Annotated in this window: 32 protein-coding genes (2 of these 32 running past the window's edge); 13 read left to right on the forward strand and 19 right to left on the reverse strand. The window is 40.9% G+C overall.

The annotated features are described in order from the left end of the window. Positions 1-1105, forward strand: the 3' portion of a protein-coding gene (locus tag VCM39_RS21585) for an acyltransferase family protein (RefSeq protein WP_221648474.1). It extends 47 nt beyond the left edge of the window; 1105 of the gene's 1152 nt are visible here — the last part of the coding sequence; its start codon lies off the left edge, out of view; it ends in the stop codon at positions 1103-1105. Positions 1106-1288: 183 nt separating this feature from the next. Here the strand turns inward: VCM39_RS21585 and VCM39_RS21590 are convergent, their stop codons facing one another. The 4 genes from VCM39_RS21590 to VCM39_RS21605 form a co-directional block, all read right to left on the reverse strand. Continuing rightward, positions 1289-4366: a chondroitinase family polysaccharide lyase gene (locus VCM39_RS21590; protein ID WP_322933596.1), complete on the reverse strand. Its 3078-nt coding sequence runs from the start codon at positions 4364-4366 to the stop codon at positions 1289-1291. Positions 4367-4389: 23 nt separating this feature from the next. Continuing rightward, positions 4390-5085, reverse strand: coding sequence for a DUF6250 domain-containing protein (locus VCM39_RS21595; protein WP_322933595.1), 696 nt, complete (start codon positions 5083-5085; stop codon positions 4390-4392). Positions 5086-5317: 232 nt separating this feature from the next. Continuing rightward, positions 5318-5875: a DUF4348 domain-containing protein gene (locus VCM39_RS21600; protein ID WP_289292653.1), complete on the reverse strand. Its 558-nt coding sequence runs from the start codon at positions 5873-5875 to the stop codon at positions 5318-5320. A 186-nt stretch (positions 5876-6061) separates the two neighbouring features. Continuing rightward, on the reverse strand, positions 6062-7330 hold the full coding sequence (locus VCM39_RS21605) for a DUF2851 family protein (RefSeq protein WP_322933594.1): 1269 nt from the start codon (positions 7328-7330) through the stop codon (positions 6062-6064). Between the two features lie 84 nt (positions 7331-7414). Between VCM39_RS21605 and dapB the strand changes: the two genes are divergently transcribed. The 6 genes from dapB (at position 7415) to VCM39_RS21635 (ending at position 16669) form a co-directional block, all read left to right on the forward strand. Beyond that, positions 7415-8143, forward strand: a complete 729-nt coding sequence (dapB, locus tag VCM39_RS21610; RefSeq protein ID WP_221648469.1) for a 4-hydroxy-tetrahydrodipicolinate reductase — start codon at positions 7415-7417, stop codon at positions 8141-8143. A gap of 18 nt (positions 8144-8161) precedes the next feature. Further along, a complete protein-coding gene (gene lepB / locus VCM39_RS21615) occupies positions 8162-9592 on the forward strand; it encodes a signal peptidase I (protein ID WP_221648468.1) in 1431 nt (476 codons plus the stop codon). Between the two features lie 115 nt (positions 9593-9707). Then, positions 9708-10646 carry a signal peptidase I gene (gene lepB / locus VCM39_RS21620; RefSeq protein ID WP_221648467.1) on the forward strand — a complete coding sequence of 313 codons (939 nt, stop codon included), beginning with the start codon at positions 9708-9710 and terminating at the stop codon, positions 10644-10646. 33 nt (positions 10647-10679) lie between these two features. Continuing rightward, positions 10680-11318, forward strand: coding sequence for a WbqC family protein (locus VCM39_RS21625; RefSeq protein ID WP_221648466.1), 639 nt, complete (start codon positions 10680-10682; stop codon positions 11316-11318). Positions 11319-11629: 311 nt separating this feature from the next. Further along, positions 11630-12847: an alginate lyase family protein gene (locus VCM39_RS21630; protein WP_322933593.1), complete on the forward strand. Its 1218-nt coding sequence runs from the start codon at positions 11630-11632 to the stop codon at positions 12845-12847. A 243-nt stretch (positions 12848-13090) separates the two neighbouring features. Then, positions 13091-16669, forward strand: a complete 3579-nt coding sequence (locus VCM39_RS21635) for a chitobiase/beta-hexosaminidase C-terminal domain-containing protein (RefSeq protein ID WP_322933592.1) — start codon at positions 13091-13093, stop codon at positions 16667-16669. Between the two features lie 404 nt (positions 16670-17073). Here the strand turns inward: VCM39_RS21635 and VCM39_RS21640 are convergent, their stop codons facing one another. The 8 genes from VCM39_RS21640 to VCM39_RS21675 all read right to left on the reverse strand — a co-directional run bounded on the left by VCM39_RS21640 (position 17074) and on the right by VCM39_RS21675 (position 33929). Further along, on the reverse strand, positions 17074-19299 hold the full coding sequence (locus VCM39_RS21640; protein ID WP_322933591.1) for a glycoside hydrolase family 3 C-terminal domain-containing protein: 2226 nt from the start codon (positions 19297-19299) through the stop codon (positions 17074-17076). A 201-nt stretch (positions 19300-19500) separates the two neighbouring features. Next, complete coding sequence (locus tag VCM39_RS21645) at positions 19501-22218, reverse strand: GDSL-type esterase/lipase family protein (protein ID WP_322933590.1); 2718 nt, start codon at positions 22216-22218, stop codon at positions 19501-19503. Between the two features lie 108 nt (positions 22219-22326). Then, on the reverse strand, positions 22327-24348 hold the full coding sequence (locus VCM39_RS21650) for a DUF5125 domain-containing protein (RefSeq protein WP_289292647.1): 2022 nt from the start codon (positions 24346-24348) through the stop codon (positions 22327-22329). 30 nt (positions 24349-24378) lie between these two features. After that, the gene (locus tag VCM39_RS21655; protein ID WP_289292646.1) at positions 24379-25857 is read right to left on the reverse strand and encodes a glycoside hydrolase family 30 protein; all 1479 of its coding nucleotides are present in this window, start codon (positions 25855-25857) and stop codon (positions 24379-24381) included. Between the two features lie 20 nt (positions 25858-25877). After that, positions 25878-27395, reverse strand: coding sequence for a RagB/SusD family nutrient uptake outer membrane protein (locus tag VCM39_RS21660; RefSeq protein WP_289292645.1), 1518 nt, complete (start codon positions 27393-27395; stop codon positions 25878-25880). 12 nt (positions 27396-27407) lie between these two features. Beyond that, entirely contained in the window at positions 27408-30389 is a 2982-nt protein-coding gene (locus tag VCM39_RS21665) for a TonB-dependent receptor (RefSeq protein WP_322933589.1), read from the reverse strand. A 299-nt stretch (positions 30390-30688) separates the two neighbouring features. Then, complete coding sequence (locus VCM39_RS21670; protein ID WP_322933588.1) at positions 30689-32332, reverse strand: DUF6377 domain-containing protein; 1644 nt, start codon at positions 32330-32332, stop codon at positions 30689-30691. 361 nt (positions 32333-32693) lie between these two features. Next, on the reverse strand, positions 32694-33929 hold the full coding sequence (locus VCM39_RS21675; protein WP_221648462.1) for a M16 family metallopeptidase: 1236 nt from the start codon (positions 33927-33929) through the stop codon (positions 32694-32696). 101 nt (positions 33930-34030) lie between these two features. Between VCM39_RS21675 and VCM39_RS21680 the strand changes: the two genes are divergently transcribed. The 5 genes from VCM39_RS21680 to VCM39_RS21700 all read left to right on the forward strand — a co-directional run bounded on the left by VCM39_RS21680 (position 34031) and on the right by VCM39_RS21700 (position 39455). Continuing rightward, positions 34031-34567: a TIGR00730 family Rossman fold protein gene (locus VCM39_RS21680; protein WP_221648461.1), complete on the forward strand. Its 537-nt coding sequence runs from the start codon at positions 34031-34033 to the stop codon at positions 34565-34567. Beyond that, on the forward strand, positions 34564-35169 hold the full coding sequence (locus VCM39_RS21685) for an SIS domain-containing protein (protein WP_002558620.1): 606 nt from the start codon (positions 34564-34566) through the stop codon (positions 35167-35169). Before VCM39_RS21680 ends, VCM39_RS21685 begins: the two co-directional genes overlap by 4 nt. Continuing rightward, positions 35157-36083, forward strand: coding sequence for a carbohydrate kinase (locus tag VCM39_RS21690; protein WP_322933587.1), 927 nt, complete (start codon positions 35157-35159; stop codon positions 36081-36083). The genes VCM39_RS21685 and VCM39_RS21690 overlap by 13 nt, the downstream gene beginning before the upstream one ends. 154 nt (positions 36084-36237) lie before the next feature. After that, positions 36238-37296, forward strand: coding sequence for a tyrosine-protein phosphatase (locus VCM39_RS21695; protein ID WP_322933586.1), 1059 nt, complete (start codon positions 36238-36240; stop codon positions 37294-37296). Between the two features lie 257 nt (positions 37297-37553). Next, complete coding sequence (locus VCM39_RS21700) at positions 37554-39455, forward strand: DEAD/DEAH box helicase (protein ID WP_044094812.1); 1902 nt, start codon at positions 37554-37556, stop codon at positions 39453-39455. A 146-nt stretch (positions 39456-39601) separates the two neighbouring features. Here the strand turns inward: VCM39_RS21700 and VCM39_RS21705 are convergent, their stop codons facing one another. The 7 genes from VCM39_RS21705 to VCM39_RS21735 form a co-directional block, all read right to left on the reverse strand. Further along, entirely contained in the window at positions 39602-42760 is a 3159-nt protein-coding gene (locus VCM39_RS21705; protein WP_289292640.1) for a hypothetical protein, read from the reverse strand. Beyond that, positions 42757-45303 (reverse strand): right-handed parallel beta-helix repeat-containing protein, encoded by a 2547-nt coding sequence (locus VCM39_RS21710; RefSeq protein ID WP_195348994.1) that lies wholly within the window; start codon positions 45301-45303, stop codon positions 42757-42759. The genes VCM39_RS21705 and VCM39_RS21710 overlap by 4 nt, the downstream gene beginning before the upstream one ends. 75 nt (positions 45304-45378) lie before the next feature. Next, positions 45379-46191 carry a DUF6383 domain-containing protein gene (locus VCM39_RS21715; protein WP_195348993.1) on the reverse strand — a complete coding sequence of 271 codons (813 nt, stop codon included), beginning with the start codon at positions 46189-46191 and terminating at the stop codon, positions 45379-45381. 89 nt (positions 46192-46280) lie between these two features. Continuing rightward, positions 46281-47966, reverse strand: coding sequence for a RagB/SusD family nutrient uptake outer membrane protein (locus VCM39_RS21720; protein WP_195571841.1), 1686 nt, complete (start codon positions 47964-47966; stop codon positions 46281-46283). A gap of 34 nt (positions 47967-48000) precedes the next feature. Then, a complete protein-coding gene (locus tag VCM39_RS21725) occupies positions 48001-51174 on the reverse strand; it encodes a SusC/RagA family TonB-linked outer membrane protein (RefSeq protein ID WP_196039642.1) in 3174 nt (1057 codons plus the stop codon). A 787-nt stretch (positions 51175-51961) separates the two neighbouring features. Next, positions 51962-54265 (reverse strand): alpha-L-rhamnosidase C-terminal domain-containing protein, encoded by a 2304-nt coding sequence (locus VCM39_RS21730; protein WP_195351165.1) that lies wholly within the window; start codon positions 54263-54265, stop codon positions 51962-51964. Positions 54266-54276: 11 nt separating this feature from the next. Next, positions 54277-56049, reverse strand: a complete 1773-nt coding sequence (locus VCM39_RS21735; RefSeq protein WP_196039643.1) for a beta-L-arabinofuranosidase domain-containing protein — start codon at positions 56047-56049, stop codon at positions 54277-54279. Between the two features lie 260 nt (positions 56050-56309). On the opposite strand from VCM39_RS21735, the gene VCM39_RS21740 reads away from it, so the two are divergent. After that, positions 56310-57671 carry the beginning of a response regulator gene (locus VCM39_RS21740; RefSeq protein ID WP_263667010.1) on the forward strand. The gene runs 2826 nt beyond the window's last position, so only the first 1362 of its 4188 coding nucleotides appear in the window; the start codon lies at positions 56310-56312; its stop codon lies beyond the right edge, outside the window.

Genomic DNA, 57671 nt, shown 5'->3' on the forward strand with positions numbered 1-57671 from the left:
CGAACTCCTTGACGGGCTGAGAGGCGTTGCGGCTCTTGTAGTTATATGGTATCATATATTCGAAGGCTACGCTTTTGCCAGTAATGGTACTATTGACACTCTCAATCACGGATACTTAGCTGTAGACTTTTTCTTTATCCTTTCGGGGTTTGTTATCGGTTATGCTTATGATGACCGCTGGGGGAAGGGTCTTACTATGAAAAATTTCTTTAAACGTCGTTTGATACGTCTTCATCCTATGGTAATCATGGGTGCCGTTTTAGGCGCTGTTACATTCTATCTTCAAGGGTGCGTGCAATGGGATGGAACACATATTGCCATATCAATGGTGATGTTGTCTCTTCTCTGTACGATATTCTTTATTCCTGCGATGCCGGGAGTGGGCTATGAAGTTCGTGGCAACGGTGAAATGTTTCCTTTGAACGGACCTTGCTGGTCGCTGTTTTTTGAGTATATAGGAAATATTCTTTATGCCTTGTTTATTCGCCGCTTGTCTAATAAGGCATTAGCTGTACTTGTAGCAGTGTTGGGAGTTGCATTGGCATTATTCGCGGTTCTTGATATATCTGGTTATGGAAATATAGGAGTGGGCTGGACATTGGACGGTGTAAACTTCGCCGGCGGGACATTGAGAATGCTTTTCCCTTTCTCTATGGGTATGCTTTTGTCACGTAACTTCAAGCCTGTAAAGCTGAAAGGTGCCTTCTGGATATGCACAATTATTATGATTACTTTGTTCGCAGTGCCTTATCTGGAAGGTGCGAAACCATTTTGCATAAATGGTGCTTATGAAGTATTTTGTGTTATTGTAGCTTTCCCTATCCTTGTCTGGCTGGGAGCATCGGGAACCACAACAGATAAGAAGTCAACCGTGATATGCAAGTTTTTGGGAGATATATCTTATCCTGTCTATGTGGTACATTATCCTATTATGTACTTGTTCTATGCGTGGTTGATTAAAAATCAGCTCTATACTTTGGGTGAAACCTGGCAAGTTGCTTTGTGTGTTTACGCATTGAGTATTGTGCTGGCTTATCTTTGCCTGAAGCTATATGATGAACCTGTAAGAAAATGGTTAACCAGAAAGTTCCTGGCTAAGAAATAAGACTATATCTTTTCTACCAGAACATGAGACTGTATCAAAAGCCTAAGACGACTATCAATAGATAACCGTAGAAACGCAGATTTACGCAAATTAACGCAGATTTAATTGAATCTTTGCGTAAATTTGCGTAAATCTGCGTTTTAACGATAGTAGGTTTTACGATTGGCACAACCTCATTAAACATCAGTTTTTAAAAGGAATCAGTTCGGTATCTTGACTCATACCGTCTTTACAGATGAAACGAATCACCGTAGAATTCTTATCTGAAGATACAACCTGGCAGGCAGGCGTTTCTTTCACATTCCAACATCCTTTTAATGTAACCGTCACTGGAATCTCTCCACTATCATTATCAATCCAGGGACGGGAATAGATACTGCGCTCTACACGTTTACCATTTTCATCAAAAGCTTCGTCACTCGGACCACGATAAAAAGCAAGATCGGGCTGAGCCACCGTAAGCAGAGCTTTTCCTTTTTCTTCATGTATCATTACTAAACAGGAAGTATCTGCTTTCATCAACAAGCCTTTAGGCAGATCGACAGAAGGAGTTTCAAAGAGCACATACGAAGTGGTATTACTTTTCAGATCACGTACAATATGTGCATTACGATCCTTTTGTAATACTTTATACGAAGGTTTCTTTGCAAACTGCTTCATAACGGGTGCAGTGATCTGGGGAAGAACAGCATATTCATAAGAAGCCCCTTTGGGCGACTTTCCATGATCTATAATCAAAGATACCCAATCTCCTTTTGTCTCTTTATTTACTTTTTGTGCACGTGAATACTGAGGAAATTTCTTCTCAAATTTAGTAGCAACAGGTACATAATATCCCGTACCAATATGATCTATCCAGACTTTACCATCACCTTGATATGTCTTCCAATAGGCATGTCCTGCGGAATCTGTCACAGCAAGTTGAAAAATGGTAGTTTCCGTAGGATATTCACTATTCGTATTCTCAATGTCTGATCCAAGACATACAATCACTCCGTCAAAGAAATGAAAAGACTTACGGGCACGGTGTGAACCATTGTATTTATCGTGTTCATGCAGTTTCATTCCAAAATTTCCATTCTGATGTTGTTGAGACAAGCCACCGGCAAATGCTTCATCCGAATAAAGCATCTCTTCCATCCCAGAAAAAGTATCAACATTGTAAACTTTAGCCTGCAAATCATCAAATGGCAGATGAATAGAAGTCACACCGGGGATCCGGTTCCAATTGAATCCGGCTTCCTGCCAACCGCTCGTAGCTGGAGTCACAACTGCCTCCGGAGCAGCAGTCAGTATCTGCATACTTCCATGAGCCAGATAGCGTCCGTAAAGATTAGCTCCAAGATAGTGTTCGGCCGCCCAAAGATAACGTGAATGCCCACGGACAACTGCAGCCCAGTTACTACGACGCTGGACAGATACACAGCCATATCCCAAAGCGAGGTTTCCCTGCGGATCCGGTTCCGGTCGGAACCCTTTATCGTACAAGAGTTTTGCCATATGCCTCTCTTCCTCATTACTAAATTGAGGCATATATTCCGGATCTTCGCCTGTAGAAGATGTACCGGCTACCAAACGAAGATAGGCTGCTGCCATATCAGCATCAAAATCAGCCTTTCCATCGGGCGTACCCGCAAGAGCCATCACTGCATATTGCATCGGAATAAGTTTTCCCTTTCCATCCGGATGACGTCCGGACATAGATAGTGGGAAATTGAGTTTATTACAGTAAAAACGCATCGTAAGCAATACTTTCTTCACTGTCTGGTGAGCCAGCTCAGATACAGCAAAATCAGTATGATTGAATAGGTAGATCATATTTGAAGCTCCTTCCAAACCTCCAACAGCATAAGCAGGATAATTATTCCGGTGATGAAAAGCTCCTCCATCCTTCTTGAAAGCTCCGGCTAACCCCAAAGCCGGACGGCAGCCATAATCAATCCACCTTGAAAAAGATTTCAGATACTGAAGTTTTTCCGGCGTATCTTCCATCATCAAAATACTTGCAATACGTCCTGTTGTTTGCGTGTTGAAAGAGTCCATATCAATACCATCAACCTCTGGTTTCGGATAGACTTCATTGGTTATGGCATACCAACGTAGTGTGCGCTCGGCCTCATTTAATTTCCCAGCCTCACGAAGCACGTCTTTCATCAGGAAATAGGCCAGATATAAACCACGCACACTATAACCATAATGATGTATATTTCCCCAGCAACTGCCAAATGCTACTCCCTGATCGGTAATATGATCATACATGGCAAGAAACTTATCTTTCATCTCTGCTCTGACAGAATCATCCGAAGCATTGTTATAAGCTACGGCAATCCGTTTCATCAAGTCAAAATAAGCTCTCATTTCCACACCTTGTTTGGTAAGCATATCTTTGTCCCAATCAGGAAACATACGCTCATAAGCTTCAGAAGCACGTACCATAAAGATGGGTACACCCGTCACTTTTCCATCTTTATAAGAGATATTATAAAAATCATATTTTTTACGAATCATATCAATCTCTTTCTGCGATAACATGGAAGATGTATATACCATATCACGGAAACGTTTCTCTATCAATTGCATATCCCGTCTTTGCTTTTCACTAACCGGAGTAAGCTCAATATCCGGTTTGAACAACGAATGCTTATAGACAACAAGCCAATGATTAGTAGTTTCCGCATTAACAAAAGGCACCTGTAAATCTGCAGTCTGCTGGCGGGCGTCCACTTTTATTGCTGTAATAAGATGATCGATAAAAAGCTGACCTTCTACATCCGGCACAACCATACGAAGTTCATTCATACCTTCTTCCGGGGTACCCTGCATATCGCGTTCATAACATACCCAGGCAGCACGCCAACCTTTGAAGTTAATCCCAAAAGGAAATGACGTACAAACCTTTCCATCTTTCAGAAATTCAAATTTTATTTTTTTATCTTGTGGCTGCTCGTTATATATCCATACAATAAAAGCCGAAAGATAGAGATCTTTCCCGGTAGGATCTTTTTTCTCAAACTTCAGATCTTTTTTCAAAGAAAGTATTGCATTCGGTTGAAAAGTCCATAGTAATGAATGCGTACCATCTTTATAATGTTCCGGTGAAATGGATAGTTTTGAAGATTCGCTACTGATACAAGCAGGAACTTGCGACTCCTCAAAAGAAAACATACGATCATTCTTCACCAATTGTGCCAATAAGGTAACAGAGCTAAAAAGAGAGAGAAAAACTGCAGCTCCCAATTTCATAAAAGATTGTTTCATCATTTAGAGTATTAATTGTGTGGTTATCACATTTGTTTGATTTGAAATCCGGTCATCAGGACATGATTCTGGAGCAAACGGAGGCCAAAATATCCATCTCCCTCTCCCGGTTTTAAAGGAGCGCGAAAAAGTTCCTCACCGTTCACAGTATAAGTTGTTTGTTTTTTCTCTACACGAATCACAATATGATACCACTTTCCTGCTACCAGAAGGTGGGCAGGATCAGTATACTCGGCAATTAAGGGTTTTACACGGGCATCATCGGCCCCATAAAATTCAGCATAGTAGCGACGGAAACGGGTGGTTGTATTTTCATTGCCACCATAGCCCACATAGAATAGATTCAATGTATTATAATTTTTGAAAACTCCGTTTCTCCATTCACTGCGAGCAAAAATATTATCAGGATACTGCGGATCATTAGCAGCCCAGAAACAGTTCAGGTCACTCAGCCGATCCTGCTTTCCACCTTCCATTAACATAGCTATGTGATAACTTATTTCATACTCACCAGTCAATGGCTCATTATACCATAAAGTGAGACCTGCAGGTACAACAATGTCCAAAGTATCCGAAACCGATGATAATTGCATAGCAGCAGATTCATCCTCTGCAATCCAATTTTCAGCTAAAGAGGTATTATTTTTTCCGGAAGGTAGACAGGCTGTTACCAACCAAAGAAAAGTAAATAAAGCAGTGCTACGGATAAGAATTCGTTTCATTTATTTATGTATTAGTTTTGAAGATTACTACCAGATACAAAGAAACCCCTCTTTTCGGAAAAAGAGGGGCTTAAATCGTACAGAATAATACAATAATTATTCACGAGTCCGTGGATAGAAGGACTTCTTGTAGAGGGACGAATCTATTTCACCACAGAGTAACACAAAGTATTATTTATCCGTTTTTGACATCTTATTTTCGAGTCAATCACCCTCTATTCAAGTTTTTCCATCAAGGGTGCAGTTCTTTAAATGCTTTATTATCTTCCTGAACCTGAAGTATTGTTTCTTTAAGATCACCAATCGGAAGGTCAAATCCATACCAGCCGGTATAGCAATCGGTCACATACCATTTTCCTTCAATCAATTCAAATTCTACACGAAGATCTATTTCAGATTCCTCATACCCGGCTTCAAAAACTTTGTGGGCAGGTTCATTAAGCGTATATTTTGAAACATACACACCGCCTTCTTCCTGGGTAATGCGTTCTTCTTTCAATACCTCACTATCCAACAATGGCCATTTCTCTTTGGTGAAAGGAAAAGTTTTCTCACTGTTTCCATCATCAGTCATCAAAGTAATAGGAGTTTTCAGCGGAAACTTAATACGTGTATACTGATAAGCTGCACTGGAAGTGAACTTTTCTAAAAAAGCTGGAAAATCCTCCCCATCTACATTGGCAGCAAGAGCCTCTGCTTTTCTTTTTGACATATTGCCACAGGACACACAGCAAACACCTGCTAACAGAACAGCTACCAACAGGTAAGACACAACTCTTTTTGTTTTCATAATTAACTGCATTTAAATTGGCTGCAAAGATAATGCAAACCGAGAGCAGAATAAAATGAACTTATTCATTTTTTATGCCAAGGTGCAGCTTATCTTCGTTTTTCGACAAAGATAAAAGAAGTTTGAATGCGTTGAGTAAAAGAGGAAAAATATTTTAGTTGCCTGATAATTGGTTAGTTTTATCATTTATTTCTTTCGTAAATACTCATAACCAAAACGGCAATAAAGACATTTCTTTTTATCGCAATACTCTTTTTGAAGTTGCAGTAAAGCCTGACTATCGGCAGCTGTGTGTACAGACAATCCTGCCCCACTCCACAGACGAGTCACATAATTATTTTCCGCCTTCAACTCTTCCAGAAAATCAGTAGCACGATCACACAAACGTTCATCCGCTTTATGTAACCCGTAGGCATAAAGAAAAGGGACAACAGTATTGATAACTAACAGATTTTGTGCATTTACACCAATTCCCTTTTCTTTTTGGGGAGAAGATTTACCAAATATAAAATGACTTTCCCAATAGGGAGAAGTCTTTGCTATCAATATCTGCCTGATCTCTTTTAATGTCTTAGCCTCCATCACACGCGAAAACAACGAACGTTCCTCTTGGTAAAGAGCTGCTAACTGCGCCAGACGAACATGCGGGAAATTACCCGGACGAATCCGTAGAAAACGCCATAAAGTAATATCCATTACAGCAGACAGTTCAAATTTATGTTGTAAATAACGGAACTCATTCTGTAATCGGACCTGATAATCATCCGTAGCATCCTCTTCCAGCAATCCTGCCTGTCCAAAGAAAAAAGCTTCTATTTGTACCAAATCATCCCGATGCTTGTCTACCGCACGAAAAGGGATCAGGGTGGCCCATGTCTCAAAAGCATCTCCATTCAGACCAAAACCGAAATTGCGGGCCAGGGTAATGAAAAAAGCATCCTCCCAATTATTATTACAAGAATGCAACCGTTTGGCAATCACATCAGCCTTTTGTTGAAAACGTTCTGTCTGTAATGCACTAAGCCAGGAGTGGATCGTCAGTTTAGGTAAAGCGGACAAAATAGAATAACAGGGAGGATAAATATCACTTGCATGAAGTTCTTCATAATGTTGCTTTACATGTTCCGGACACACAAGTAACAACTGGGGAACCTGCCCGCCATTAGAACAAAAAACCTCACAATCGGCTTGTTCAACAACATGTAAGATAACCGAATCATAAACCTTGTCATGATCGTGTCCATGGCGATACCAATCGGAAGAAATCGTATGTATTTCTACATTACCCACCCAGAGAGTGTCACCTATCTTTAGTTTGGCGTTAAAAAAGTCGGGACCGGCATGCTTGTTTTGTAAACCGGCATCAATGACTTCTACCGGCAATCCTGAAGTTGTTTGTAATGGAGTCAGAGGGAATATTTTGTGTTTCCAGACATAGTGCAAGAGTTGTTCCATGTTAACAAGACGTTAATGTGTTCGACAAATGTAATAAAAATCTTATCTTTGCGACTATTATTTTGAATATAAGTCAGTAAAACAATGAAAATAGCATTAATCGGTTATGGAAAGATGGGCAAAGAACTGGAAAAAGTTGCCCTTAGCCGCGGACATCAGATAGTCTGCATTATCGACGTCGACAATCAGGATGATTTTGAATCTGAAGCATTCCGCTCTGCGGACGTGGCTATTGAATTCACCAATCCGACAGTGGCATACAACAACTATATTAAGACATTCAACGCCGGCGTAAAGCTCGTTTCGGGTAGTACAGGATGGATGGCAGAACATGGTGACGAAATAAAGAACCTTTGCGAGAAAGAAGGGAAAACACTTTTCTGGTCTTCTAATTTCAGTCTGGGAGTCGTTATTTTCTCTGCTGTCAACAAATACCTGGCAAAGATAATGAATCAGTTCCCGATATATGATGTGTCCATGAGCGAAACACATCATATACATAAACTCGACGCACCAAGTGGCACTGCTATCACGCTGGCCGAAGGTATCCTTGAAAATCTGGACCGCAAAGACCATTGGGTAAAAGAAGTAGCCGCCACAGCCAACGAACTACCTATTCACTCCATTCGCGAAGGAGAGGTTTTTGGTATTCACACCATTCGTTATGACTCGGCAGCCGATAGTATCTCCATTACACACGATGCCAAAAACCGTGGCGGATTTGCCTTAGGTGCTATATTAGCTGCCGAATATACTATGGATAAACAAGGATATCTGGGCATGAGTGACTTGTTTCCGTTTTTAAAAGAATAATTATAAATAAATTATATCATGGAAAAAGCAACGCGCGCACAATGGATTAAATGTGCCATCGTTATCCTCCTCTACCTGGCTTTTCTGGTATGGGTAAAAAGCTGGTGGGGACTCATCGTAGTTCCTTTTATCTTCGACATTTATATCACGAAGAAAGTCCCCTGGTCATTCTGGAAAAAATCGAAAAGTCCTGCTGTACGTAGTATCATGAGTTGGGTGGATGCCATTGTCTTTGCATTGGTAGCTGTATACTTCGTGAACATATATGTATTTCAAAACTATCAGATACCTTCTTCTTCTTTAGAGAAATCTCTGTTAGTAGGTGATTTTCTATACGTAAGTAAAATGAGCTATGGGCCTCGTGTTCCCAATACACCTCTCTCTATGCCATTGGCACAACATACATTGCCTCTTGTCAACACTAAATCATATATCGAGTGGCCGCAATGGAAGTATAAACGTGTTCCGGGATTTGGTAAAGTGAAAATGAATGATATTGTAGTATTCAACTTCCCGGCAGGAGATACCGTAGCTGTCAGCTATCAACAAACTGACTTCTACGACAACATCATTTATCGGGAAGGAAAAGGAACTTTTTCCAACCCTATTAACATGGATAGTCTGAATCGCAAGCAACAACGGATCGTATACGACCTTTATCGGGATGCCGGCAGGAAATACGTACTTGCACACCCCGAAAAGTTTGGTGAAATAATCTATCGACCGGTAGACCGTCGTGAAAACTATGTAAAACGTTGTGTCGGACTTCCGGGAGATACTCTTCAGATAAAAGACCGCATCATATACATCGACGGTAAAGCACAGGAAGAACCGGAAAACCTTCAATTCCTCTATACTGTACATGCCACCGGTAAGATGATACCCGACGAATTTCTCCATGACGAGTTGGGATTAAGTAATGAAGATACGGAATACTACCAACCGGGAGCCACTATTTTCTACTTGCCACTTACCCAAAAAGCACGTAATACGTTACTTGCACGCAAAGACCTTGTTACTTCGATAGAACCAATCTCGACAGATAGGCCCTCGCACGATCTCTATCCACAAAATCTGTATACAGACTGGACAGTAGACAATTATGGCCCCATATGGATACCTGCCAAAGGTTCTACCATCACACTGACAATGGATAATCTTCCTATTTATGAGAGATGTATTGTTGCGTACGAAGGTAACAAGCTGGAAGTGAAAGACGATGGTATCTACATCAACGGACAAAAAACAGACAAATATACCTTCCAGATGGATTATTACTGGATGATGGGTGATAACCGCCATAATTCACAGGACTCCCGCTATTGGGGGTTTGTACCCGAAGACCATGTAGTAGGTAAGCCAATTGTAGTTTGGTTATCTCTCGATAAAGACCGGGGATGGTTTAACGGAAAGATCCGCTGGAACCGTATCTTTAAATGGGTGAAATGAGTGTGAGTTGATGAGTTGGTGAGTTGATGAGTTTGCGAGTCGATAAGTTTATGAGTTGGTAGGTTCTTAGTAGTTATCATAAATTGAAACTAAAGAACTAAAGAACTAAAACGCCATGAAGAGAAATCTAAAATGGATAATAGCATTAGCCGGAGCAATAATCATCGTATTATTGCTCCGCAGCTTTGTTTTTACCTCATGCCTTATCCCTTCGGCAGGTATGGAAAATTCTCTCTTCCGCGGTGAACGTATATTAATAAACAAATGGAGTTATGGACTTCGCCTGCCACTGATGTCTCTTTTTTCTTATCACAGATGGAGAGAACGAGAAGTGGAAAAAGAGGATATTGTTGTATTCAATAATCCTGCGAGTACAACACAGCCCGTTATAGACAGGCGGGAGGTATTTATAAGCCGTTGTGCAGGTGTACCAGGAGATACCTTATTGATTGATTCACTATTTACGATAGTGTCCTCCCAAAACGTAGCAGGACCCGACCGTAAAAGGTTATATACCTACCCGAAAACCAGAGAAAAACAACTTGATTCGCTCCTGAGCATTTTATCCATAACTCCCAATGAACTGATGGGACAGGATTCCGTCAATAACGTACGAAGTTTCAGCCGTTACGAATATTACTTACTGGAACAGGCCATGAACGGATCAAACTGGATACAGCCACTTGAGTCAGACCGGGAAAAACAAGTAGTTAACCCGCTGATAATCCCCCGGAAAGGGATGGCCGTCCGGGTATACCCCTGGAACAGGACACTACTCCGTAACACACTTGTATTGCATGAAGGTAAACATGCAGAAATCAAAAATGATACATTGTATGTAGACGGACACCCTGCACAACACTGTTATTTCAGTAAGGATTATTATTGGATGGTATCCAATAATTCCGTTAATTTATCCGATTCACGCCTTTTCGGACTTGTACCACAAGATCATATTATCGGAAAGGCCTCTCTTATCTGGTTCTCCAAAGAGAGTAATACAAATCTGTTTGAAGGTTACAGGTGGAATCGTTTCTTTCAACCTGTACGATGAGAATAATGATGAATATTTAATGATGAATTACAAATGAAAACTGTTTTTCTCTCTTCAGCCTATCTGGCTCCCGTAGAATACTATAGCAAATTGGTTACCTATGATAAAGTTTTTATCGAGCAGCATGACCACTATATGAAGCAAACCTACCGTAATCGTTGTACTATTGCCGGTCCGGATGGTGATATTGCACTTTCTATCCCTACTGTAAAGCCGGCAAATCCGAAATGCCCCATGAAGGATATCCGTATTTCCGATCATGGAAACTGGCGCCATATGCATTGGAATGCAATTGAATCGGCCTACAATAGTACTCCGTTTTTTGAATACTATAAAGATGACTTTCATCCGTTCTATGAGAAGAAATACGAGTTTTTAATCGATTTCAACGAAGAACTCTGCCGACTTATTTGTCAACTGACAGATATTGAACTACACCTAAAACGAACCACAGAGTATAAAACGGATTTCGCTCCGGATGAGTATGATTTCAGAGAAGCCATCCATCCCAAAAAAGATTTCCGGGAGACGGATCCGGAATTTATTCCCCATCCTTATTACCAGGTATTCGAAACCCGGAATGGTTTTCGTCCGAATTTAAGTATGATAGACTTACTATTCAATATGGGGCCGGAAAGCTTATTAGTCCTACAACCACAAACAAGAAAATAGAGCAATAACCTTTTTAAGATATTTCTAAACAAGAAAGCATCTTCAAACAATCTGTTTCTATTTCTTTTCGAGATAAAAAAGAAGTAGAAGAAGACAGGCAAATTTATACTCAATCAACACATAGAAAAAGTATACTAAAAAAAAGCTTCTCCTTCCTTTTCCTAAACCATTATTTCGTGTTTTTATCACGAAGATACACCGGTACAAGCTTTTGAGATAAAATTTAAAAGTGCACCGGTACACTAAAAATAAAATTCCATCCGAATGATACCAGGCTTTGAAAAGTTTAGTAAATTCAAAACAAAAACACTATGAAAGCAAGAGTTACCTCATTTATTGTCGTTTTATTGTTCACAACCGGCAGTATGTATGCACAATCTATTTGGGATGCAGAACATCTCAAAACCGTCAAACAATCTATACAGGAACAACCCTATTCAGACATCTTTCAGGAACTAAAAGTAAAAGCTGATAAATTACTCAATGCGGTTCCTTATTCCGTTATGGATAAAGAAAAAACACCTGCCAGTGGAGACAAACACGACTACATGAGCCAGGCGCGTTATTACTGGCCCGATCCGACAAAACCCGACGGCTTACCATACATCAGCCGCGACGGAGAGTCAAATCCTGAACTGAACAAACTGGATCGTAATCGCTTAGGAAGTACAGCCAGCCGAATAACAACACTCAGCTTAGCATGGTATTTCAGCAATGACGAACGTTATGCACAAAAAGCAACGGAACTGATCCGTGTATGGTTCTTTAATAAAGATACCCGAATGAACCCTAATCTGGAATATGCCCAAATGATTCCGGGACACCACAACAACAAAGGGCGCAGTTTTGGAGTGATTGACACTTATTCCTTTATAGAAATGCTCGATGCAGTGCAATTGCTGGAACAATCACAAGCATTCACCAGTAACGACTCCAAACAACTCAAAGCCTGGTTTGGGGAACTGTTAAACTGGATATTGACCAGCGAACAAGGAAAAGAAGAGCATGATGCCAAAAACAATCACAGTATAGCCTATGATGCACAAGTAATCGCTTTCGCTATGTATGCCGGAGATCAGGCCACTGCAGAACGATTCGTTAAAGAATTCCCCGAAAAACGTGTTTATAAGCAAGTTGAACCGGATGGGAAACAACCTCAGGAACTTCGCCGCACACTCGCTTTTGGTTATTCAGAATACAACTTGCAACACATGCTTGACATCTTTGTAATGGGAAAGAAAATGGGACTTTCCCTCGACAACAGTACTTCTGCCGACGGACGTAACTTCTACAAGGCAGCTGATTTTCTTGCAGCCTATCTGGGTAAAGATGTATCAGCATGGCCTTATCAGCAAATCAGTGACTGGAATATGAAACAGCAAGAGCTTTGCAAAGACTTGTATCGTATCTATCTGATGAATCCGACACGTACGGATTATCTTAGCCTGTACAAAGCCAACAATAAAATAGATATCAAAAGTGAATTCATTCTACTTTATGTACGTCCCGAAGATATAAGTAACAAGTAATATCTTATTCACAAAAAAACAGCAGTAAAAGCTCATCTGGCAAAAAGTATCAGCCAGATGAGCTTTTTCATTATCTGATCTATATATCCCCCCTATTCTATTCAGTAAATCATTTTATCCACCTTTCTCTAAAGAAATCCCAATTTTTCCACTTTATAGGAAAATATGTACCCGTCTATTTCCTCTACATGAGATACTTTTGTGATAAGTTTTATGATGTGATACTTTAAAAACCAATCAATTATGAAAAACTATTGGAGACTTTTCCTCTCTTTACTTTTTTTGTGCAGCGCTTTATCCCTGCAGGCTGCCGTAAAATCGTTCACAGAATCTTTTGTCCTTTACGCCAATTCAGAGGGGTTAACCGCCGCTTATAATGAAGGTTGGTGCCTTGATGGAAAAGGATCAGGAACTTTCGCTTATTATTCATCCCGTTCGGCTACATTTCCCGATGCACTTACTGACGGCACCGTCACTATGGAATCGGACTGGCTGGACGTTAAAGGAGCTAATAACAATAAAGGAGCTGTATTTACCGTCACTGGTATCTCCGGACTGAAATTAGCCTTTCAAAGTGGTAGTGCCGCAACCCGCTATGTGCGTGCCGTTGTTTCCGGCAATGCAGGAACAAATATTACTCTGTTAGGAGGAAGCGATGCCAATGAGGCAGGTGTGCTTGAGACCTCTGATTTGATCCCTGCCGAACAGTATACCATCACTGTCACCTCCTGGGCAGAAGAAGCTTGTACAAGTGGAGCCGACAGTCGCTTGTATTACGTAGCTTTCATTGCAAATTCTCAGAATCTTCCTAATGCCGCCTACGTCTACGATTCTCAATATTCCAATTACTCCATTACCAAAGATCCGGTCTATCTGACATTGGTAAAATCGTTTACAGTAACAACGATTGATGCAAACAACTACAACTCCATCCCGGGCACTTATTATAAAGAGAGCTTAAAAGAGTACGATCTGGTAGTTGCTTCTGAGTCTGTTGCCAGTACAAATAAATTTGGTATAGCCCTATCAGACCTGGTAGGAAAAGTTCCAATGCTAAATTTAAAAGCGTTTTATTATGGAAGTGCGTCCTGGAACTGGGCCAGTGCAATAAATCCCACAGCCGGTTCTACAGGATGGAATCAAATCATAGTATCCGATGCATTTAAAACACACTCTCTATTCAAAGGCATCAATTTTGACGGTACCATCACTCTCTTTGACGGTACAGCGAAAACAAGTAATAATGTACAGAGCTATACCTCTCCTAAAGAGATTATCGCTTCGGATGAAGTACTTGCTACCAATGCCTCAAACGGATACAATGCCATACATGAGCATAAACAGAGTAACGGAAAAAATGGCTATATACTCATTCCCCTCTCTTATTCCGCAATCGAAACATTAACTTCTGATGCAAAAACGCTGATCACAAATGCAGCTTCTTATCTGGCTGCAACAAAAAGTGAATATACCGTGCCCGCACAAGTGGAAAATCCCGTTATCAGTTATGACACCGATAATAATGTAACAATCAGCTGTCCCACCCATGGAGCTACCATTTATTACTGTAAAGACGGCTCCGCCTTATCCCCTTCAGCCTCTGTATATACAGAAGGGTTCTCTTTGAATACAACCACCACACTTAAAGCAATCGCTGTAAAAGAGGGAATGCTTCCGTCGGAAGAAGTTTCCGAATATATTGTGATTGCCAGAGAATGTGGGCCGCAAGTACTCGATCCGGAGCGTCTGAACCGGGGAACCATCGCAACCTACACCAACGATGGAATGCTGGTAAACTGGCGTTGGCTTGCCACAGATCCCGATGATATTGCTTTTAATATATATCGTGACGGTACAAAACTAAATACTCTGCCCATCTCATCACGTACCAATTATCTGGATGCTGAAGGATCAGTTAATTCAAACTATACAGTCGAAGCATTGAGTGCCGGCAAAGTAGTTGAAACCGCTGCAGCATTAGTTTTGGAAAAAGGATACCTGAACATTCCTCTCGACCGCCCTCAAGGAGGCACAGTTCAAGGCAGTAGTTATACCTACACCCCAGGAGACGCAAGTGTAGGTGATGTAGACGGAGACGGTGAATATGAAATTATCCTGAAATGGGACCCCACCAATCAATGCGACAATGGGCAGAATGGCAGCCAGAACTACACCGGCAATGTTTATCTTGATTGTTATAAACTGAATGGAACCAAATTATGGAGAATAGATCTGGGGGTTAATATCCGCGCCGGTGCTCACTATACTCAATTTATGGTCTATGATCTGGACGGTGACGGTAAAGCCGAAGTAGCTTGTAAGACAGCCCCGGGAACCATTGATGGACAAGGAAACCATGTAATTATGGGTAATGACGATCCTACTGCCGATTATCGTGGAACCTATGGTGGTAAGAAAGGGGTCATAAAAACAGGGCCGGAGTATCTGACTGTTTTTGAAGGAAGCACCGGTAAAGAACTCTCTACCGTAGCTTATGAACCAAGTCGCAATATCATCTCAGACTCAGCATGGGGTGACAGTTACGGAAACCGAAGCGAACGCTATCTGGCATGTGTTGCCTATCTGGACGGAAAGAAACCCAGTCTTGTGATGTGCCGGGGATATTATACAGCCGCTTATCTCTGTGCCTGGGATTTTGATGGTAAGGAGTTGAAGAAAAAATGGATGCACGCATCCACCGTCAAAGGGCAAGATGCCTATGGTGAAGGTGCCCATAGCCTTGCCGTAGGAGATGTAGATGGTGACGGATGCGATGAGATAGTTTATGGCGCCTGCTGTATCGATCACGACGGTTCGTTACTCTACCGTACGGGATTGGGACACGGAGACGCTCTTCATTTAGGTGACTTCATCCCGGATCGTGATGGTCTGGAAGTATTTATGGTACACGAAGAAAAGTCGGCTGCTTATGGTTTTGAAATGCGTGATGCCCGGACCGGAGAAATACTTTCGGGACGTAAAATGGGGGCAGACATCGGCCGTGGTCTTTGTGCAGATATCGATTCGCTTTCACGTGGTGCCGAATATTGGTCTCTGGCTAAGTTCAATCTAAGTAGCGATGGCAGCTCTTACAACAATATAACCTTCAACTGCGATGGCGACTCTATTTCAGGGAAACGTCCACCCGTCAATTTCCGCACATACTGGACAGGAAATCTATCTGAGGAAGTACAGGAAAAAGGAGTTATCTCTAAATGGGTAAATGCAACCTCCAGCTGTGCTACTGTGACCAACTTCGTATCGACTTATGGTTGCGGCGTAAACCTCATTAAAGATACCCCTTCGCTGCAAGCCGATATTTTCGGAGACTGGCGAGAAGAGTGTATCTATTATGATGAAGCCACCAAGAGTAATCTGATGATCTTCTCTACTCCGTTTACCTCTCCGTATCGGGTTCCGTGCCTGATGCACGATCATATTTACAGAATGTCTATCTGCTGGCAGAATGTGGCATATAATCAGCCTCCTCATTTGGGATATTATTTGCGTGACTATGTAAAAAAACAACAATCCAACCCTACCGGCATATCACAACCCTCTATAACGGAAGAGCAAAGTAACATTGAAATACCTGTCACTCTTATTTCCGAGGGCATTGTTATCCGTTATACAGACATGAATAATACATCCTGCAACATTCGTGTTTATTCTCAGGATGGTTTGTGTGTATATCACACAGCAAGTAAGTTTCAAGGAAACGGAGAAATTAAACTTGAAGGTCTGGAAGAGCTGAAAAAAGGCGTTTACCTGCTCTCTGTAGTTGCTGACGGAGTAAGAACTGTTAGGAAGATTATACGATAAAATAGAATAAAACGAAATAAAGCCCATCATTGATAAACAGTATTTCAATGATGGGCTTACAAATTTTGTAAACTTGATTCAGAGATAAAATAGCCCAGTAACCAACCGTTATCAGTAGTATAACTATAATACACTGATCTTTTTCTCAAAGCATATGGAACAACCTTCTCAATGCATTGAGAAAAGTTTCTCAATACGTTGAGAAAAAACTCTCAAAGCATTGAAACAAAATTCTCAATACGATGAAACAAAATGAAACTTATACTAATCAGATAAACAGCATAGACCCTGTATAAAAGAAAAAACATCCTACGCACTCTCACTCTCTGATAAACAGACGAAATGAAAACAAGTGCGCAGGATGTATTGCTTATCAATAAGCAAGTATCTGTTTAAAGATCTTTTTATTTCAATTCAAAAGGAACTACCCCTTTAATATCGGCGGCAGAGGCAGCTATTACAGCTTCAAACTTACCCGGTTCGGCCACCCATTCATGTTTGGCGTCATCGAAGAAACTCAGGGCATCTTTAGCAATCGTAAATGATACGGTCTTTTCCTCACCCGGAGCGAGCTTTACTTTATCAAAACCTTTCAACTCTTTAACAGGACGGGGCAAAGATGATTTTTTATCACTGATATAGAGCTGAACTACTTCCTGACCTTCACGGGTACCAGTATTCTTCACAGATACCGTAAAAGTAATTGTATCATCGGCAGACATCGTTTTCTTATCGGCAACCGGTTTACCATATTCAAATGTAGTATAACTCAACCCATAACCAAACGGAAAGAGTGGCTTCGCCTTCTTCTGTTTATCGGTCCAACGATACCCTACGAAAATACCTTCATTGTACTTCTCGTTGACAATGTTACCTACCTTTTCATTGCCGGGATACTCGCCCAGCTGATGTGCGGGCACGTCTTCCAACTTAGCAGGAAAGGTAAAAGGTAATTTACCGGACGGATTCACATCACCAGTCAATACAGCAGCGATAGCTGTCCCTGCCTCCGAACCTAAAAACCATGCCTGCAAAATAGCGGGGACTTCTTTCACCCAGGGCATTGCAACAGCATTACCGGAGATATTGATTACAATCAGATTCTTATTAGCTTTGACGAGTTCTGTAATAACTTTATCCTGATCGTACGGTAAACCAAGTCCGGCACGGTCAGAGTCCTCACAATCCTGATGCGCACTTTTGTTTAGCCCTCCAATGAATATTACATAATCCGCTTCGCCTGCCACACGTACAGCCTCAGCAATAAGTTCCTCCGGAGTACGGTCATCTTTCAGATTCTGCCCTGAAACGACACCGTTGTACTCGCCACTTGCATCACCTACATAACCGCGCGCATAGACAACTTCTGCCTTATTACCAACGCGGTTGCGAATGCCATCCAGCGGAGAGATTTCACGTTGCACTTTCAAAGAGGAAGAACCACCACCTACAGTCATCATCTTTACAGCATTCTCACCGATCACGGCAATTTTTTTTGTATTATCAAGATCGATAGGTAACAGATCGTTGTTATTTTGTAACAATACAATACCCGCTTCACCTATCTTACGGGCAGCTTCATAGTGTTCCGGTGATCTCATTGTACCATAAGGACGGTTACGATCCATTGTTGTACGGAAGGCCAGACGAAGAATACGGCGTACCTTATCATCCAACTCTTTTGTACCTACTTTACCCGACTTTATACGTTCGAGATAAGGTTGCGCCAGGTAATAATTGTCATAAGCATTACTCGTACCGTTAGACAAACCGTTGGTCCAGCTACCAAACTCCATGTCAAGTCCGTTGGTTATAGACTGGTCTGTGTCATGTACACCTCCCCAATCGGATACAACTACACCATCGAATCCCCATTCACCTTTTAATATGTCATTCAGCAGGTATTGATTATGGCAAACATGCTGATCCTTGTACAAATTATAAGAACCCATGATAGCCCATGTGTTACCTTCCTGAACGGCTGCCTTAAAAGCAGGCAGATATATTTCGTACAGAGCACGGTCATCTACTATCACATTTGTAGTGTGGCGATTCACTTCCTGGTTATTCAACGCATAATGCTTCACACAGGCAGCCACTCCATTCTTTTGTACTCCCTGTATATAAGGAACGACCATACGTCCTGCCAGATAAGGATCTTCACCCATATATTCAAAATTACGCCCATTCAACGGTGTACGATAGATATTCACACCCGGTCCCAACAAAACGGTTTTATTGCGATAGCGGGCTTCTTCTCCGATACTTTTTCCGTAGAGCATAGACACTGTCGGATCCCAGGTAGCAGCCAGACAAGTTAAAGCCGGAAAAGCCACACAAGAATCATTGGTCCAGCCAGCCTGATCCCATTCATCCCACAACACTTCGGGACGTATACCGTGAGGTCCGTCTGTCATCCAAAACTCAGGAATACCCAAACGCGCCACACCCGGGGAACTGAATTTTGACTGTGCATGCGTCATGGCTACTTTCTCCTCCACTGTCATTCGGGATAGGGCATCTTCTACTCTCTCTTCTATCGGCTTGCTATCGTCAAGATAAACCGGGGTCTGCGCAAAAACAGGCAGAGCAGTCAGGGACAAGCCCAATAACATTGATCTTACTTTCATGATACTATTTTACTTATTATACAAAAAAATTAAAACGAGACGTTTCGTCGTGTACCAGTTATTTAGCTATAAATATATTAGTTAAACGACAAACAAGTTCCTTTTTATTAAACAAATTCACTAACATTAAGAATTGCATATACCTGCCGTTCCTCAATTAAGTAATATGGCAGGTACAAAGCGCAGCAATCCTCTTATCTGTTATTTTACCACAACCTTATTTCCATTTACAAGGTAGACACCCATAGTCAGATTATGAACCGTAGTACAGCCCATTACAGAGGCTTCATAAACAAGACGCCCTTCTCCTGTGTAAATTTTAACAGGAGTCTCCACAAGGCTGTCAATAGCAATACTGCCCTTCATTCCCCGTACCGTTATTGCATCGGCAAGCTCCGGAGCAATACCTGTGGGAGCAGACTTCAAAGTAACTGTATTCATACTCTGGGCAAGGTTCTCCATGCTCCCTTTCGTCCCGTCCAACGGAGCATAAATCTCCAGACTTGACTTCAGCATATCTCCTTCACACAAACCCGCAATCTCTTCCGCGTTCATTGCAGAACGATAGAAAAACAGTTCGCTGTATGATCTCTCAACATTGGACGTTTTATCACCAAGTGTAAATTTACCGGCAGTCAGTTTTTCTTTCAGTTCTCCCTCCAATACGTTGTCTACATAAAGTAGCGTACGTCCCTGTGCATAATAATGTGCCAGTGACACAGTATGCCATTCGCCATCACTGATGCCCGCCTTGCTTAAAATCTCTCCATTAACCGGTGATTGATATACGATTTCTCCGGTCTTATTGACAATCAGCTTTCCTTCTGCAGCAGCATTTACAAATGAGGCAATTGTACCGGCCTCACCCCCTTTAATTTTAAAAGAGACGGTAAACGGATGTACCTCATTTTCAGAAGTAAACTCCAGATACGAACCGTTTTTCAAGCTACATGAAGTACCCGATACACGTTGCGGTAAAGTTTTACCTGCCTTTATGGCATCAAACAGAGAGGGAACCATGGCGTAAAAGAACTCACGATGTCCTTCGGTGGTAGGATGATAAATGTCACCGTCAACCTGGTAGCCATCCGCCCATTGACCGTTTCCGTTATCAATTGCTCCCAACAGATTAACCGACGGAAGATCCCATTCATGAATCAGCAGATTCATCTGTTTCACAAATTCATAATCACTTGCAGTGAAATCTCCACGAGTATAGCTATTTGTTATCAGAGGATATTTACCACTCTCGCGCGCTTTCTGAATAAGAGTTTGCATGTTGGTTTTAAACTGATCGAAAGTAGCCTGCTTATCCGTTGCCTCATGAATACCCTCATTGCCCAAAGAGAGACCAAAAATAACGTATTCACCGCAATCATGGATCAGGTCGTTGAAACGTCCCAATAAGTTCAGTGTATTATTTCCATTCACAGAGATGCCCGATACAAACCAGGGAAAAGCACTTACCTGATCGCTAAACCGTCCCTCTAACATCTCACCATACATATATGCATAACCCTGATTAGAGGTTGCTCCCTGGCCATTTGCAACCGAAGATCCCATCATTGATATTTTATAAGGATCAACCCCATCGCCACAATCAATGTAATAAACATAGTTGCGAAGATCAAGCGTTACATTATATGTACCATGATTGATATTTATATCTTCCACTGCATATCCCTGAGTAGACAAAGCGACTTCATTTGCAGTCCCTTTTACACGCTTCATCTGATAGTCCCAACTCTTGTTCATCACAAAAATAAAACGTTCACGATCACTGGCACCGGATATTCTGCTAAGTTCCACTTTTCCATTCCATACACCTTTACCCTGATAAGTTAAAGGAACTCCTTTAGTCTGATCCCAGCCACCGGGAGTGACACTTCCAACAAGACTCCATTCCTGAATGGGAACAATAGTATACGTTTTCTTGGCAAGATCCACTGTTATAAGCGCTTCACCAATTGCAGCAGTAGTAATGGCACTTCCATCCGTAGCCAACACATCATCATTGCTTCCTGCCCCCCAGTTTACACTTTTTCCTTCTTTGGTGATACTTTTAAAAGAAAATTCTCCGGCTTTCAACGAAGTATAGAGTTCAAAAACATTCGTTAATGTTCCATCGGCAGACACCATATGCATCGGAATATCCGTTCCTTCTTTTGTGGCTGTACCACTGATTGATAATGAAGTATAGTCAACTGCCGGTTCGGGACGTTCACCACCAGCATATTCTTCTATCTTTAATACATTCAAAGCAATATAAGCTCCGGTCTTTCTTGAAATGGTGAACTTTATCTTACCATCATCATCCGGATAAATTAGCTCTGACGTACAGACATTCTTTATATTCTGGTTAATACCTGTTCCTCCACAATCTTTTCCGGCTATCTGCAGTTCACCTTTATACAGGTTTAGTCCCGACATTGTATAGTATGCTGTACGTACATCATCCGCTTTCCGGCTTCCGAATGCATAGAATTTATATCCTTTCTGCGGGTCCAGATTAGAAAAAGTAAAGCTACTATTATCCTCACCGGACTCAATAAAGAAATAATCTTCTGTAGCAGATGCAATGGCAAGATCTCCTAAATCTTCGACTGTAGGTTCAAGCAATCCGCCTCCACCGCTTTTACCGTTTGTAGAAAAACGGGTATCCAATGTTAATGTATAATTGGTTGAAGTATTTTCAGCATTGATTAAAGACGGATAAACAGTACCGGCAACTGCATATTTATTTTCCGTTGTGTTATTGGTTATATTATTCCAATAATGATTATTTGCATCGGGGCCTTCCGTCAGAGTTCCCTGAGCTGCTATCTGAGAGCCAAAATCAAAATAAAGCGTTTGTGTCAAAGTCTGTGCCTGAAGAACAGAGCAACAGAATGTTAGTAATAAAAGTAGTATATTCTTCATGATTATAATAGATTAATGTGTTAATAAGTTCTTTGAATATCCTTGCTACCCGAGATTTTCAGGTAGCAAGGATAAATTTCCATAAACAATCTTCTTACCTATATTTACTTATTTCCTGACTAAAGAAATAATACCTTTATCATTACCGGCAGTCATATCCAGTGTCAGCACGGCTTCTACTCCATCTTCGAGGGTAGCTCCGGCTTTATATCCAATATTTCCATCCCCACTAATTTCTATCAGGTCTTTGGAGTCATCTGCTACGGTAAGCTTCAATTCATAATCCCAACCATTGCTGGCATAAAACTTACAGCTGATGTAATCACAGCGGATACGTTTACCTATAGCGGACGGTGCTTCTGGCCCGACTACTCCACTAAAACGATACACCTTCGGAGATATTTCCGCCATGCGATAGGCACTATTAAGATCCCAGGCAAACTGATTATCCATGGAAGAGCGAGCCAATCCCCATCCGAGAACTAATATGCTGCCGTGTCCATCATTATCCAATCCAGCCAGCGCACCTCCACTCATACGAACAGCGGACAGAACTTTTGTAGAAATATTGGCTACGGCCTGATAATCGCCTCCAACAGGCAGGAATGTTAGTTGCCCGTCATTATTCGTAAAGAAGTCGGGATCTACATACCATGATGCAAGATCGTCAATGCCGGTAACCGTAACAGATTGGTTTTGAGTCATAGCCAAAGTTGCCGTATAAGTCTCTCCATCTGTTGAAGCCATTTTCACTCCACCAAAGTTTATATTCTCTATTTCTATTTGCTGTGCACCTTCATCAGTTACGGTCAATACAGCACTACTGATTCCCTTCGTGACATCTACCACAAACTTATAGGCATGTCCTTCTGTAAACGACTTCCCGTCAAGCAGATATAAATTACCATTATCATGCCCGGTATCGCCACCAGTACCGATGCCAACCAAATCACTGCTCGTAGTAAGCGCATCACTTCCAAACTCACCTCCCCAACCTTGCTGGTGGAAGAACTTAAAGTTTATGCTACTTGCCTTGAGTGAACGTCCGGCTACCAGTGTTATCTGATATTTCTTAGCTGTAATCTGTGACATGCACAAACCATTCTCGGTAGTCCAACCCACTTCCTTTCCGGACAAAGAAGGTTTACCTACACCGTCACCAATCACCCAGATTGCTCCCGTACCATCTGTTTGTAAAGCTGCCGGAGCGCCATCTTTCAGGGCAACAATACTGAAATACTGCAACTTCATATCAGCTTTGATACGATAAGAACCACCAATCGGAAGGAATTTCAATTTTCCATCTGCTTCTTTAGAGAAGTAATCAGGATCAATGTACCAATTGTCATAATCGGGAACCCCTGTTATTTCAAGCAAGTCATTAGTCTTCAGGCTAAGGTCCATTGTGTATGTATTGGCATCTACCATGTCCATCTCTTCACCGTTCACCAGTAACTTTACAAAAGGAGAAGCCTCATATGAGAATGTATTGAACTTAATCTCGTAAGCCCCCGGATCAGTATTGGAGAAAGCGATCGTATTGTCTCCCCTCACTGCTATCTGGTTATCATTGTCCCAGCCAAACACAAGTTCATTCCCATTCTCTCCCATTTTGGGAGCCTTGATATAAGCTTTCAATTTCTGAGGGAATTCGTTTGTCACGTTATATTGGAACGCCTCTGTACGCTCCATCCTGTACTCTACATTATCTTCGGTTACCAAAGTCAGATAAGGGAAATCCGGACGTGCCAATGATATCTCCTGCTCTGTTTCAGTAGTAGTAAAATGGATATTCTGCAAAACATATTTCAGTGTTGCCTTTCCATTTGCGATATTTGGCAAGAAGGGAATATAAATCTTCCCGGTATAGTCTTCACCACTTGTTTTGGTACGGATCACCGTTTCAGAAACTTTCTCTTCACCATAGAAAAGCTGTGCTTTCAGGGTAGACAAAGGTACTTCCAGATCGGAAGCTTTCACTGTGAATGGCAAGCTATCACCAAACAATGCGTCAGCATCCTCCGTCTTCACATCCATACCCGGATTTCCCGGATTCCACTCATCATCGTTACAGGAGGTTACAGACAGTACTCCCGCCAACGCCAATGCTAAATATATATTCTTTTTCATATTGGTCTACTTTACTGATTGTTTTTCCTGTTATTTCTTCGCCCAACGATAAGAGGTTACTGATCTGCCTGGTACATCATAAGAGAAGTGCCGGCTACCATCACTGATCGTAATTTTTTTCTTCTGGTCATTGTTGTTCACAAGCACAAAAGCATAGGTTCCATCGGGATTCTCAAAGGCAGAATAGGTCAGGTCACTATCTGTATAACCACTTGTTCCGATACGTATAGCGCCGGGTTTAACTACCGTAGACATATGTGCAATAATATAATAATGAGAATTGCGTGTGATCGTTTTGTAATCGCTATTGTTGATATCAACAGCACCATAGCAAGTCTGGCAACCACCTTCACGGTTAGGGCCACGATCGTTATCCAGCATCAGGTTCCATACGATAGCCCCTTTACACCAGTTATTAGCCGTTCCCAATGCCACTTCACGCATATCTTCCAAAAGGCGTTTCCGAAGGTCGCGTCCGCTATTCCAGGTACCAATAGAGGTTTCGGTAAACAACAGGCTCTTTTCCGGATTGGCCTTGTGAATGTTGTTCAACTCTTCACGGTTACCGCCATAATTATGGTAAGCAGCTCCCGTGATGTATTTGCTGGCTTCAGCGTCTTCATAAATTTTAGTAGGATAGCTCTGCTGATCTTCAATATTATCATAGTTATAGTTGTGATCATAAGCATAGATCTTCACACCCAGACTTTCCATTTTCGGGCCAAGTTCCTTCACAAAATCTCTCTGTTCTTCCCAACTCATATAAAGAGAAGCTGAGTTTTGACGATTCAACGGTTCATTCTGCGGAGTTACAGCATAGATATTAATGCCTTGTGCCTTGAATGCTTCTACCCATTTTGCAAAGTAAGTGGCATAATCTCCGTAATAATCAGGATTCAACTGTCCGTTTGTCCATGAGTGAAACGGTTCTTTGTCAGACAGGTTATTCACCTTCATCCACAGCGGACAAGTCCAGGGAGAACCTAAAATCTTAATCGTAGGATTAATGGCCAGAATCTCCTTCAAGATAGGAATAATATACTTTGTTTCTTCATTCTGAAGAGCAAAATTCTCAAGGCCTTCGGTATCACAGCAGGTGTATTCACTCAGAGAGAAATCGGAACAACCAATCGCAATACGAATATAACTGAATCCATATCCATTGGTATCAGAAAAAGTTTCCGTCAGGAATTTTATTCTGTCAGTAGGAGTCATCAACAAGAGGTTGTAGCAGGTAGAGCCGGTAATGGCTACCCCAAAGCCTTCCATATCCTGATAACGGGTAGCAGGATCAAGAACTATATTAGTAGGAGCCATGTTGTCTTTATTACTAAAGTATACACCATCACGGGTAAGGTCCTTAGTCAGGCTCTCTGTTGTTGCATAAATAGTCACATCACCTCCTACGGGAGGAGTTACCGGAGTTTCTGCATCATCGCTGTTGCTGCAAGCAGCCAATATAGTGAAGCATCCAAGAAATGTCAATGCCAAGTTTCTCATATTTATCATAATCATTATTTGTTTTAGGGTTAATATCCGGGGTTTTGGTGTATTTTGTCGTTTGCATCGATTACTGTCTGAGGAATCGGAAGTCTGTAAGAGTCCACATCGAACTGATAAACCTGACTTTTGCGGCCGCTATCTTTAGCGTAAACAGCATTCATCACCTCTTCTACTTTATCCAAACGTACCAGGTCAAACCAACGCTGACCTTCAAAAGCCAATTCAAGACGGCGCTCCTTTAACAACGCATTCAACATTCTGTCTTTGTCTGTACGCACAGAAGAAGAAAGTTTGCTTAACTTTGCACGTTCACGTATCTGATCAATGATCTTGGCAGCTCCTTCCAGATCCGGAGTCTCCTTCATGATCAGGGCCTCTGCTTTCAAAAGTAGTACATCGGCATAACGATATTTGATAATACTACTGAATGCAGAACGGCATTTATACATGAATGGATAATTGTCCGCCGGATAATAGTTACTCCATGTACAATCATAGTAAACAACTGATTCATTGAAACGCACTTCGTCACCTTCGGATTTGAACGCATTGATCAGGTCACGTGAAGGAGTTACCCATTTGGCCCAGGTAAAGTTATTGTTCCAATTCGCCAGGTCACGTCCAAACATCCAGGTACACCAGTTACCGGTTCCCTCAAACTGTGCCTCAAGGATAGATTCCTTTGTATTTCTCATTTTAGCATCGTTACCTGCTGCATTCATACCAAACAGGTCATTAAAATTATCTACCAGTTCAAAACCATCAGCAGTAACCTCATCACAATACTGAATCACCTTGGTATAGTCTCTCAAAGGTTTTTCCGCATAGATCTTTGCAAGCAATGTACGGGCTACTGATTTGGTGAACAGTTTCTTATTACCGGGATTGTTGTCCGGTGCATTCTTTACTGCATCCAGCAAATCTTTCTCTATTTGCTGATAAGCTTCCAGTTCCGTATTCTGAGGAGGAAAGTATTCAGGATAAACATCACCAACAGTTTCAGAGGTAATGTCAGCAGCTTCTGTAATGATCACCGGGAAGTCTCCCCAGAGACGTACCATATCAAACATAACCATTGCCCGGAAAATCTTTGCCTCTGCCTTGTATTGTAAACGCTCAGCAGATGTCAGTGCATTGTCCGTCACAGCATCAATATTACAGATCAGCTTATTGGCACGGGCAATATCCTCCATATAGCGATCCCAGTCGCGGCTCAACACAGGATTGGAACCTTCGATAGAGTTATTTTCAAAAGGTACTACTTCCGCACCGGTCGTTCCGGCATACGCATTATCAGAGTGTGAATCCGAAATCAACAACAAATCTACATACCAGTGTTCCTGGCGATCCTGCATTTGTTTGTAAATAGTAGTCAGGTGGCTCTCTACGGCTGCTTTATCTTTGAATACAACCTTACTTCCGGTATCTCCTACTCCTTCTGTCAGATCAGAATAGGTATCGAGCGGACTATAATCTAATGAGCAGGAACCCAGGCTCAATAGCAAGCTGGATGTTAATCCACAAAATATATACTTTAGTTTCATACAATCTCTTTTTTAGAATTCAACATTAAGGCCAAACGTAAATGTTCTGCAATGCGGATAAGTTCCCCAATCGATACCTTGTACCGAACCGCTGTTTCCCCACTGATTCACTTCCGGGTCCATACCGGAGTAGTTGGTCCACGTCAGCAAATTGGATGCAGTAAAATAAGGTTGCAGGCGGGTTATACCCCATTGTTTCAGCAACTTGCCTCTAAAGTTATAAGACAAAGAAACATCCTTCAGACGCAGATAACTTCCATCTTCTATAAAGTAAGTGGAGTTCTTCAGATCGAAACCGGCTTTGGGTACATCTGTAATCTGTCCGGGAATTTTCCAACGGTTCAACACCCGGGTAGACTGGTTTTTCCCATCATACATACCCTCTGTCTCGATACGGGAAGCATTGAAAATATCATTCCCGTAAGAACCCTGGATAAAGATACTCAGGTTGAAACCTTTCCAGGAGAATGTATTTGTCATACCATATGTAAAGTCAGGATTCGGATCACCGATATAGGTACGATCCGATGTAGTGATCTTACCATCCCCATTCAGGTCCCGGTACATCAATTCACCCGTTTCCGGATTTACACCATCACTGATATATCCATAAAATCCACCCAGTGAACGACCCGGTTCATTACGTACTACATAATCATTGGTGAAATCGCTGGTTTTTGCATCGTAATATACTTTCTGAAGCTCCAGTTTAGTCAACTTGTTCTTATTAAAAGAGATATTGAAATCAGTATTCCATTCAAATTCACCTCTGAAGTTTTTGGAACTGACCGCAAACTCAAACCCCTTATTTGTCATTTCTCCCTCATTGCGGGCAATAGAATTGGCTGCGGCAGCACCGGCTGGCAACGATACGTTCATCAGCATATCCTTTGTCTTCTTAAAATAGTAGTCCATGTTGAAAGTCAACCGACCGTTCAGTACGGTAAGGTCAATACCAATGTTGGTCTGTGAAGTAGTCTCCCACTTTAAATCGGAAGTACGCAGGTTGGCCTGACTAATCGTTGGAAGTGCATTAACATCTTCTTTCACTGTCCAGTCCACACGATTTATATTGTAACGTTGCAGATAAGCATAGTCTCCTATTCCCGATTGGTTACCGGTCTGTCCCCATCCGCCGCGAATCTTTAAATCGTCCAGCCAGGTAAGATCCTTCATAAACGCTTCGGACGAAAGACGCCATGCGGCAGAGAATGACGGGAATACTCCCCAACGATGATCGGGATGCAGTTTGGAAGAGCCATCGGCACGTACATTGGCAGTAAACAAATACTTGCTGTCATAATTGTAGGCAGCACGGGCAAAGAAAGACATAATTCCCCATTGAGAAGCTCCCGAGCCTGTATTGTTCCAGGATATTTTGTTAGCAGCATTCAATGTCTGTATCAGATCATTACGATAATGAGAACCATTAATATAGCTATTGGTATAGTCGGAATCCGTCCATGATGAACCACCCATCACTTCCAATCCGTGTTTTTTGAAGTTCTGATTGTAAGTCAGGATATTGTCAAAGGTCAATACGGTATTCATGTTGCGTGAGTCGGAACCTTCACCATATTGATTACGTCCCCAGGCTGTGGAGATAGGATCAAGAAAGGTAGTACTGATCGCATTCCGACGGTCGATGGTGAAGGTTGATTTGAACTTCAACTGAGGGATAATCGTAACCAAGACATTACCCGATGCCAGTAAACGGTTTTCACGGTCTTTATTGTTTTTTGAGCGGGCCATATTCTCTAATGGATTCGTAATATTGCTCACACCGTAGAAATTATTGTAATACTGTCCCGGATTCAATGAATCCCAAACCGGAGCATACGTAGGGGTATTAACGACAGCCAGAATTACACCACCACGGTTAGCGCCTGTTCCCATAGCACCTCCGCCATTACTGGAATAATCCGAATAAGAAATATTAGCACTTACATTTAACCAGCTACGAATCTGATTATCCAGATTCACACGGAAGTTATAACGCTTATAGTAGGAGATGTCCAGTACGCCCTTCTCATTCAGATAACCGGCCGAGATATAGTACTTCATTTTATCATTTCCATTTGAAACAGATACCTGATAATTCTGAGTATTACCGGTACTGAATGTTTCATCAAACCAGTCTGTACGATCAGGTAACCCCTCAGGCAATGTAACAAGTCCGATTTCGTCCTGCAATTCCTTATACTGTGCAGAATTTAATGCATCCATTTTGCTGGCTACTTTATTCAAACCAAACTGTGCGTTCAAAGAGACCTTTGCATTACCCGTTGCACCAGCCTTGGTTGTAATAAGAATGACACCATTCGCAGCACGTGAACCATAGATAGAAGCCGAAGAAGCGTCTTTCAGAATCTGCATACTCTCAATATCGTTGGGAGAAAGAAACTTTATATTATCCACCGGCACGCCGTCTACTACATAAAGCGGATCGTTACTTCCATTCATAGAGGTTGTTCCACGTACACGGATAGACATCTCACCACCGGGCTGTCCGTTTGGTTGCATCACAGAAACACCGGCAGCCTTACCTTGCAGTGCCTGCCCTGCCGAAACAATCGGACGCTGGTCAAGGTCTTTTGTAGAAACTGTTGAGATAGAGGTAGTCACGTCTTTTCGCTTCACAGCACCATAACCGATAACAACCACCTCATCCAGCACTTCATTATCCTCATGTAAAGTGACTTCCAACGTTGGTGCGGCTTTTACTTCCTGAGTTTTATAGCCCACATAAGAAACAACCAAAATAGCATTTGGGCTTACCTGAAGGGTAAAGTTACCATCGAGATCGGTAATAGACCCATTTGTTGTACCTTTTTCCAGTACACTGGCACCAATAACAGATTCTTTCTGTGAATCCAGTACCTGTCCTTTTACAGTAATCTTTTGTGAAAACGCACTTAACGAGAAAAACATTGCCAGTAAAGCAAAGAGAACCTTTCGATTCACAAGGAGGGATTTCCACCTGTTCTTTTTCATACGTATTAATTTAGAATTGAACAATTAAAGTTAATTTGGTCCGGATTTCATTTGAACTCAAATGTTCTCGCAAACCGACGCAACAAAAGTATAAAGAATGGTAAGTCAAAATAGGACGATTAAAGAAATAGTGGATTAACAATTAGCCTATCACACTGATAAGCAAAAGAATAGCAATCAAAATCCAATTATAAAAAGTGGATAAATTAGAATAAGATACAGACCTGTTCAGGTCTGCTTCTACTTAAAACGAGCCATAAAATAACCGATATTTCACTATAACTTCGCCAATCAGATTGTCAACGAATCTCTTTCACTCTCTCCTCAAAATCATCCCGTGAAATACAAGCTTTGTTTTTCACTTTAGAGCGATAATTATAAATCGTATTCACAGAATAACGAAGAAATTCCGCTATCTGCGAGCTATCTTCAATACCCAGACGGATCAATGCAAATATTCTTAACTCTGTATTCAGTAATTCCCCCCGTTTCAATATAACCTGCCCGTCATCCTGTAACAGGGCATTGAACTTCTTCACAAAATCGGGGAATATATGGAGGAAAGTTGTATCGAAGTTCACATAGAGTTCTTCCAATTCGCTATCAAGTGCATCTTGCGAACGAGTGATCTTTAAAAGATCGGCAGTTTGCCCGGCAGAAATCTTTTTATTGACCATACGCCGATAAGCATCCAGCTTATCAATATAGGTAGAGCAGAGCTTGACAAAACGAGCAATATACTCTTCCTTAATCTGGTTAGATTCTGACAGTTCGAGGTTGGTGGACTGAAGGCAAGTATTCATTGCACTCAGCTCTTCATTCAAAGAATTTAGTTGTTCGTTGGCTGTCTGAAGATGATTACGTGCTACGGATAATTTCTTCACCTGACGATAAATGTAAACCAGGGCAACCAACAGAAGCACCAGCAAAATGGTAATAAGCAATGCATACTGTTCCAATCGCCCGTTCTGTTTTTCGATCATAGCCTGATATGTCTTATCAATCAGAGAAAGTACATCCGCACTTTGCCAACTCCGCAAACGGGCATTATAGAATTTAGTTTCATTCCAGGAAAAGCGCATATAGCGATAGGCCCGTTCTACATCTCCTTCTTCATAAAGCACCTGGGCAAGCATCCACAAAGAAGCATGGTCTTTGGTGGCCGACTGTATATCAGAAATTGCTGAAAGAGCCAAATAGTACTTCTCTTTTTCCGCATCTCCCTGTTCCTGAAAGATAGTGGCACGATAATAGGTTGCAATGGCGTATTGAGGAGTACCAAAAGTTGCTTTTGACAAACGCATATCATTGACTCTCAAAGCCTCATCATATTTATGATCATCCCGTAATTTATCTTCATGTAGAGCCAAATAGTCATCCGATTGTGGGTCCAAAGAACGGTTAAGCGAATCTTTATACGCCTGAGAAACTCTCCAGTATCGGGCAGAACTAATTTTATCCTGTGTATAAAAGCCCATTTCACCGTAAGCACGATTGTAACAAGCATAATATTTCAAAACGAACTGATCATCAAGCGTTTTACGGTCAACAGCTTCAAGCAAGTCTACTGCCTCCTTATACATGCCCGATGAAGAAAGTAAATAAGAAAGTTCTAATCTGGACTGATCCTCCCGGACAGGATCTCCCAATTTCTCTGCAATCAGTATGTTTTCATTCAGATAATGGATGGCCGAATCGCAGATAAAAGCTTTATACTCTTCATAAAGCTGCATATTCAAATTATATCGTTCTATAGAGAAAGGACTTGTTTGAAGAGTAGTCGTTGTTAACTGACGAATCTGAGCCTCCTTTTCCTGAGCATATACTTCGTGACCGGCAATCACTCTATCAAGTACATTTAGCAAAGAATCGAGATTGGTATTGGCAGATACCAAGTGAGTAATCAGGGTTAATGATAAAAACAGGAGGCATTTCTTTGTCATCTAATTTTCATATTTTTGAAATGAAAGTATCAGTATTAACAAGACAAAGATAAAATAAAAAACTTTATCCTCACGAACAAACCCATCAATTTGTATCTTATAAAGAAAGTAAGGTCAGGCAATACGGAGATAAAATACCCTATTACGTTGCCTTAATCCCTTCCTATCATACATTATAATCAAACGAACGAAAGGTCGTAATTGAACGATGTACGACATGTGCATGTCGTGCTGTACGAGATGCACATGTCGGGATGTCCCACATGCACATCTCGTGCAGCACCAGATGTGCATGTCGTACATCGTTCTTCACCGGGATAAAAGAGATGCCCCAGAAAGAAAAGCCGTAAGTGTTATGATATCATTTATAAATCAGCGTAGACAGATATTCCTCTGCAAACATTTCATTGGCTACTTCAAGAAGATTATCTGCCGTCAATGTCTCTATACGTTTACAGACTGTATCCAGATTCTCAAACTTATTATAATGCAGGAAAGTTTTAGCCATACCCAAAGCATTGTTCTCAAAATTATCCGAAGCCACACAAATTTGTCCTATCAACTGTTTTTTGGCAGCCTCAATTTGTGAGGAAGTCATCTTTACATCACGCATCCGCTTTAGTTCTTTATAAGTCAATCTCAGACAAGTATCCACATCCTCAGGGTCTGTACCAAAGTAGATAGAAAAAGCACCGGTATCCGTATAAGAAGTAAGATTGGATTCTACATTGTATACCAACCCACGGCGTTCACGTAAAGCAACATTCAGACGACTATTCATACCGGGACCACCCAGAATATTATTCAGCAGATAGAGAGCGGTACGTTTATCATCGTAAGCATTATAGCCCCGGCTTCCTAACATTACATGAGCTTGGTGAGTATCTTTCGGTATTACCAAACGTTCCGGGACATATAATGGCGGTGGAGTACGTGAATTTTGCACCTCACCAGCTGGTATATCTGCCATTAGTTTTTCCAACATATTAACCAGCCTCTTAAAATCAATTTTTCCCTGAACAAAGAAAACCATATTAGAGGGTTGATACAGTCGTTGGGTAAATGCCAATGCATCAGCTGTCCGGAATTGCCTCAGCAACTCCGGGCGCCCCAAAATATTACGCCCCAATGGATGTCCACGGAATATCATATCTTCAAAGTCATCAAAGATCAATTCTGAAGGATTATCTTCATAAGATTGTATTTCGTCAATGATCACTTCTGTCTCTCTTTCTATCTCACGCTGCGGAAAAGTAGAACGGAATACAATATCAACCAGCAATTCTACTGCACGCGACAAGTCATCTGCCAGAAAAGCAGAGTAAACTACCATCTCTTCTTTATTGGTATAGGCATTCAAATCACCTCCCACAGCCTCCATACGGTTTAATATATGCCAGGCTTTCCGCTTTTGCGTGCCTTTAAAGATAAGATGTTCTACAAAATGAGCCATTCCCTGTTCATTTTCAGCCTCATCACGAGTACCGGCATTCACAGCAAAACCACAATAAGTCACATCGGAAACTACAGGTTTACAAATAATCCTCAAGCCATTTGACAGAGTATGCTCGACCTGCTCCGTTAGTAAATTCTTCATTATCAGTACTAAGTTTTATTGATGCTACAAAAATACAATAAAACTTATTGTCGTTTATAGAAAATTGCAGATATTTGTAGACTATAACAGTGACAACGTGTATGGAAAAGATAGGAATATTCTGTTCTGCATCAGAAAACATTGACAAAATGTATTCCGATGCTGCTGTCCGGGTAGGCAAATGGATAGGTGAAACAGGCAAAACTCTTATATATGGCGGTGCCAGTCTCGGGCTTATGGAATGTGTAGCACAGGCAGTAAAAACAAACGGTGGACACATTATCGGTGTAGTTCCCGCCAAACTTGAAGAGAACGGAAAAGTCAGCACGCTGCCGGATCGTATTATTCATACCCATAACCTCAGTGACCGTAAAGACATTATCGTAGAAGAATCAGATATATTACTGGCTTTTCCGGGAGGCGTAGGTACATTGGACGAGATATTCCACGTCATGGCAGCCGCATCCATCGGTTATCATCATAAGAAAGTGGTGTTTTACAATGTGAATGGTTTTTACGACACCTTATTAGCAGCACTCAAAGAGATAGAAGGTAAAGGGTTCGCCCGTCATCCGTTCTCTACGTACTATGACATAGCCAACACGCTGGAAGAATTAAAAGAAATAATGACCATATGATAGAATCCATTAAAGACCTTTTGCAGAAGGAAGCACAAGCTGTGCTGAATATCCCGGTAACAGACGCCTATGAAAAGGCAGTAGACCTTATTATAGAACAAATTTGTATTAAAAAGGGTAAGCTTGTAACCAGTGGTATGGGAAAAGCCGGACAGATTGCCATGAACATTGCCACTACATTCTGTTCTACCGGTATTCCCTCTGTTTTTTTACATCCAAGTGAAGCACAGCATGGCGACCTGGGCATTTTGCAAGAGAATGATTTGCTATTACTCATTTCCAACTCCGGTAAAACACGTGAAATTGTGGAATTAACACAGCTGGCACACAACCTGAATCCCGGATTGAAGTTTATCGTAATTACTGGTAACCCGGACAGCCCACTGGCCGATGAGTCAGATGTCTGTCTCAGTACAGGTAAACCGGCGGAAGTATGTACATTGGGAATGACCCCCACTACATCGACTACCGTAATGACTGTTATCGGAGATATTTTGGTAGTACAAACCATGAAAAAAACTCAATTTACGATTGAAGAATATTCCAAACGCCATCATGGTGGTTATCTGGGAGAAAAATCAAGAGAGCTATGCGTAAAGTAATCGGTATTGGTGAAACGATTCTTGATATCATCTTTGAAGGAAACCGGCCCTCGGTTGCTGTACCGGGTGGCTCTGTCTTCAATGGTATCGTATCTTTGAGACGTGCAGGCATAAATGTATGTTTTATCAGTGAAACGGGAAATGACCGTGTAGGTAATATTATCCTGCAATTCATGCAGGATAACGGGTTGCCAACAGAACATGTAAACGTTTTCCCTGACGGAAAATCACCTGTATCCCTCGCCTTTCTGAACGAGCGCAACGATGCAGAATACATCTTCTACAAAGATTATCCCAAACAGCGCCTCGATGTAGTACTCCCGGAAATACATGAAGACGATATCGTAGTTATTGGTTCTTACTATGCACTCAATCCTGTACTCCGCGAAAAAATAGTGGAGCTACTGGAAACAGCAAAAGAGAAAAAAGCAATTATATATTACGACCCCAACTTCCGCAGCTCACACAAAAACGAAGCCATGAAGCTCGCATCTACCATTATTGAAAATCTGGAGTATGCAGATATTGTGCGTGGCTCAATAGAAGATTTTTTCTATATGTACGGGCTGAATGATACAGATAAAATATACAAAGATAAGATCCAGTTCTACTGTCCTAACTTTATTTGTACAGCAGGAGCCGAACAAATCGCACTACGTACCAAAAACTTCCGGAAAGACTATCCGATAGAACCGTTGAATGCAGTAAGTACTATCGGAGCCGGCGATAACTTCAACGCCGGACTTATTTATGGTATGCTGAAGTATGACATACGCTATCGCGACCTGAATGAACTGAACCAAGAAATATGGGATAAAATCATCGGATATGGCAAAGCTTTTGCTGCAGAAGTTTGTAAAAGCTTCCATAATTCTGTTTCAAAGGAATTCGTTGAAAAACTTATTGAGAAATAAGATCCGGACTTTCTACGTTTCAGAGTGAACACAGATCTCCCCGTATAATCTGTGTGAGTATTAAAAACTCTGTAGTTTGTCTAATAATCGCAAAGTAATGACAAAGTCTGCCAGTTATTCATATCTTTGCAATTAGAGTTTTAGACAATATACTATGTATAAGAACCTGATCAACTGGCTTGCTATTTTCCTTTTGTTCCCTTCATGCTCCAAAACACCTCCGAATATCTCGGTTGTTTGTGAGGAAAACAATGTAGGAAACTGTATCATTAAGTGGGAAACGGCCCCTCTTATCCAGGGGCAGGTGAAAGTATATGCGTCTACCAATCCGGAAATGATACCGGAAACACTCCCAATTGCCGCTGCCGCCATTTCCGATGGTAAAATGACCATTGTCACAGATGACCCTTCCAGACGTTATTATTATATGATGGTATTTAACAATAAATACCGTGTAAAAATAGCGACCCGTAATGTGAATATCCCCGGTATACAAAACTTCCGCGATCTGGGTGGGTATAAATCCTCTGCCACAGGAAAAAACGTTCGTTGGGGTATGCTCTATCGCTCGGCACAAATTGACAGCCTCGGTTGTGCGGCACTCAGAGAATTAAGAAATATAGGAATAAAGACTATTATCGATTTTCGTACTCCCGAAGAACGGAATAACTATCCGCAGATTCAAGAAAGTTTCAATGTCGTTTACATTCCCATTGCAACAGGTAATATGGAAAAGGTATTACAAGGCATACAGGAGGGAAAAATCAAGGGTGATACCATCAACCGTATCGTAGAACAAATGAATCGTAAACTGGCAATAGATTATCGTGATGAGTATAAAAAGCTTTTTAGCATTTTGCAGGATCAAAGCAACTATCCCGTTATTATTCACTGTACTTCCGGCAAAGGACGTACAGGTGTTGCCTCTGCCATTATTCTTGCCACTCTGGGAGTAAACGAAGATATCATAATGCAGGATTATCGCCTGAGTAACGATTACTTTAATATACCCAAAGCCTCTAAATATGCCTACAAACTTCCGGTGAATTCGCAGGAGGCCATCACTACCGTTTATACAGCAAAAGAAGATTTTCTAAATGCTGCCAAAGAGGAAATTGAGCGGACATACGGAGATATACCGACTTATCTTGAAAAGGGGCTCGATCTCACCACTAAGGACATCGAGCAATTACAAAGTATTTTGCTGGAATAATACAAAGAACATTTCTTTCAAAGTTTGGGAATCTTGAGGATTTTATTTTTTCAAGCAACAGATTTACTACAATTTTATAATCGATATGATATCTCTAAGAATCGATTATATACCTCCGGTTATGCACTAATAACGGTAATATGCCTTTATAAGTATGCAAAATTAAATAAAAAACAAACAATGCTATAGTCAAAAGAATTAGTTTCCACTAATTTTACGTATATTTGCGCCCGAATATAAAGATATACAGAGATTTAATGAAGACATTTGAAGAGCTTGGCGTTTCTCCGGAGATACGTAGAGCAGTCGAAGAAATGGGATACGAGAATCCCATGCCGGTACAAGAGGAAGTGATTCCGTACCTTTTAGGAGAAAATAATGATGTAGTAGCTCTTGCTCAAACAGGAACTGGGAAGACAGCCGCATTTGGTCTGCCGCTGATACAACAGATTAATGTAAAAAACCGTGTTCCTCAATCGCTTATCCTTTGCCCTACACGGGAGCTTTGCTTGCAGATAGCAGGTGATTTAAATGATTATTCCAAATACATCGACGGATTAAAAGTACTGCCCGTATATGGTGGATCATCTATAGATAGCCAGATACGTAGTCTGAAACGTGGTGTACACATCATAGTAGCTACTCCAGGTCGTTTGCTCGATCTGATGGAACGCAAAACCGTTTCCCTCTCTACTATCAGCAATGTTGTAATGGACGAAGCTGATGAGATGCTGAATATGGGATTCACAGACAGTATTAACGCTATTCTGGCAGACGTTCCGCAAGAACGTAATACGTTGCTTTTCTCAGCTACTATGAGTCCGGAAATAGCACGTATTTCTAAGAACTATTTGCGCGACGCCAAAGAAATCACCATTGGACGTAAAAACGAAAGTACAAATAGCGTGAAGCATATTGCATATATGGTTCAGGCGAAAGATAAATATGCCGTACTCAAACGTGTAGCAGATTACTGTCCGCAGATATATGGTATCGTTTTCTGCCGTACCCGTAAAGAGACGCAGGAAATTGCCGACAAGTTAATGCAGGAAGGCTATAACGCCGATTCATTGCATGGAGAACTCTCTCAGGCACAGCGTGACGCCGTTATGCAGAAATTCCGTTTACGCAATATACAAATATTAGTCGCTACAGACGTAGCTGCACGCGGACTGGATGTAAACGACTTAACCCACGTCATCAATTACGGCCTGCCGGATGATACGGAAAGCTATACGCACCGCAGCGGACGTACCGGACGTGCGGGAAAAACAGGTATCTCTATCGCTATTGTTAACATGCGCGAGAAAGGGAAAATGCGTGAGATAGAGCGTATCATTGGCAAAAAGTTCATTATGGAGCAAGTCCCCACAGGCAAGCAGATCTGTGAGAAACAGCTCATCAAGGTAATTGACGATATTGAAAAAGTAAAGGTTAATGAGGAAGAGATAGCGGACTTCATGCCCGAAATCTACCGTAAGCTGGAATGGTTGAGTAAAGAAGACGTTATCAAACGCATGGTATCTATGGAATTCAACCGTTTCCTTGAATACTATCGTGACCGCGAAGAAATACAAACTGCAACCGATAGCCGTGGCGAACGTGGCACGCGCACCGAAGGACGCGGAAGCCGTGATAATGGCGGTAGCCGTACAGCAGCACCGGGATTCACCCGTTTATTCATCAATCTGGGTAAAATGGACAACTTTTTCCCGAACGAACTTATCAACCTGCTGAATAGCAATACTCGCGGACGCATCGAACTGGGACGTATTGATCTGATGAAGAACTTCTCATTCTTTGAGGTAGATGAAAAAGAGGCACAAAGTGTTATAAAAGCGCTGAATCGCACAAACTGGAATGGACGTAGGGTTTCAGTCGAAATAGCCGGAGAAGAAGGCGGAGAAGGGCGTAAAAACAGTGGCAGATACAAAGATAACGGCAGAGATGCAAAGTCATCTGCATCAACAAAACCACGCAAAGACAAACCGGCCAGAGCAACTTCAGCTTCTACTGACAGCAAAAAACAAAAGCCAAGCCGGGAGGAACGTGGATACAGTAATGCACGCGGTAAAAAAGACGACTGGCAGCAGTTCTTTAAAGATGAAAAATCGGATTTTAGTGAAGAAGGATGGGCACGTAGAAAAAAGAAAAAATAAATAGGGGCATGTCCCTGTTTCATATTACTCCGGGATTCAAGTATAAAACCTGAATCCCGGAGTTTGTTATTTACACAATTGGATAGCCAAATGCAGAAAAGAATTCTCTTTGAAAAGTAATCATCCACATTCAGGCAAACCGTTTCTCACTTATCCGGATTCATCATTGTCACAGCCATTAATCCTACCACTACTTCCTGCGATAAAGTTTCCAGCGATATACTTTCTACTTCAACACCCTTGCGCAATCTTCTATTTAACAACATAGCTGTACAATTCTCACCAAGTTCTACTATTTGTGGCATCTTCTCCGGCAAACAAAAACGATCCATTTCTGCTGTATAGTAAGAGCGAACTCCCTGACCGGGAATTGAAGTATTAGGGTTAATAACACTTAGATTCCAATAGTTAACCGGAGGAATCAATTCGAGTGAATCTCTTCCCCCATCCGCATAATTAATATAAATTACAGCATTAGCAATCTGACATTGCATCACATTAGTAGTCCCACAAACTAAAAAGTACAAGGCCTCTCCGGCATTCCCAACTGATATACTCTTTTGTGCAGGATAGTTATCCCACAAAGAAGTAAATAATATATTGCTACTGTTTGTGTTCCAACAAAAAGGTACTCCCTGAGTTGTCAATAATTCATTCTTTTCAGTCTTCAAATGAACAACTTTATCAAAACTGATAGCAGGAGGCGAACATTGCCAGTACGGAAACGTCCATGGAGAATATCCATCAGTACCCAGACGGGCCGACACAGTATTAGGTCTTGGAGAAAGATACTCCTGTTGATAAACTGTTCGAACGTCTGCATTATAATAAGCCGAAATATCATAAGTTTTCCAACTTGCCGTATCAGGAATCTCATCAACAGACAGATTGGCCCGTTCCCGATCTTTATCAGGATCATTCACCTTTATACGAAATACTCTCCATTGCGGCAATTTTCCTTTCTTGATAGAAGCAACAACTGTATGATACCCCTCATTGAAGGCTATTTTTGTAACAAAAGTCCCCTTATTTATCCGGATAGTTTCAAATACACCCTGGGGATCAAAGATATCCTTAATCTGTACATCTTCTAACTTAAATATGTTCTTTTGACCGGCATTTAATTCCCGTGTTTCTACTGGTACGTAAACAGCTCTATCTTCCAAAGTAATAACAACATCGACTTTATCTGAATGACGACACTGTAACTTTACAATACTGCATCCTATTCCGGGGAACACTTCCCATTTTGTATTTGCACCATTAATGCTAACTCCACTGATATTACTGCTATTAACCGGTAATAACAGTTCCATATCAGCTTTGGACTTTAGTTCCAGGCTATAGTTCAGTTGATTTCCTTTAGCAGTAAACGATACCCCAAAGTCCGGCAGGCTAATAGATGCCATATCCCATTCAGGAGGAAACTGAGGAGCAAAAACAACACGATTGTTAGGATAGTCCGGACGGTATCCGAAAAGTCCACTTACCAAAGTACGCGTAAATGTATGAACACAATCTCCAAAATCAATTCCCCCTTGAATCGCTCCAAGATTACCGGGAACTGTATGGTCAAAAGCGCTATGCATGAAAGTTCCTTTCATTATATCCCACCCATCGCCGGGTAATCCTGCCTGAAAATAACTCAAAGCAAGATGGTAGTTATCTCCCGGCCATCTTTCACGTACAGACCATATACCCGGAAGCCAGTTCGAATTCCAGACCTGTCGCCCACCACCCGGCATTTTATCATTCTGTAATGCCCATTCCGAATAGTAAACTGATTCCAGGTTTTGAAGAGGAGATGTTAATCCGGCATCAACAGGAAGAAAAATAGAATATAGCCACGGATTTTCATGTAATCTTTCATGCCCTCCTTGCTCTCTATAAGCTCCGGAATGCCCTTTTCCCCTGATCCATAACTTTTTTTGAAATCCATCTTTTATTCTTTTCAACATCTTGTCATGATATTGGGCCGAAGAATTATCTTTGGCTTGTAAGGCCATATCACGTGCCGCCAAATGTCCCCGGTAAGCATAAGAAGTCTCTTCGGCAGACCCTCCCCCATTGTACCACTGGGAATCCGTAGGCCACGAATTCAAATAACTTTCATACACTCCATCTCCATCCGGATCAAAACATTCTTCCTGCCATTGGAGATGCAATTCAAGAGCCGGACGCAAAAAAGAAATTAAGGCAGAATCATTCGTCCATCGGTACTCTTCTATTAGTTGATCAAAAAATTGCGACTGCATATTATAGAAGCTCTGGTCTTGCTCTATTCTCCCTACTCCATAAAATCTTGAATCAGGATGTTGTCCGGTTAAGAGTAAAGAAGGATCAGCCTTAGGAAGTATCTTATCAGATTTAGTCACCTGAGAATCAATATAATATTTAGCTTCTTCCTTCACTCTTTCGTGCCATCCATACATTGTACCACCAAATATAGAACGCCACCCGGGAAAGGGCCTGTTCCACTGCATACATCCATGTACAAATACAGGGGGATACCATGTACCATCCACTGATCTGACAGAAGACTGTGCAAGTGCGTTTAAATAAGGGTCCGGAGTCTTAATCTTAAGTCGTCCACAAATCGTTTGCAACTTTTTACTGCCACTTAGAAATTCCTTTTCAGCATTGTTCATTTGAATGATAGTACCGTTCTCATCTGCTTTTAAAACCAGATATTGCTCCACATTACCAAGAACCAAATCTCCGCTTACTATTATTTCCTCATCTTCCTCAACGCCCCAGCTTAGCAATTCAGGTTGCCCCATTACATCAAATATCCACGACAGGTGTTGTCCTTCATATATCTTCTCACCTCTAAAATCCCAGTTCAATTTGTCAGAGGGAAGCAATCCGGAAGTCTTAATAGCCAACGCCATACCTATACCGGAAGATATCGGTAGTACAGTGATAGTAATCTTTCCTCCTTTTATGCTCTCATCTGCCAGTTCCCACTTCATCTGTCCCATAGCATAAAAAGAGTTGATAGTATCAAAATCACAGATTGCTTTCTTAATACCCTCCCGTTCTACCGTCATAACCAAAGTTCCATACAATTTGCTATCCTTAGCCAACCGCATTAATGGTTTATCACCTGTTAAGACAAAAGCATTCGTATTGTTTATATAAAGCGGGCGGTTGTTATAACGGTCAATATTGTGACCGGTAATCCATTCGTTTTCAACCCCATATTCGGTTTTATAACATGAAGACTGGGCATAGGAACTAAATGTGCCGGTCAGGAACAGGGTAAACAGTATTTCAAAAAAATAATGGGTATTCCTCATAGTCATATTATTACTTTCTTAATGTGATTATTAACTCTCACTAAATACATCCCTGCTTCAAGAGGCAATTGGTAAGGAGTAGTATAAATATCTTTGTCAATGATAACAGAACCATCCACCTGATAAACAGATAACCTTATCGAATCACCAATCATTTTATCTATATATAAAACACCTTCATATATACGAAAATCAGGAATAAGAATCATTGACTCATCCTCTACTCCAACAGGTGCATTATCGGATAAGAATTTATAATTAAAAGTAGTCTGATCATTAGACGCATTCCCCTTAGAGTCAATAACAAAATCGATCAAGCTACCTTCCTTTACCATACCCAAATCAAGATCAATTGCTATAACCCCATCAGCTGTATCAAACTTTGACTTCTCTACCCCATCCACATAGATCAAACAATTAACCTTATCACCCGAGGAAGCTAATTTAGGTACAATCTTTCCAACCATTTTCAAGCGTCCGTTTACTGTACTTTTCCAACGAATTACAGCTGAGCGTTCACTACCCGGAGTTGCTGTCTGTTTTGACACAACAGGACTATACAAATCTTTAGCCGGACGCCACGATGTTCCGGTATAGTAAGGCAGCGGAATGAAATCTGATGTCTTATATTGTCCGGCACGAACAATATTTCCATCTGCATATCCATATGACCATCCCTGATCCTCTTGCTCTCCATTGAAAAACCACCCGGAAAGTACATCTGCAACAGAATTCGGTTGTTTAATACCATCTATCGTAATGTTTTCTACCTGCGTTCCATAGGCTATTTTCTGAGCAGAGTTGTCTACTAATTCATCTATCTGATTTCCGCTTATTTCAACATTCTTGCAGGCTGTAGTAAAGATAGCACTTTCAATGCTCTTGCCATACCCTTCCACAAACTGAACATTATCTTCATTCTTCCAATCCTGATCAGAAAGACTTCTGACAACTGTATTATCGATAATTTTCAATCCATCAATGTAGGTAGTGGTAATACCGGCTATTTCTCCTTCACTCAATTCAATATGATTGCCTATTAACTGGATATTACGCATAGGAGTAGAACGAAAAGCTCCATAAAAAGAGTTTCCCCCCGGAGGTACTGTGCTGAACCAAAGAGCCCCGGCCTTTTTGAATGTATTATTCCTGACAATCAGATTATTAATATATTGTCCTTCACCATATATCCAGGTTTCCATATGAAAACTTTGTCCTGAACCTACATTCTGAACAATGTTATTCTCGATAATACCATCACTGGCTCCATTGATAAGAAATCCTCTATTGAAGGTATCATGTAGCTTACAATTACGAACTACGAATCCGGAACAGACATTGGCATGATGTTCTATTAACGATGCCTTGTCTGCCTCTACCTCATTACTCAAAACAATGTCATAAATACTTCCATCCAGATATTGTATCACATCTTTCTTTGCCTCAGCTATCTCTGTTGCATTCGACACACGCGTCAGACTCTCAACCGTCGCTTTTCCCCTATATTGTTGAGTCACATTGTCCCAGAAATCAATTTCCTGTCCCACTTTGATAGCTCCCGCAGAACACAATATCCTCAAATGAGTCTTACTATTATTATTTCGCGAACATACCCAACCAAAACGACCGTGTATATTTATTAAATCATCTGCCGTATACGACATCTCTGAATCTTCAATAACAGGTCCGTTTGCCAATTCATTCATATGAAATCCATCTGCACCAAAAGCATACAAACGATTGGTACCGGGACGCCTTGTGGCAATAAAGTGATGAAACTCATGCCCACCTTCTCCACCACTGGCTACACAACACATACCGCCCGAAGCATATACCCTGACATCATTGAAAATGATCTTCTTACATCCCGAGAGTGAAAGCATGCTACCTGTACGCGATGGCATCGATATATAATCTCCTACTTCTACGATATCAAAATTTCCGTTTGTCAAAGAGAGTGTCTTATCACCATTTTGACTGATAGTGCATGTACGGTGTCCATGTAACTTAAAGTCCCCATTAGGATCAAAGATTATAAAAGTACCGTTAGGATTGCTGATCAACGTTTCATATCCTTTCATTGGCTCCAGAAGCAAAGAACTATTACTATTCTTAGCTATTACCTTTCCTTGCGTAAAAGGAACCGGATCACAATCAAAAGTTATGTTTTCAAATGTAATATTCTCACAGTTATTCAACTGAACGCCATAAATATGAGGTGCATCAAACCAAAAAGTCACATTCTTTCCTTCTGCTCCAACAATTTTTGTCTTGCACAGACGAGTCAGACTAAAAGATCCGGAACCGCTGAACCGGCAATCAGCATCCACTACCAATACCTTCTCTTCATTGGGTTTACTCACATATGACCTTAAGGTTTTTAATAATTCATTCCCATTTGCCAGCTGCGCTTCTTTCTCCGACTCCATAAATATCTTTACATTTACCGGAGAATCAGGCGACCAGATAACCGCCTGTGCCGAAACCTTCAACACAGCAAACATAAAAAAGAAGCAGATACAACAACAATGTAATTTCTTGATTTTCATAATTCTTGGATTTTTAGTAAACGTAAAAGATAGGTTGAGAAATCAGAGCCTCATCTCAACCTATCATTGAAAAAACTATCTGACAATTACCTTAAAAGACTTGCCATCAACATTTACAATATAAAGACCTTCAGCCATATTAAAATGACAATCACCTGCTGTCGCTTTTAATGATTTCACCTGCTTCCCGTCTATCGAACAAACAATAATGGAAGAACCCTCATTCAGGTTATTCAAATCAATAGTACCAACACCTCCTGTAACTGCTATTTTATCAACATTAGCGTCTTTTATGCCAGTCAACACACCTATTTCTTTAACTTTAAAATCAAAAAACTGATCGGCATATGATTCATATTCAGAATGATCCCTCACTCCCGGAGAAGACACCCTGCTATATAGTAATGGCGCTAATTCATCTCCTGACAACATCATGATAACACCTAAATACTGAGGTTCGTAGGTTGCAGCCCACCCCCAACGTTCCAAGAAATGTACAATACGAATATATCCATCTTCATCCAATTCCAGATCCCAGGCTTGCCAGGTCTCTCTTATCCATTCACCATCCTGTCCCTTGGCCGCGGGTACAGCAGTACCTTTATCACTCCAGGTATAACCGGTGCCAACATTGTATAAATTAGTGTATCCTTCTGTATCGTCCACGTAATATGCAACTGCCATCAACTGATTTGGATTACCTTCCTCGTAAGGTTCCACTATAAAAGCCGGTTCTTCTCCATAATGAGCTAAAACTAAATTTTCCTCGCCCCTTACACAAAATGTATAAGTTTTGCCTTTCTCCAGAATCAGACGTTCGCCAGTCTGAGCAAACATCGCACCAGTCAAGGCCAATAAAGCAATAACAGAAGTAATAATCTTTTTCATAATCATAGTAATTTTTTTAATTAAACAATTTATCAATTGGCTATAGTAGTCTGCCAGAATAAGCAGACTACCGTTTTTTATTTATTCGATCAGTATCCCGGATTTTGGCCATCAAAGAATTCTACACCATCATTCTGTTCGAGCATTCTATGATTTATCTGTATCCACGGTGTATAAATTGGAAAGAGATAACTACGATCTTTGTGGAAGGCAGAAGCTTTGAGAAATACAGGTTCATACTCTCCTGCCGCATTGACGGTCATGCCATAATATGGCTCGTTTAAAACGATTTCAGCAGTTCTCCAACGGATAAGATCCCAATAACGCTTACACTCAAAAGCAAACTCAATCCGGCGTTCACGACGAAGAATGTCTCTCAGTTCATTCTGTTCAAACGAGGTTTTGTCATAAGTATCCTGCAAAGTTGGTATTCCGGCTCTCACCCTCACATCATTAATAGCTTTCAAAACCTGATCGTCTATCTGATTTTGCTCAATCTTTGCTTCGGCGTACATTAATAAAACTTCTGCATAGCGAAAATAAGCAAAATTAGCCCCATCAGCATTTACCTCAAAATCGGCTGTTGTCAGGTCAGGATTAATGCCTTTACATCGAAAATAACCGGAACGATATTCACGGGAAGGATCATAAAGATCTTTCTGATTTACCTGATCATATACTTTTCCTGCAAATTCTGCCCCGTTATATATGACAGATTGATAGAAACGAGGTTCACGATTATCATATGGCTTCTTCGGGTTCCATAAAGGGCTATCTTCTTTCGGAAGACCATCCTTCATCAAATAATCATCAACCAGACTTTGTGACGGACACATTGCACCCCACGCTCCAAATTCTCCCGCCGGGCCAAAATACTTTGTACGCAAACCTGTCTTCGTCTTTTTATCATGTTGATAGGCAAAAATAGACTCACAATTATTATTATTTTCTTCCATGAATTGGTCATTATAACTGGTGGCACCTGTAGCTGTAAACAAACTATGTACTCCACCAATTATCTGCTGACAGGTAGCTGCTGCGTCCGAATAGTTATTCATAAATAATTCGCACCAGGCTTTCAGGGTCAATGCAGCCGCACGTGTAGCACGTCCTTTACTTATTTCGTCAGGAAGATCATTCGCTATTTCTTTCAGTTCCTGAATTATGAATTTCCCGGTCTGCTCAAATGTAGAGCGGGGATAAAATATGTTATCACCTTGCTCCGATAGGTTTAAGGTACGGGTAATTATAGGCAATCCACCATAAGCCATCCACATTTCATGATAGTAAAACGCTCTTAAAAAACGGGCCTCCGCTACTCTTGTCTTTATCCATTCTTCTGAGAAGTTGGATTTATAAAGCGCTACATTCTCTATAAAGAAATTTGCCTTTCGTACAAATTTGAATACCTTATCATAAACAAAAGGCAGTGCCGGGTAACCATGGTTATACCAACCGGGATTGTATTGGTCAGCAGTCATTGAGCGTGTCTGCAAATCACGATATGTAACAGCCCAGTCAAATTTGCATACTGCATTATCGCTCCAATGTTCAAATGAATCATAAGAATAATAAGATTCTTCATTACCCCATCCTTCCATATCCGGTAACTCTTTGTATACATCATAGAGTGCCAGATCCGCAGAAGTCTCATTGCTGAATATTGTTGAAGCTGCAACCTGATCTTTAGGTATTACTTCCAGGAAATCATCACCACAAGACGAGAAACCCATGAATGCCATTAGCAAAATACCGGCATATCTGACATGTTTCATATATTTATCCATAATCGTTTTTATATTTATAGATTTAAAAATTAACATTTAAGCCAAAAGCGAAGACCTTTTGTTGCGGTACATACCAACCTCTTACATTACTATCTCCATCTCCTGCCTGACTCATCTCCGGGTCCATTAAATCTTTCAAACCGGAGAACGTCAGTAAATTCTGTCCTGAGAAATAAATACGAATGCTTTGTATTTTTAAGAAATTCACAACACTTTTAGGTAAGGTGTATCCCACCTCAACATTCTTTAAGCGGAGATAAGAAGCACTTCTCAAAAAGAAATCGCTGGTTTGTTGATTATTCAGGTTTCCTCCGGCTCCAAATATCCTTGGAAACTCAGCATCTGTATTTTCCGGAGTCCACCAATCCATTGCAATGACTGCCCCATTGCCTCCTGTAGCAAAAGGCTTCACAATATCCGCACCCAATATAATATCACTGTGTCCTGTTCCCTGGAATAAAATACTGGCATCAATCCCTTTCCAGTCTACTCCTAAATTCAGCCCGTATACAATTTCCGGTAACATAGAATAACCTATTGCCGTTTCATCATCAGCAGTAATTTTACCATCACCATTCACATCGACATAGCGGATATCTCCGGGAGCTACTTTCGAAAAAGTATGATTGGGGATACCTTCCTTCAATTTCCCTTTTTCATCGAAATCACCTTCCTGAAAAAGCCCGTCTGATTTCAGTCCGAAACGTGTCCATAAGGGACGCCCTGTTCGTGCACGATTGGGGTCATCCTTAGTCAGAGGGTTCTCGTATGTTTCAATGAGTTTATTCTTTGCATAGGTAAAATTGAAACTAACATTATACCCGAAATCACGCGTTATCTGCTTTGTACTTTTCAATGTCAAGTCAATTCCCTGATTCTTCATAATACCGGCATTTACCTGTGCCAATGGTATGGCATATTCTACAGGAACAAGAGACCCTCTGGTTACAAGCATATTATTACGCTTTTCATGGAAATAGTCAAATTCAAGATCGAGCAAGCCATTCCACATCGTTAAGTCAAGACCTATATCTGCTTTACGGGCCTTCTCCCAAGTGATATCCAGATTCGGTTCTATACGTTCCTGCGCCCCTTGATAAGTATTGCCATCTACCTTCCAGGCATTACTATATATCCCCATCGCACTCGAATATTGGAAAGCTCCACCAGCAAGATTACCAGATTCTCCATAAGAAAATCTTAATTTCAAATTATCAATAAATGGAATATTATCTTTAATAAACTTCTCTTCAGATAACCTCCATCCGGCAGATACTGCCGGAAAGAAACCATACTTCTTGCCTGGTGCAAAATAATAATGCCCATCATATCTGCCGGACAATTCAATCATATACTTACCGGCATAGGCATAGGTACCTCTGAATACATATCCCATCTGAGTCTCTCTGCTCGAACCGCCTCCGTTATCCTTATCTTCCGGATTAGCGCCTCCAAAATCAATCTCATCAATTGCCAGATTATAATTGTTACGAGAGGCCGATAAATAATCATACAAGGTTTTTCTCGCTTCCCATACAGCCAGAGCACCAACAGCATGTTTCCCAAATGTTCTGTTATAATTCAACATTAACTGTCCTGTCAGCTCTCTCCAGTTTTTGGTACTTTGGCCCAAGCTATACTTATCACTTGAAACAGTTGCATCATACTTATCAGTCTTTGCATTGTAGGTGTAATAAGTAGGTTTCGGTTCATGCCAATCCTTATCCTTAACCGTAGTAGGATCATAATTTCCTATAGCTTTTGCACTCAAACCTTTTGTAATAAACGATAAATCCTGTTCAAGATAAGCCTGGAGCATTATTTTTGTCTGGTCATTACTAACCTTACCGCTTTCAGTATCAATAATAGAGTTACGGCTATTTGCCCTCAGACCATTAGAATAAAATATCTTATTTATTGGCAAATACTGAGTGGCAGTACCAAAAATATCCTTTCCTGTGGCTGAAGGCCTTTCAATCAATTCGTTCCAACCATTGATAGCCACTCCTACGGTAGTTGTTTTGGTTGCCTTTATATCTACATTAGAAGTCAAATTTATCCGTCGCGAATGAGACGTTGACCACATACCAGCTTGATACTGATATCCAAGTCCCACATACGCCTTAATTACATCACTACCGGCAGTCAGTGATACATTATGACTTGTAATAGGATTGTTCTTATTCCGCAATTCATCATAAGCATTTGTATTTGCATATAAGTCCGATGCAGGAATTTCTCCACTACAAACCTGACGGTACATTTCGACCACATCTTCCGCATAAGGCAATTTTGCTCTGGGATTCTGATTATAGGAGGCAGCATTTCTCGCAGTAACATACTGGTATGAATCCATCATCTTCAATAGAGTAGTCGGGTTCTGAAATCCTACATAACCATTGTATGATAAACTCACTTTTCCTTCTTTTCCTCTTTTGGTAGTAACCAGAATAACTCCATTTGCACCAGCCATACCATAGGGAGCTACCGCAGCAGCATCTTTCAAAACGGTCACGGATTCAATAGAGTTAGGATCCAGCTTATTTAAAGTATTACGGGGTACGCCATCTACAACAATCAAAGGTGAAGCATTCCCATAAGTAGCAACGCCCCGAATATTGATGGAAGTCTCATCATTACCAATCTCACCTGAGGTTTGGGCTGTAATAAGACCTGCAACACGTCCGGCCATAGCAGAACTCAGGTTAGAAACAGGTTTTGCAACCATATCTGTTCCCTTTACCACTCCAACAGAAGCTGTAAGTGATGTTTTTTTCTGCGTGCCATAACCAATGACAACTATTTCATCCAATGTTTCCGCATCCTCATCCATCACTATATTCAGTGTGGTTCCGGAACCGACTTTTGTTTCCAAAGTTTTAAATCCGACATATGAAAAAACTAAAATTGCACGAGCCGGATCACTTAAATTAAGGACGAACTCTCCGTTCACATCAGTTATTCCACCAGTAGTAGCCCCTTTGACTGATACATTGACACCCGGAAGAGGTTCTCCGGATTTGTCTTTAACTACTCCTTTTATCGTTTTTATTTGTTGTGTGGCAGAATGGGAAGATACCTGATCATCTCCCGCATACACATCGGGTACAGATATACCCAATATGACTAAAGACAAAAACACATTAAAAACGTTTCTAAAAAGGCTAAGCCCCTTTCTTTCCATGCAGTTCTTCATGTCTAATTAAATTAAGGATTCTCTAATTTTATTTTATTAATGACTTATCGTGATAAGAGTTTTATCGCTTTGTTCACAATCCAAAAGTATGTGTTTGCTAAAATAAATATTTGCTGAATCATGCAAATATTTAGCTTTAATATACGGATCGGACACTTTTTACTCTTTAAAAATTTATTTGAGATTCATGTACATTCAGGATAAAATACAGGATAAAAGAAGGGGCTTCCTAACGAAGTTTCTTCTCCCAGAGAGACAGCAGAAAATCTATCAAAAACAACATTCTATCCGATAAATGTTTTGTTTTGTACCCACCGAGGTATTAACATTGTTAACTCATTTTTTAACGGTGTGATTCCTGCTTTACAAGAGTGTACATTTTAGTACTTCAAAAATGTACATTCTTACAGGACAAAAGTGTACTATTAACACATGGATAAGCGTACACTCTTGTGAGCCTTAAGAGAGAGAGTTATTACACACTGTAAACCAGCAGATTAAACATACATTCATATTCGCAGTTCTACCCTATTCCCTCTTAAAAAAAATACCTGTAATTAGTTTTTCAACAACTTCACATTCGACGGATAAAACAAAGGTATACCCATACAGAAACAATATCTAACCAAACTAAGAATCACCTGTAATACCCTTTAAAAACAAGCTGGATTTTTATTAAAAATGGCCTCATATTCTTTCAAATGATCGCTCATCTGTAAAAACACAAGGCCATAGGGTCATTTAATATACACTATCCGAAAGTTGTAAACTCATTGTTTTCAATCGTTCACCGGATAGCCAGTATAGTATAATTACCCGGATCACAACTGAAAACGACGTGCCGGGATTCTTTCGGCTTCACCATAGGACAGAAGGATAACCCGGAGATATATTTTCCTTTCTTCCAGACTAATTGCCCGTTGATTCTTATCTCCCTGTAATTCCCAACAGGAACGCCTAACAGAGCTTTACAACCTTTCGGAATATTCGCGTCCATCTTAAATCCGGCTTTATCCTGAATAAAGGCGGTACTTATATTCCCTTTTTCAGTAGGAACAACCGCCTGTGCTTGTGTTACATTCCCTGGCTGAGGAAGGATATGAAATTCTTCAAAGCCAGGTTTTGTGGGAGCCACACCACAAAGATATTGGCTACATACTACAAGACCACCACCACTCCAACCGTGGTTTACTGTTCCGCCACCATACCCCTCATTGCCAATACCCCATCCTTCAAACAAAGTGGTAAAGCCCGGCCAATAAACCATTTTAGAGAAACGCTTTTTGTGACGAGCTAAAGCCTCAACCTCATATCCCATTTGCATCATTGCCTCAAAAATATACTTTTCCATGTAGGGACTTGCATGTTCTTCTGTCTGAAAAACCCGAAGAATAGCTTTGTATTTGTCTGTATCGGCTATACCGCTGACAACGGCCAGTGCCTGTACCCTATCGTCTGTGCGCTCGTTATATTCAGGATGACGATAAGACTTTCCATTCCAGAACTGATGATTAAAAGACTGTTTAAATTGGGTCAGAAAGAGCTGATACTTCTGTACATCTTCCGTATAGCCCAGTTCCATAGCCGCTTGTTCCATTCCCTGGATAGCAATATAATACCAGAGATTGAACAATAGTTTCATATCCCGGTTATCTCCCCAATCTCCCCATGTCCAGTCTCCTTCACGAAACTGCATTGTTCCCTTACCATCCGGTATCCAAAGGTCCAGGTATTTTTTTATTCCGGGATATAAATCTGTCAACAATTGCCGGTCACCCGTATAAAGATAGTAATTCCAAACACCGTAACGCCCGATAGTGGCAAGTACTTGCCCGGGAAGTTCATCAAACCAGTTTCCCGCAGGAACAGGAGCAAACATACTTCCATCCGGTCTCTGCCAATTGACTGTTTCATATAGCCACTTCTTTACTAATGCATGGCTTGATACTGAAAGAGCATAGTAGGCCTCCATTGATTCATTTACCGCATCACCCGCCCATTGAGCACGTTCACGGTCGGGACAATCCATAAAATTATCTCTCATGGTTATATACAGAGAACGTCGTGATTTATCCCACAATTTATTGAGGAAATCATCCGAACAGGAAAATTCACCTTCAAACTCTGTATCATAACCACTCTCTCTAAACTTAGCTGCCAAGACTTTTACTCCCTGCGGTAACACATAATACACCTTGTGTCCATTCACCCAAGCCAGATTTTCGTACTCCTGAGTACCTTCTTTGGTGATATACTCTGCACGTATACCAGTGCCTGCCCCATTATAAAACAAATAATTATCAGTATATATCCCTATAGTCTTCCCCGCCGGTGCATCCACTTTTATGTAAGGAGTCAATTGGCAATTATAAGGTAACTCACAAATAAGCGTATCGCCGTGAAAGTATTGCTTACTGTAATCTTTCAATCCATAATCTTTAAAAAGAGGGATGCTACGCTTATGCAGTTTATTCCACGGATAGCACCCGGCTTCTCCGAATACCCGTACACCTCCCATACCTTTATCATCAAAATCGGGCATCATCCAATCCGGAATTTCTTTACGGGCATCATAACAGATGCTGGACTCCGATAATCGAAAATTAGGTAATGGCTCTCCACAAGTTCCGTATGCATACAACCGGGAAGAAACCCAACTCTTATCACTTACTATTCTTAACCCGGAAGAGACACAATCAAACAGTAAACCGGCCTTTCCGCTACTAATATGCGAGAAACCATCCTTACCAAAGTACCAGGTTAATATGGCAATCGTATTCTGCCCCGGCTTTAAAAAAGGGGCGATATCTACTTCGTCGTAATAAGTATCCGTCGGATTAGGACCTCTTTTCAGAGAACCTTCAAATACAACTTGCTTACCATTGATCCACATCCAGTATTTACTATCAGCTGCAATACGGGCAATGGCCTGGTTGGGTACTTTGTCAATATCAACCTGTTTCCGAAAAGCAAACCAGCTGTTAGTAGTACTCTGGCTATCAAAATTAACGATCCATTTCCCTTCCCAGTTCTTGGCATACCCAGTCAACGAAAATAGCAGTAGTGCAGTAATAATCAGGATTCTATTCATAATAACGGTTTTTAAAATAGTATTTGTTTTTTATAATTTGTACCACTCCATACTTTAGAGTCCATCAAGTGATAAACAGGAGATAAATATACATCTTTGTTTTCCACCTTGAAAGTAGTATTACCCAAAGGAACAATCTTATCCTCTTGAGCCAATTTTATAACCTGGCTGTTTTCCAAGCCCAGAATCAATGGACCATAATACACACGAAACTGGTCCAGACTTGTATTATGGGAATTACTGACCGTTTTCTTATACAATTTCTGCTGATAAGATAATTCTATATAGCTATCTACTTCCGTACAATTATTGAGTATAATAAAACCGTTCTCTTCATTCAGCTCTACCTCTTGCCCATTCACTTTCAGCTTTTTATTTTGCATCCAGGCAGGTGAAGCCAGTTTTAAAACAACATTGCCAACCGTATTTTTCTTTATTGTAAAAGTTACTTTCTCAGTAAAAGGATAGTTTGTAGTCTGGTGCATCACAAAAGTTGCCCCATCCTTACTTTGTATAGAAAGTTCACTTTCATGATAGAATGGAACAAATATAGTATCATTTTTTATAAAATAAGCATACTCGGTAGCTCTTCCCAACCCTTCACCTCCTCTCATGGTGCAACACCAATGAGCTTCGTCAACATGCACTTTCAAACAAACATCATGAATCGCATTCCCCGGGCAATTATCACATCCAAATCCCCCATTGTTACGTTGCGTATGACATATCCCGTTGTAGTATATCAGTTCTGCATCATCACGATATTCCGGTTTCATCGTATGCTCCCAAAGTTGTACAGCCAATAAGTAGGAGTCGATAATTGCACATGGTTCCGTCCATGTATCAAAACGGTCAAACCAATTATAATTCTCATGGTTCTCCGTCATTCCATCCGATTTATATAACAACCATCTCTTTTCGGCCTCATCAATATAATACGTATCACCTGTTATTTCTGCATATCGCATCAATCCACGACAAGCAGTAAGCGTTGCATGGGTCTGTGCTTTAATTTTTATCGGATCTATCATCAGGAACCGATGAATCATCTCTTCTATTACTTCTTTCAATTCCGGAGTCCGAAGATACTCATAAGCATGAATCAAACCATCCATTCCAATAAAAACACATCCGATATCCGAAGAGAGCATCCAGTCACCTTCTGTTTTTTGAATTGTCCCGGCTTCTCTTCCGACATTTGTATCACGCACCGCCGGATCAATAGGATAAACCGCATAAAAGCCTTTACCTTTTACAAATAAATTATTCGCTATCGAAGTTATAATTTGCAGGATCTTTTCATCCTTTTTCCAGGCATAATACTCACACAGCCCACGTAGCATCCATCCATTTCCGGATAATTGCTGTTCGTTCATCTTATCTTTGTAAATAATACCCATATACCCGGCCTCATTCAGATGACCCGGAATTCTATTTATGATCTCCTCCAGATAAAGGGGTTCTCTACAGGAAGCTCTTGCATCAAGTACTAAACCCAATATGGTACGCCCCTCTGTGTCTCCCGGCCAACTTCCGGAGGCCTCTTCTGAGAGGAATACATTATCGGGTTGATACTTGGAACTCTCAAGCCTGTCAAAATTCCTCAGAATCCGTGTCCTTAACTCCCCCTGCATGCTAATATCTCTAAATGTAATTTGAGAAAACAGCCCTTCTTTATTTTTATCAGGACTACTACATGATGACGACATGCACACAACAAAAATAAAAAGTACATAAATTAATCCATCTCCAAACGGAAGAATCCTTTTTGCAATCTTTCTCATAACCAATCTCTTTTTTTGTCTCAAAAGTATGAAAGGTTGATCATTATGGGCCACCCTGTTATTCTTTTTATTACTCCTTTCGTTCAAAAGCGTTTTTTCATCCGAAATGTACAATAGAGCAAAACAAATGTACTCATACCAAAAGAGCTGAAATAAATCGATTAATTTTGCAATAAATCTTAAGACCAGTAACAATTAAACCAGTCTGGGGTTGTACTTCACTAAATTCAGCTTCATGGTAAACTTTAAAACTCAGGAGTATGCATAAAAACATTCTTATCATTCTGGCTCTTTGCTGTATCTTCAGCCTCCATGCTGAAGAGAAAAAGGAAAATGCATCTTATTTCTTTCATAACTTAACTATAAATGACGGTTTATCACATGCTGATGCCAATACGGTAGTACAAGACAGCAAAGGATATATCTGGATAGGAACCTATTCGGGATTAGATAGATATGACGGATACCGGTTAAAATCATTCTACAATGAACTAAGCTACATTAACAAATCCTATCTAAACAGGATATCCGATATTTCGATTGACAAAACAGGAAAACTATGGCTTGCCACTTTTTCGGGTATCCAGCTTTTCAATCCTTATCTTGAAAGCTATATTCCTATAAAAATAAGAAATGAAACGCCTAAAGACAGTGAACACGAAATAAAAAAGATTCTTTATGTAGACAATTCACACTTGTTCATCATTGATAACCGGCAAAAAATAGCTCTATATAAAATCCTCAATGAGAATACTTTATCACGTGAACCATTTTCACTGGATGCTAACTGCTATTCATTATTCAAGGATACCCAACAGAATACATGGATAAGTACTGATAAGGGAATCTGGCGGCTTAACTCCCAGAATCAGCTTATGCATATATTTCTTCCTCAACTCAACAACCGTATAGACTATACTTTTATAGATCATCACAATAACCTGTTGGCGGGGGGAAATTCCGGATTGTTCTATTTCACCTGCAACACAGACACCATCAACCATAGTGACAATTATGAACTCAAAAACGGAACCAATATTCCATTAAATTCATCTTTTGCCACTATTACCCACATAACCGAGTCAACCCATGGAGATTATTGGGTATCAACACTGAAAGGATTATTCCACATCCTGAGAAAGAAAGATGAATTTCATACCGAGACAATCTATGCAGGTGATTATCCCAATAGTCTGAACTCTGATTATATAAACGGATTATTGATAGATAAAAGTAATAACCTGTTTATAGCCTCTTATGGAGCAGGAATCAGCATATTAGACCTCAACAAGAAACCGTTCCATATCATACAACGCATTCCATTCACTCCAAATACTCTTTCTGAAAAAATAGTCCGGGCAGTAGTTGAAGATAAAAACGATTTATGGATAGGAACAAACTCAATGGGCTTAAATCGCTATAATCTCCTCACAGACCAATTTACTATCTACCAACCTAATCCGGGAAATGGGCTTAGGAGTGGATCTATCCGGGCTTTAGCGATAGATAAGGATGATTATTTATGGGTAGGACACACGAAAGGAATAGATATGCTACCTCTTAACAACAAGAATTCTGTGTCATTCCTCAATGGGCAAATAGTCACATCCTTTCCTGAAACC

It is taken from the genome of Bacteroides mucinivorans, assembly GCF_034654355.2.
Classification (GTDB): domain Bacteria; phylum Bacteroidota; class Bacteroidia; order Bacteroidales; family Bacteroidaceae; genus Bacteroides; species Bacteroides nordii.

What these genes read in the sequence shown, in the direction of transcription:
- VCM39_RS21640 (WP_322933591.1), bottom strand. Translation starts at nt 19,299, where the DNA reads ATGAAAGTAAGATCAATGTTATTGGGCTTGTCCCTGACTGCTCTGCCT.
- VCM39_RS21700 (WP_044094812.1), top strand. Translation starts at nt 37,554, where the DNA reads ATGAAGACATTTGAAGAGCTTGGCGTTTCTCCGGAGATACGTAGAGCA.
- VCM39_RS21655 (WP_289292646.1), bottom strand. Translation starts at nt 25,857, where the DNA reads ATGATAAATATGAGAAACTTGGCATTGACATTTCTTGGATGCTTCACT.
- VCM39_RS21715 (WP_195348993.1), bottom strand. Translation starts at nt 46,191, where the DNA reads ATGAAAAAGATTATTACTTCTGTTATTGCTTTATTGGCCTTGACTGGT.
- VCM39_RS21730 (WP_195351165.1), bottom strand. Translation starts at nt 54,265, where the DNA reads ATGAATAGAATCCTGATTATTACTGCACTACTGCTATTTTCGTTGACT.
- VCM39_RS21670 (WP_322933588.1), bottom strand. Translation starts at nt 32,332, where the DNA reads ATGACAAAGAAATGCCTCCTGTTTTTATCATTAACCCTGATTACTCAC.
- VCM39_RS21675 (WP_221648462.1), bottom strand. Translation starts at nt 33,929, where the DNA reads ATGAAGAATTTACTAACGGAGCAGGTCGAGCATACTCTGTCAAATGGC.
- VCM39_RS21705 (WP_289292640.1), bottom strand. Translation starts at nt 42,760, where the DNA reads ATGACTATGAGGAATACCCATTATTTTTTTGAAATACTGTTTACCCTG.
- VCM39_RS21590 (WP_322933596.1), bottom strand. Translation starts at nt 4,366, where the DNA reads ATGATGAAACAATCTTTTATGAAATTGGGAGCTGCAGTTTTTCTCTCT.
- VCM39_RS21635 (WP_322933592.1), top strand. Translation starts at nt 13,091, where the DNA reads ATGAAAAACTATTGGAGACTTTTCCTCTCTTTACTTTTTTTGTGCAGC.
- VCM39_RS21690 (WP_322933587.1), top strand. Translation starts at nt 35,157, where the DNA reads ATGCGTAAAGTAATCGGTATTGGTGAAACGATTCTTGATATCATCTTT.
- VCM39_RS21710 (WP_195348994.1), bottom strand. Translation starts at nt 45,303, where the DNA reads ATGAAAATCAAGAAATTACATTGTTGTTGTATCTGCTTCTTTTTTATG.
- lepB (WP_221648467.1), top strand. Translation starts at nt 9,708, where the DNA reads ATGAAGAGAAATCTAAAATGGATAATAGCATTAGCCGGAGCAATAATC.
- VCM39_RS21685 (WP_002558620.1), top strand. Translation starts at nt 34,564, where the DNA reads ATGATAGAATCCATTAAAGACCTTTTGCAGAAGGAAGCACAAGCTGTG.
- dapB (WP_221648469.1), top strand. Translation starts at nt 7,415, where the DNA reads ATGAAAATAGCATTAATCGGTTATGGAAAGATGGGCAAAGAACTGGAA.
- VCM39_RS21725 (WP_196039642.1), bottom strand. Translation starts at nt 51,174, where the DNA reads ATGAAGAACTGCATGGAAAGAAAGGGGCTTAGCCTTTTTAGAAACGTT.
- VCM39_RS21695 (WP_322933586.1), top strand. Translation starts at nt 36,238, where the DNA reads ATGTATAAGAACCTGATCAACTGGCTTGCTATTTTCCTTTTGTTCCCT.
- VCM39_RS21605 (WP_322933594.1), bottom strand. Translation starts at nt 7,330, where the DNA reads ATGGAACAACTCTTGCACTATGTCTGGAAACACAAAATATTCCCTCTG.
- lepB (WP_221648468.1), top strand. Translation starts at nt 8,162, where the DNA reads ATGGAAAAAGCAACGCGCGCACAATGGATTAAATGTGCCATCGTTATC.
- VCM39_RS21650 (WP_289292647.1), bottom strand. Translation starts at nt 24,348, where the DNA reads ATGAAAAAGAATATATATTTAGCATTGGCGTTGGCGGGAGTACTGTCT.
- VCM39_RS21665 (WP_322933589.1), bottom strand. Translation starts at nt 30,389, where the DNA reads ATGAAAAAGAACAGGTGGAAATCCCTCCTTGTGAATCGAAAGGTTCTC.
- VCM39_RS21720 (WP_195571841.1), bottom strand. Translation starts at nt 47,966, where the DNA reads ATGAAACATGTCAGATATGCCGGTATTTTGCTAATGGCATTCATGGGT.
- VCM39_RS21660 (WP_289292645.1), bottom strand. Translation starts at nt 27,395, where the DNA reads ATGAAACTAAAGTATATATTTTGTGGATTAACATCCAGCTTGCTATTG.
- VCM39_RS21645 (WP_322933590.1), bottom strand. Translation starts at nt 22,218, where the DNA reads ATGAAGAATATACTACTTTTATTACTAACATTCTGTTGCTCTGTTCTT.
- VCM39_RS21600 (WP_289292653.1), bottom strand. Translation starts at nt 5,875, where the DNA reads ATGAAAACAAAAAGAGTTGTGTCTTACCTGTTGGTAGCTGTTCTGTTA.
- VCM39_RS21595 (WP_322933595.1), bottom strand. Translation starts at nt 5,085, where the DNA reads ATGAAACGAATTCTTATCCGTAGCACTGCTTTATTTACTTTTCTTTGG.
- VCM39_RS21630 (WP_322933593.1), top strand. Translation starts at nt 11,630, where the DNA reads ATGAAAGCAAGAGTTACCTCATTTATTGTCGTTTTATTGTTCACAACC.
- VCM39_RS21680 (WP_221648461.1), top strand. Translation starts at nt 34,031, where the DNA reads ATGGAAAAGATAGGAATATTCTGTTCTGCATCAGAAAACATTGACAAA.
- VCM39_RS21735 (WP_196039643.1), bottom strand. Translation starts at nt 56,049, where the DNA reads ATGAGAAAGATTGCAAAAAGGATTCTTCCGTTTGGAGATGGATTAATT.
- VCM39_RS21625 (WP_221648466.1), top strand. Translation starts at nt 10,680, where the DNA reads ATGAAAACTGTTTTTCTCTCTTCAGCCTATCTGGCTCCCGTAGAATAC.